Here is a 53306-nt window from a genome sequence, read left to right as displayed (position 1 = left end):
TTCCAGCGCCATCTTCATCACCGCGGCCCAGGTCACCGGCGCCGCGCGGCGTATGAAGGCCGGCGAATATGAGTTTCCGAGCCATGCCTCGATGGCGCGGGTGCTCGACGATATCCGCAACGGCCGGATCGTCCGCCATCAGGTGACCATCCCCGAGGGCCTGACCAGCGAGATGGTCGTCGAGATCCTGGCCAAGAAGACCGATCTCAGCGGCGACGCCCCGGCCCCGGCCGAGGGCACGATCCTGCCCGAGACCTATCAGTACGAACGCGGCGAAGACCGCGCCAAGGTGCTGAAGAAGATGATGGACGCCCGCGACGAACTGCTCGGCGCCCTCTGGGCCAAGCGCCAGTCGGGCCTGCCCTTCACGACCCCCATGGAGGCCGTGACCATGGCCTCGATCGTCGAGAAGGAGACCGGCAAGGCCAGCGAGCGGCCGCGCGTCGCCGCCGTGTTCCTCAACCGCCTGCGCACCGGCATGCGCCTGCAGAGCGATCCGACCATCATCTATGGCATCACCGGCGGCCGGCCCCTGGGTCGCGGCATCCGCGCCTCGGAGCTGGCCCAGGCCACGCCCTACAACACCTATCTGATCGACGGCCTGCCGCCGACCCCGATCGCCAATCCTGGCCGCGCCGCGCTCGCCGCCGTGCTGGACCCGCCCAAGACCACCGAACTCTATTTCGTGGCTGACGGCACCGGCGGCCACGTCTTCGCCTCCACCCTGGAGGAGCACAACCGCAACGTCGCCAAGTGGCGCGGTGTCGAGCGCGAGCATGCCCAGGCCAAGGCCGAGGCGGCGCCCGAGCCCCTGGCCGGAGCCCCGGAGGTCGACGGCGCCAAGGTCAAGGCTCAGCCCTGATGGCGCTTTCCGGCATGACCGGCTTCGGCCGCGCCGAGGGCGCCCTGGGCGACTGGAGCTGGGCGGTCGAGGCCCGATCGGTCAATGGCCGCAATCTGGAAGTCCGCTTTCGTGGCCCCAATGGCTTCGACAGCCTCGAGCGCGCCGCCCGCGAAGGCGCGCAGTCCCGGTTCCAGCGGGGCCAGGTCAATGTCAGCCTGACGGCCAAGCGCGCCGAGGGCGCGGGCGCCGTGCGGATCAATCTGGATCAACTGGAACGCTATCTGGCGGCCGGCGCGCCCTATGTCGCCGAGGGCCTGGCGGCGCCGCCGCGGCTCGACGGCCTGCTGGCCCTGCGCGGGGTGGTCGAGGCCGAGGCCGGCGCCGACGATCCGGAAGTGCTGGCCGCCCTGGAAGCCGCCATGAGCGCCTCCGTCGCCCTGGCCTTCGAGGGCCTGCTGGCGGCCCGGCGGGAGGAGGGGGCCAGTCTGACCGGCATATTGGGCGGCCTGATCGACCGCGTCGAATCCCTGGTGACCGAGGCCGAGACGGTGGCCGGCGGCCAGCCCGCCATGATCAAGGAACGCTTCGCCCGTCGCATGAGCGAACTGGCTGGAGACGGCGCCCAGATCGCCGAGCGCATCGTCGTCGAGGCCGCCGCCATGGCCGTGAAAGCCGACGTTCGCGAGGAGTTGGATCGGCTGACCGGCCACGTGGCTGCAGCCCGCGCCCTGATTGTTGCGGAAGGCGCCACGGGGCGGCGCCTGGACTTCCTGACCCAGGAATTCATGCGCGAGACCAACACCATGTGCGCGAAGTCCGCCCTGCCGACCCTGACCACCACCGGTCTGGAGTTGAAGGCGGTCATCGAGCAGTTCCGCGAGCAGGTTCAGAATGTCGAGTGACGGTGATCATCCCAGGCCCTGGGAGACCCAGCGTCGGGGGCTGCTGCTGCTGGTCTCCAGCCCGGCCGGCGCCGGCAAGACCTCGCTCTCGCGCCGGCTGGTCGCCGACCACGGCGACCTGACCCTCTCGATCTCCTGCACCACCCGCGCGCCGCGCCCGGGCGAGGAGGAGGGGCGGGAGTACTATTTCCTCGACCGCGCCGGCTTCGAGGCGCGCATCGCGGCGGGCGACTTCCTGGAATGGGCCGAGGTCAACGGCAATCTCTATGGCACTCCCAAGGCGCCGGTCATGGCGGCCCTGGAAGGCGGCCATGACGTGCTGTTCGATATCGACTGGCAGGGCGCGGCCCAGATCCAGACCAACGCACCTGACGACAGCGTCAAGGTCTTCATCCTGCCGCCGTCCTGGTCGGACCTGGCCCGACGGCTGCACGCCCGGGCGCAGGATTCCGAGGAGGTGATCACCAACCGCCTGATCCTGGGGCGCGAAGAGATCACCCACTGGCACGAATACGACTATGTCATCGTCAATAAGAGCTTCGACCGCGCCTATGCGGACCTCGGCCACATCTACCGGGCCGAACGCATGAAGCCTGGCCGCAATCCCTGGCTGCCCGACTTCGTGAAGGGGCTGGGCGAGGAAGAGTAGGACACCGATGGCCTCCCGCCTGCTGCCGACCTTCGCCGTCGCTCTTTGCCTCGCCACGGCGGCGCGCGCCGAGACCCCTCAGGTCGCGCACGGCCACAAGCTGGCCCAGGACAATTGCTCCGCCTGCCATGCGATCGGTCGCCATGGCCGCAGCCGCAACCGGCTGTCTCCGCCGTTCCGGACCCTGCACGACCGCTATCCCGTCGAGGACATCCAGGAATCCCTGGTGGAGGGCATTTCCACCGGCCACCACGGCATGCCCGTGTTCCAGTTCGACGAGGCGGCCAGCAATGACCTCATCGCCTATCTGAAGACCCTCGAGGCCCCGAAGAAATAGCGTCGCCCTCTTGACCCGAGGGGGCTGAGACCCCTTCTCAGACCCAGCCATTCTCTGGGGAAGACGGAACATGCAAAAGCGTCGCGTGGGTCAATTTGAAGTGTCGGCCATTGGCCTGGGGTGCATGAGCCTGTCTCACGCCTACGGCCCGCCGCCGCCCCGCGAACAGGCTGAAAAGGTGCTGCTGGGCGCTCTGGACGCCGGCTACACCTTCTTCGACACCGCCGCCGTCTATGGCCTGGGCCACAATGAGACCCTGGTGGGCGAGGTCCTTGGCCCGCATCGCGACAAGTTCGTGCTCTGCTCCAAGGCCGGCCTCAGCCGGGGCGCCCAGCGCGAGCTGAATGGCGCGCCCGAAGTGCTCAAGGAGACCTGCGAACTCAGCCTGAAGCTGCTCAAGACCGACGTCATCGACCTCTACTATCTGCACCGCTGGGACAAGCGCGTGCCGATCGAGGACAGTGTCGGCGCCCTGGCCGACCTGGTGAAGGAAGGCAAGATCCGCAGCATCGGCCTGTCGGAAGTTTCCGCGCCGACCCTGCGCAAGGCCCATGCGGTGCATCCGATCGCCGCTTTGCAAACCGAGTATTCCCCCTGGACCCGCAATCCCGAGATCGCGGTCCTCGACGCCTGCCGCGAGCTGGGCGTCGCCTTCGTGGCCTTCAGCCCGGTGGGCCGAGGCTTCCTGGCCGGCGGCGTCAAGGATCCCGCAGCCCTGGGCGAGGGGGATTTCCGCCGCGCGATGCCGCGCTTCATGGGCGAGGCCTTCACCGCCAATCTGAAAATGTTCGAGGCCTTTGAGGCCCTGGCCCGCGAGGCCGGTTGCACGCCAGCCCAACTCTGCATGGCCTGGCTGCTGCAGAAGGACCCGATCATCGTGCCGATCCCCGGCACCACCAGCCCCGCCCATATGATCGAGAACGCCGGCGCCGCCGACATCACCCTCTCGGCCGAGGTGATGGCCAAGGTCGACGCCGTCGTGAACCCGACCACGGTCGTCGGGCCGCGCTACAGCGAGGCCATGCAGGCCTCCGTCGACACGGAACTCTAGATTTCAGGCGCCCTGGACCAGGCCCGCAAGGGCCTGGACCGGGCCGACGCCCAACTGGCCCAGGGTGGTGAGGAAGCGCTGGGTCTCGACCCAGTTGGCCAGCACGGCCGCCATCATCTCGGGCCGACGCATCGCCTCGGCCGGGACGATCAGGCCCTTGCCCTGGCGGACGCAGAAGCCGGCCTCTTCCAGCCACCCGACCTGACGACGGGCGGTCTCGTAGGGCATGTCGATCTCGCGTGACAGGGCATGGGTGGTGATCGGCCGGCGCAGAGTGTCCGGCACGATGGCGGCCAGGCCGCTGGCGCCCTTGGCATGGGCCAGGCGTTGGGGCTCATTCGCCAGCAGGTGCAGCGCGTTGGCGCGGATGATCGCCAGCAACAACAGCGCGGTCGTCAGGTTCTGCCCCACCGCCATGCGCGCCAGTTTCACGAGGGTCAGCACGTAATAGGCCGCCTCGCGGCTGGTGATCCGACGAAGATCTGGCGCGACGGGCCGCCGACGGGCCGGCGCCGACACCCCGATCGCCGACAGGCTGGTGACGAAGGTCAGGGTGAGCCGGCAGATTTCTTCCATGGCCTCGCGCGCGGCGGGGCTCCGAGAGACATCTGACGGGATGATGACGCCCCCATCGGGTTCCCGACGGCAAAAGCCGCTCGACTGGAGCTTGCCCACATGGCGGCGGGTGGTCTCGTAGGGTAGGTCCAGCTCCCGGGCGACGGCCAGCACGCTGACCGGCTGACGCTCGATATCGGAGGGATTGGCGGGGAAGGCGGCGTGCCGGAGGTTCTGCGCAGGATCGCCGAACAGCGCGCGCAGGTTGGCCTGGGAGATCGCCAGATAGACCACGGCGCTGATCACCTCGCCGTCGATCGAGCGGGTCACGACCGCGATGGTCTTCAGGAGATAGTCGATGGAGAGGGCTATCACCTGCCGGGCCTGGGGCTGGAGCGCGCCGAACTCCATATCTTCCATCGTCTTGAACGCCGGTCCCTGACGCCGCAGCCCGTGTGCAGCCAACCAACGGTATGGGGATTCGTGGACCGGAAGAGCGACTAAACTTCTACGCAGCAGGGTAGGCGGGCAGAATTACAGGCGATGATTGCAGCTGACATGAAAAACGCCCCGAAGGGCGCTGGATCTGGAAGCAACGACGCGGGCGATCCCGAAGGACCGCCCGCGAACGCCTTAGATGATCTCGTCTTACTTCTTGGCCGGAGCAGCCGGAGCCATAGCAGCGGCGGCGGCCGGAGCGGCGGCAGCGGCGGCGGCCGGAGCAGCGGCCTCAGCAGCGGCGGGAGCGGCGGCTTCAGCGGCGGCCGGAGCAGCGGCTTCGGCAGCGGCCGGCGCAGCAGCGGCGGCAGCGGCGGCGTCAGCGGCCGGAGCGGCGGCTTCTTCCTTCGGCTTGCTGCAGGCGGCGAGCGAGGCGGCGGCGGCCAGGGCGACGATCGAGGTCAGAATGGCGGACTTTTTCATGAGGTTTCTCTCCCGAATGTCCAGCTGAGGAGCCCGACGCCACCACGGAGTCGGAATCACGCGAAGGACTGCCAAGGAGCCTAGGCCCCGGATTCAAGCGGATCAAGCTTTCGTGAGCGTTGATCGCCGCCTGTGCGGGCGCCGGGCGCCCGCCTCCTAGGCGAAGTGCGCCGGGGACGTCATATTGGCCTGGTGTCGGCCCCAGGTCCTTCGTCGAGGAAAACCCACCCATGCCGCTGATTCGCACGGTCGCCCTCATCCCGGCCCTGCCCGAAAAGGTCTGGGATGTGCTGGCCGATTTCTCGCGATACGCCGAGTGGAACCCGCTCAATCTTGAGGCCCATGGCGAGGCCAGGCTGGGCGCCAGACTCCCCATGGTGTTCAGCAATCTGGCCCGGCCCACCGGCGTGGTCCGCCAGACCGTCACCCTGGTCGCCTGCGAGCGCGGGCGCAGCCTGGCCTGGGCCGGTCGCATCCCGCTGCTGTTCAACGGTCGGCACCACTTCGAGCTTGAGCCCGAGGGGGAGGGGACGCGCCTGCGCCATGGCGAGGACCTGCATGGCCTGATCCCCGCGACCTTCTCCGCAGCCCAGATCTCCCGAGATTTCGTCCCAGCCTATGAGGCGGTCAACCGGGCGCTGGCCGAGCGGGTCGCGGCCCTTTAGTCAGGCGCCATCTGGCGGCTTGGCCGTCGCGGGGCGCGTTCATGATCACCGATCCGATCTTCTATGCGCTGGCCATCCCGGCGGTCATCATCCTGGGCCTGGCCAAGGGTGGCTTCGCCGGCGTGGGCGTGATCGCCGTACCGCTGATGGCGCTCGCCGTGTCCCCGGTCGTGGCGGCTTCCGTCACCCTGCCGATCCTCATCGTCCAGGACGTGGTCAGCGTCTGGGCCTTCCGCCGCACCTGGGACCGCAAGATCCTGATCCTGATGCTGCCCAGCGCCGCGGTCGGCATCTTCGCCGGCTATGCGTTGGCCGCCTTCGTCAAGCCGGGCGCGGTAGAGCTGGCGATAGGCGCCATCTCCCTGGTCTTCGCGATCCAGCGCCTGTGGGTCGAGCGCGGCGGGGCGGTCCTGGCTGAGCCACGCCCCGAGGGCCTGCCCTGGCGCGGGGTCCTGGCCGGGGTCGCGGCGGGCTTCACCAGCCAGATCAGCCATGCCGGCGGCCCGCCCTTCCAGATGTACGTCCTGCCCAAGCGCCTGGCCCGGGATACGTTCATCGGCACCAGCGCCCTGTTCTTCGCCGCCGTGAACTGGATGAAGGTCCCGGCCTATCTGGCGCTCGGCCAGTTCACGCGGGGCAGCCTGGCGACCTCGGCGGTGCTGCTGCCGGTGGCGATCGGCTCGACCTGGGCCGGGGTCTGGCTGGTCCGCCGCGTCCCGTCCGAGCGGTTCTATCAGGTGATCTATGTCCTGCTGATCCTGGTTGGCGGCAAGCTGGCCTGGGACGGCGCGGCCAGCCTGCTGCGCTAGTCGCCAACTCGATCTAGCTAAAAGTCCCGTGTCGTCCCTGTCCCTGGGCGAAGCGGCTGGCGCCGGCCAGGGCGTCGCCAGTGGCCAGGGTGGCGCGGCCGAGATCACCCTCCAGCCGGGTCGCGGCCTCCCAGTCCAGCGACCACTGTGCGATCGCCGAGGCGCGGTCGTTGCGCAGGCAGGTCTGGGGAAAGCCCGACAACTGCTCGGCCAGCGCCAGGGCTGCGTCCAGCGCCTGGCCCTTGGGCGCGAGACGGTTGGCGAGCCCGATCTCCAGGGCCTCAGCCGCCTCCACCGGCCGGCCGGTGAGGATCAGGTCCATGGCCCGGGAATGGCCGATCAGCCGGGGCAGGCGCACCGTACCCAGATCGATCAGCGGCACTCCGAACCGGCGGCAGAACACCCCGAACACCGCGCCCTCCGCCGCCACGCGCAGGTCGCACCAGGCGGCCACCTCAAGCCCGCCGGCCACCGCGTGGCCCTCTACGGCGGCGATCACCGGTTTGGAAAGCGCCAGCCGGGTGCAGCCCATCGGCCCGAGATCGCCCTGGCGCTCCAGTCGGTTGCCGCGGCCTTCGCTGACCGCATGCAGGTCGGCGCCGGCGCAGAAGGTCCCGCCACGTCCCTGCAACACCGCCACGTCCAGGTCGCCATCGGCGTCGAAGGCCTTGAAGGCGTCGTACAGCGCCTGGGCGGTGGGGGCGTCGACGGCGTTGCGCCGTTCCGGCCGCTCGATGGTGATGACGGCCGTTCGGCCCTGGACATCCACGCTGACCGTCTGCATCTCAACCTCCCTGATTTGTCCGCCAGCATAGCCCCGTCGCGCGCGCCTGTTACAGTCGGGCCTTCGCCCCGCCGCAATCAGCCGCCAGGGTCAAGGCTAAGCATGAGGCCGACCATGACCCGCTTCCTTCTCCTCGCCGCGCTCGCCACGGCCGCCGGACTGGCCCCGGCCGCCTGGGCGGATGAGGCGATCACCACGGCTCGGGCCGCGCCGACGGTCCCGGCGACGGTCCAGAGCGCGCCTGCGTCTCCCACGCCTGCCGCCGCCGACACCGCCACCCAGATCGACAGCTGGATCAAGAAGGCCCCGCCGATCGATCTCGATGAGGGCGGCCCGGCCGGGGTCACCACCTCCCAGACGCCCCGCAAGGTCCATGGCGAGGTCGGCGTCTCCGTGGGCTCCGGCGGCTATCGCAGCGCCTACGCGATCTCTGTCCTGCCGATCGGCGAGACCGGAACCCTGACCCTGGCGGTCAGCGAGGCCAAGGGCGGCCGACGCGGCGGGTTCGGCTATGGCGGCTATGGCGGCCCAGGATTTGGCGGGCGCTTCGGCGGCGGCTATGGCGGAGATCACAGCAGTTTCGCCCTGGGCCTGGCGCTCGGTCAGCCGGCGGCGGACACCCGCTGTCTCGAACTGCCGCCGGGTCCGGTGGCCTTCGAGGATCACGCCGGACCAGATCTCTATCGCGCCGAATGCCGCGCTCGCGCCAGGGTCAACGGCCAGGCGAACTAGTCGCCGCGCCGGGCGATCAAGGCGCTGGCCAGGGCCAGGAACCCCTCGACCCCGATGGTCTCAGCCCGCACGTCGGGGGCCAGGCCGGCCACCACGCACAGGGCTTCCCCGCCCAGCACCTTCAGGCTGGAGCGCAGCATCTTGCGGCGCTGTCCAAAGGCGGCCTGAGTCACGGTCTGCAGGGCGGTCAGCAGCGCCGGGGCCGGACGATCGGCGCGCGGCTTCAGTCGCACCACGGCCGAGTCGACCTTGGGCGGCGGGGTGAAGGCCCGGGCCGGGGCGTCCATCACCAGCCGGACCTCCGCGCAGGCCTGGGCGATCACCGCCAGCCGGCCATAGGCGTCCGATCCCGGCGGCGCCACGATCCGCTCGGCGACCTCCTTCTGGAACATCAGGGTCATGCTGGTGGGGGTGAAGGCGCCCGTCAGCCACTTGATCAGCAGGGGCGTGCCGACATTGTAGGGCAGGTTGGAGACGATCGCCGCCGGTCCGCCCTGGGCCAGGATGGTCTCATCCACGGTGAGGGCGTCGGCGATCACCAGGCTGAGCCGTCCGTCTGCTGCGGCCGCGAGCTCGTTCAGCAAGGGTTCGAAGCGCGGATCCATCTCCACCGCCGTGACCACGGCGCCGGTCTCCAGCAGGGCCCGGGTCAGGCCGCCAGGTCCGGGGCCCACCTCGATCACCCGGTCGCCAGGCCCCACCTCGGCCAGGCGCGCAATCTTGCGCGTGATGTTGAGGTCGAGCAGGAAGTGCTGGCCAAAGCTCTTCTTGGCGAACAGGTCGTGGGCCGCCAGAGTGTCGCGCAGCGGTGGCAGATCCTCGAGCCCGCTCATGCGGCCCGACGGTTGACGATATCCTCGGCCATCAGCAGGGCCGCGATCAGGCTGTCCGCGCGCGCCAGGCCACGGCCGGCGATGTCGAAGGCCGTGCCGTGATCGGGCGAGGTGCGCACGATCGGCAGGCCCAGGGTCACATTAACACCGCCCCACATATCCAGCATTTTCACAGGGATAAGCGCCTGATCGTGATACATGCAGACCGCCGCGTCATAGCGTTCGCGCATTTCGGCGGGGAACAGGCTGTCGGCCGGATGGGGCCCCGTGGCGTTGACGCCAAGGTCGCGCAGAGCGCGGATCGCCGGTTCGATGATGTCGCCATCCTCGCGTCCCAGGCCGCCGCCTTCGCCCGCATGCGGGTTCAGTCCGGCCACGGCGATCCGCGGCGCGGCGATGCCGAAGTCCCGTCGCAGGGCCTGGGCGGTCACCAGTCCGGCATTGACGATCAGTTCCACCGACAACAACCCGGGGACCCTCGACAGCGGCTCATGGACGGTCACCAGGGTGGTGCGAAGGCCGGGCGCGGCCAGCATCATGATTGGCCCGCGCGCGCCGTCGTAGCGCGCCGCCTGGGTCAATTCCCCGAGGAATTCCGTATGACCCGGAAACTTGAATCCCGCCTCATAGAGCGGCGCCTTGGAAATGGGGGCGGTCACCAGGCCGGAGACCGCGCCGGAGAGCGCCAGGCCCACGGCGGTCTCGATCCACTGGATCACCGAGGGCGCCGCACTGGCGCTGGGCTGGCCGGCGATCACCGGAGTCTTCAGCGGCATGTCGAGCACGGGCACGGCGTCTGGAAACACCCGGGCCGCGTCGTCCGGGCCCGTGATGCGCTGGATGACGCCGCCGCCGGCCGCCGAGGCCGAGGCCAGGGACTGGTAGTCTCCCACCACCAGGAAACGCGGCCCGTCCTCGCGCAGACGCGCCCAGGCCTTGACGATGATCTCTGGCCCGATCCCCGCGGGATCGCCGAGGGTCAGGGCAAGGGGTCCGCTTTTCACCGTTCCTCTAGGCTCGAGCGAATCCCTCGAGCTGGCGCTGCTCAATTGCGAAGAATTGGAGGGCACAAGAACCAAAAACCTGATCCGAAGCTGGGATCAGCGCGTCTCAACGGTCGCGGAGTTCCTGAGGTCACGCATGTAACGCCGCGCGATCATGCTCAGTTGCTGTCCGTAGAGCCGATTTTCAATCTGATCATGGCTCATGGCTTCCTGGCCACCTGACCTTTTGCCGCAGACGGCCAACAGGTGCAGGCCCGCAGCCGTGCGGATCGGCTGAGAGACCTGGCCCGGTTGCAGGTTCTGGGCGGCGTCACGGAACGACGGCGCCAGGTCCTTGATCTCGGCCTCGCCCAGATCGCCAGCCACCACGCCAGGCGTCTTGGCGGCCTGGGCTTCCAGGTCGCCGCACCCGGTGACCTTGGCGCGCAGGGCCATCAGCTTGGCGCTGGCGGCGTCGATCTGATCCTGCGGGGCGTTCTCGGCCAGGGCGACAGCGGCCTGCTTCAGATTGACCACCGTGGCGTCGGAGCCCGAGCGCTTGTCGCGCAGATAGATGATGTAGACCCCGTCGCGCACCGGAATCGGCTTGGACAGCTGGCCCGGACGCATCTCCGCGACGGCCGCCTCGACCTCGGGCGCGATTTCCCCGCTGGAGATCCAGCCCACATCGCCGCCGCTGGCGGCGGTGGCCGAGGCGGAGAACTGCCGGGCCACGGCGGAGAAGGGCGCGCCCTGCTGCATCTGGGTGACCAGCTGATTGGCGCCGTTCACCGCGACCTCCATGCCGCCGACCCGGTTGGCGTCGAGGAACACTTCAGAGATCTGATATTGCGGCTTGGCGGCGGCCGAGGAGATGCGCTCCTGCATGGCCTTGATCTGGTCCTCGCCGATCCGCAGGCGCGAGCCGTAGCGACCGCGGATCCAGCGCGACCAGCTGGTCTGGGCCCTGATCTGGGCGCGCAGGGTGTCGATGCCGATCCCCTGGGCCGCGAGCTGGGCCTTGAATTGTTCGAAGCCGAGATTGTTTTCCTTGCCCATGGCCGCGATCTCTTCGTCGACCTCCTGATCGTCGGCGATCAGGCTCATCTTCTGTTCCTTCTCGACGCGGTGCAGCTCGTGCATCTGCAGGCGCTCGTCGACGAGGCCGACCAGGGCCTCCCGCTGGAACTGGGGCAGGTTCTGTTCGGTCGGCTGGACGCCGGAGGTGGCGATGACCAGGCGCATCCTCTGGGCCAGGTCATAGGTCGAGATGATCTCGTCATTGACCACGGCCGCCACGGATTCCGACATGCCGGAACGCACCGGCGGGGCGGCGTCAGCGGGCGCCTCGCTGGCGGCGGGATCGGTCGGGGTCTGGGCCTGGGCGAGGTAGGGGGCGCTGGCGAGGGCCAGGGCGGCCACGAGAACAGCGCCGCGCGCCGGAAGGCCCGTGACTTTACGCGCGCGCATCATGGGGTGGTGCATTCCTTGGATCGACGTCTGGCGGTCGGAACTCGCGTCCCGGCCGGTGATTTTAGTTGGCATACATCGGTCCGCCCAATGTGGCGAGGGTGAGGCGCACGGCGATGGATTCAGAAGGACCCAGCCGCCCGACCACTGTGTCCTCGCGCCGATAGATCACGTCGATGCGGGTGCATTCGTCGCGATAGACCACCCCGACATCGCGGATGACCCAGGCGTCCTGCACCAGATCGCGGTTGCCATAGGCGGTCACGCCCCAGTGCTTGGACAGATAGAGCTCACCGCCGACATCGAAGTTCTCAACCTTGGAGCCGTTGGCGTCGGCGACGTTGCGCAGATAGCGGAAATAGCCGGTGGCGCGCTTGGTGGAGAAGTTGGCGCCCGCCTCGGCCCGCTGCAGCGACAGGTCGTCGGCGTCCAGCCGGGCGCGGGTGAAGAACGAAATCCCCTTCATCGGCTGGGCGTCCGCCGCCACGATCCAGTCGGAGGATTTGCCCCTAAGTCCGCTTGTCGATGAGAAAACATCGTCGAGGCTGTCGCGGAAGCTGCGGCCCAGCAGGAAGCTGGCGCGCCGCCCATCATCCCAGAACACCGAGGCCCGCCCGGCCACGTTCATCCGCGCCCCGTCCTCATAGAGATCGTAGCCTGGGAACTTGTTGGTCCGGAACAGATTGGTTTCGTCGAACTCGAAGGCGAGGGAATCCTCGTCCAGATAGACCGGAGCGCCCGTGGAGCTGCGGCTGACGACGATCTGGGTCGCCTTGGGTGAAATCGCCAATTGAACAACAGGTTCAATGACTACGGTCGATGTCTTGAACCGACGCATGAAGGGCCAGGTGATGTCGGCGCCGGCCACGGCCAGGGCGCGTCCCTGGGTCTTGGAGGCGCTGGGCATGCCGCTCATGTCGCCGAGGCTGTAGCCGTCGGCGCGCAGATCGGCGAAGGGCGAGATCCGGATGCCGCTGGCCAGGGTGTAGGTGGAGCGCCAGTCCGCCTCGCCGGTCACCCGGCGGCTGTCGAGGCCGGGCAGGGCCGCGTTGCTCGGCGACTGGTCCCGAGTGAGGGCCACGGCGGAGCCCAGCAGGCGCAGCCGGCCGTTCAGCAGATTGATATTGGGCTCCCAGCGCGCCTCGATCAGCGGACCGACCAGGGGGAAGGTCCGGTCATTGTCCCCTGGGCGCAGGCCCTGGATGGAGAAGGCGCCGGCCGAGAACCACGACTTGTCGTCCTGGCGTGTCGCGTAGACCTGGGAGATCAGCCGGCGGTCATCGGCCACATAGGGGCCGCGCGCCACATAGACGCCGCCGACCTCATACTTGTCGAAGACCCGGTCGTCCGAGGCGCGTTCAGCCGTGAAGCCCCAGCGCCATTTGTCGTTCAGGGCGAAGGCGCCCGACGCCAGCAGATAGCTGCGCGAGGTGTCGTCGCCGAAGGCGTGGCCCTTGCCGTCATAGTCGAAGTCGTGGGTGTAGCCGAACCGCGCATCCAGGGCCCCGGAATAGAACCGCTTGCGATAATGCGCATTGATGAACGGGTTAACTTTCGTGTTGATCTGGGGACTTATGGTCAGATCCGAAGAATCCGACAGCACCTGCAGATAGGGCTGCTCATAGGACAGGCCCCGACGGTTCGAGGCCCCGAAGCGCGGCTCCAGGAAGCCCGACTTGCGCACCGCCTGCGGGTCGGCGTGCCAGAACACCGGCAGATACAGCACCGGGGCCCCGAAGATCTGGATCACCGCGTTGCGGTAATAGACCAGCTGATGCTCGTGGTCCTGCACCACCTTGTCGGCGCGGATCGACCAGGTCGGGGTCTTGGGCGAGCCGTCCTTGGCGCAGATGTCGCAGGGCGTGTAGATCGCCCGGTTCAGCTCATTGACCTGGCCGTTGCGGCGCACGGCGCTGGCCCCGGCCATCTTGATATTTCCAGGCATGCGGGCCGAGAAGCCTTCGGCCGCCCCGGCCTTCATGGCGTCGTCGAGCACGATCTGGTCGGCGAATTCGACGCTGCCGTCCGGATTGATGATCTGCACATGGCCCTTGGCGGTCATCACGCCCCGGCCCTCGTCATAGACCAGCTCGTCGGCGCGCAAGGTGCGCGCCTCGTAGCGCACCTCGACCTCGCCCTTGGCCGTGGTCATCTTGGTCTTGTCATTGCGGATGACGAGGTCGGCTTCGAGATAGAGTTCGCCATCCTTGAGGCCGTCCACGGACACGGCCCCGGCCGGCGCAGCCGCCGGCTTGGCGTGCGTCGTCTGGCCGGATGTCGCCTGCGCCTGGGCCGCACCGGTCCATGACAGGACCAGCAGGGCGACGCCCGCGAGCAGGCCGCGCTTGGCTGAGGCTGTTCGCCTGCCTGAACTCATGGACGTGACGGATCCTTTTCGAGGCCGATGTTGCGGATGGATAGCGAGGTGCGCCAGCGATTCAACCGTCTTCGGTGTAGCAGAGCAGCGTCAGCCCCGACAGCAGCGCGACGAGGGGCGGGGCCCAGGCCGCGGCGAACAGCGGAATGATGTCTGCTCCGGCCAGGGCGCCGGAGAATTCGTTGAAGAAGAAGAAGATGAATCCGATCGCCACCCCGGCGCCAACCAGGCCTCCAAGCCCGCCAAGTCGCACCAGACGCAGGGAAAACGCCGCTGCGAGGATCGACATGGCCGAGAACAGCAGCGGCGTGGCCAACAGCTGCTGGAACCTCAACTTGTAACGATTGGCCGAGAACCCGGCCTGCTCGGTGATCCGGATCGCGGTCGGCAGGCGCCAGAACGCCACAGCCTCGGCGGACGAGAATCGCTCGGCGGCAGACTCCGAATCCAGGCTGGAGCGGATCGAGAGCGAATCAGATCGCACCGAACTTTCCCCCGCCGTCGCCTCCTGGACGTCCGTCAGCCGCCAGAAGCCGGGCAGCAACCGCGCCTCCGCAGCCTCCAGCCGGCGCTTGAACTGCGGCACGCCGTCCTTGCTCTTCTGATAGACGAACAGCGACACGCCCCGCAGCCGGACGGTGCCGTCGATGGTGTCGCGGACCTTGGCGTGGATGACGATCTGGTTGCGATCGTCGCCCTGGCGCAGCCAGACGTCCTTGGGCGTGTCGGTCAGATAGTTCTCCATCAGCCGGGCGCGCTCGCTCTCGAATTGAGCGCTCAGCGAGGAGGCGACCGGATTGAGCAAGGTCACCGAGGTCAGGCCGACCAGGAAGGCGGCGACCGCCGAGGGCAGGATGAAGCGCCAGGCCGAGACGCCGGCGGCGCGCATGGCCACCAGTTCGCTGCGGCGGTTCAGCCCGACATAGGCGCTGATCCCCCCGAACAGGAACACGAAGGGCAACAGGAGCAGGATCAGGGCCGGCGCCTTCAGCAGGGTCAGGCCGAACAGCTGGGCGACGGTCACGTCGGCGCGCACGCCCACTGAGCGCGACAGGTCCACGAACTGGATCAGCAGGATCACCGCCGACAGCACCGCCAGGGCCGCAGCCACGCCGATGAAGTTGCGCGACAGCACATAGCGGTCCAGGCGGCTGACCCAGGTCATGCGGCGCCCGCAGGGGCCAGCGGCGTCGGCGCGGCGCGGCGGGGACGCATCACCCGCGCCGCCTGCGGCCGGAAGATGCCGTGCAGCGCCCAGCCCGTCGCCAGGATCGGCACGGCGTACTGCAACAGATTGATCCAGACCGCGTCCTCGCTGGCCGCCTGGATCACGAAGCCCAGGATCCGCACCGCCGCCGCCACGGCCCCGATCCCGGCGATCCGCCGGCCATAGCCCAGGCGCGAGAAGCCGCCGCCGATGATCGCCCACAGGGCGAAGGCCATGAAGGTGATGTTGTAGAGCGGGGTCGACAGCCGCGAGTGGCCCTCGGCCAGCAGCTTGCGATAGTTCTTCTGCTCCCAGTCCTGGGTCATGTCCGGGAACAGCAGCTCATGCAGATAGCGGTCGGACGGCTTGTAGTGGACCAGCTCTTCCCCGGTCAGGAACTGCGACAGGTCGAACACATAGTCGTCGAAGGACAGGAAGTTCAGCACCCCGGTCTTGCTGAACTCCTGGTTGGAGCCGCGATGCATCAGCAGCACCGGCTTGCCGCCGCGCTTGGCCATGCGGCCCTCGTCGGCGATGTAGGTGGTGGCCCCGCCGTCGCTCTTGGCCTGGTGGATGAACAGGTTGTGGATCAGTCCGCCGGTGTCGATGGTCTGGGCGTAGACGGTCAGATTCGGAGCCGGCTCGGTGAACTCGCCCTCGCGCACCAGGGTGGCGGCCAGGTCGGTGCGGACCTCAAACAGGATCTCGCGGCTGGCCCGGGCCGCAGCCGGCTGGACCCACAGGTTCAGCACCAGGGCGACAACCGTCACCCCAGCCGCCAGCCACATGGCCGGCGCGATCACCCGCCAGCGGCTCATGCCGCCGGCGAAACAGACCACGATCTCCTGGTCCACATGCAGCCGGTTCAGGGCCACCAGGGCGGCGACCAGCAGGGCGATGGGCAGGATCATATTGATCAGCTGCGGCATGGCCAGCAGCGTCACTTCCAGGAACACGAAGGCGCTCTGGCGCTGGCTGACGATGATGTCCAGCTGCGACAGACTGGTGGACAGCAGGGCGACAGCGGCCAGGGCGATCGTGGCGAGCACGGTCGGGCCGAGAAGCTGTCGCAGCAGGTAGCGGTCGATCAGGCGCATGCTGAAGAAAATAGGGATCTCGCCGAGAATTTGGCGCGCCCGGAAGGCGAACCTGCTCTAAACCATGCGTCGCCGCGCCGCACAACCGCCGCAACGGGTGTGTTGGGTGCGACCTATGTGGGGCGCGGGTCGCGCCAGGTCCAGGATTTTGAGAGATTGTGATGGAGATCGAGTTCGTCGTGGCCGACGCGCCGCTTCCTGAAAAGGCGGTTCTGGCTATCGTGGTGTTCGAGGGCGAGGCCGCCAAGGCCGAGGGCGGCGCCTATGCCGCCGCCATCGCCGCCTCCCGCTTCACCGGCGCCAAGGGGCAGACCCTGGACCTGCTGGCCCCGGCTGGCGGTCCCGGCCGCGTGCTGCTGGTCGGCGCCGGCAAGGCCGAGGCCTTCGACGAGATGGCCGCCGAGAACGCCGCCGCCGGCGCCTATGGCGCGGTCAAGGCCACGGGGTTCACCGCCCTGCGTGTCAAGCTGCCGGCCGCCTCCGCTGAGCTCAGCGCCCGCGCGGGTTTGGGCGTCCGGCTTGCCGCCTATCGGTTCGACAAGTATCGCACCAAGGAGCCGGCCGAGAAGAAGCCCAGCCTGACCGCCGCCCAGATCACCGCCGAGACGCCCGAGGCGGCGCTGGCCGCCTTTGCGCCGCTCGCAGCTCTGGCCGACGCCGTCAGCTTCTCCCGCGACCTGGTCTCCGAGCCGCCGAACGTGCTCTATCCCGTCGAGTTCGCCCGCCGGGTGAAGGAGCTTGAGCGCCTGGGTCTCGAGGTCGAGATCCTCGGCGAGCCGGAGATGTTCAAGCTCGGCATGGGTTCGCTGCTGGGCGTAGGCCAGGGCTCGATACGCGAAAGCCAACTGGCGGTGATCCGCTGGAACGGCGCCAAGGACAAGGACGCCCAGCCTATCGCCTTCGTCGGCAAGGGCGTGTGCTTCGACACCGGCGGCATCAGCATCAAGCCCGCCGACGGCATGGAGTACATGAAGACCGACATGGGCGGCGCGGCCGCCGTGGCCGGGCTGATGCATGTGCTCGCGGCCCGCAAGGCCAAGGTCAACGCGGTCGGCATCCTCGGCATCGTCGAGAACATGCCCGACGGCAACGCCCAGCGTCCGGGCGACGTGGTCACCTCCATGTCCGGCCAGACCATTGAGATCATCAACACCGACGCCGAGGGCCGCCTCGTGCTCGCCGACGCCATCTGGTACTGCCAGGAACGTTTCAAGCCGAAGTTCATGGTCGATCTGGCCACCCTGACGGGCGCGATCATCATTGCGCTCGGCGACGACATCGGCGGGCTGTTCTCGAACAATGACGAGTTGTCGGACAATCTGCTGGCCTCGGCCAAGACCGAGAACGAGCCTTTGTGGCGCATGCCCATGCCCGCCCAGTACGACAAGAACATCGACAGCGTGATCGCCGATGTGAAGAACACCGGCGGCCGGGCCGGCGGTTCAATCACCGCGGCCATGTTCATTCAGCGTTTCGTCAACGGCGTGCCGTGGGCGCACCTCGACATCGCTGGCGCCGCCTGGAAAAAACCGTCTACCGTGCCGACGATTCCCGACGGCGCCACGGGATTCGGCGTCCGACTGCTCAACCGGATGGTGGCGGAGCACTACGAAGAATAGGGGCGAGATGCGTCTGATCCTCCTGCACAGCCCGTTGATCGGCGCCTCCGCCTGGCTGGCGGTCGCGGCCGAGGCGGTGGAGCGCGGCTTCGACATCCAGTTGCCGGCCATTCCAGACCTCAGCCTGATCCCGCAACCCTATTACCCGGTCATCGGCAAGGGCGTGGCCCGACAGATCGAGGGCAAGGGGCCCGCCGCCCTGGTGGTGCATTCCTCGGCCGGCGGCCTGGTCCCCTCCATCGTCGCGGCCAGCGAAGGCGTGATCGAACAGGTGGTCTATGCCGACGCCATCCTGCCGCATCCGGGCCGCAGCTGGTTCGAGACCACGGGCGATGACTTCGCCACCGCCCTGCGCGCCACCGTGGTCGACGGCCTGGTCCCGCGCTGGGAGGAGTGGTTTCCGGCCGGCGCCATCGCCGGGATGATCGACGACGACACCGCCCGCGCCGTGTTCCAGGACGAGCTCAAGCCCACCCCCGTCGCCTATCTGGAGGAGGTCGCCCCTGACCTCGACCTGCCAGACGATGTCGCCTGGAGTTATCTGCGCCTGTCGCGGGCCTATGAGAACGAGGCGGCCCACGCCCGGTCGCTCGGCCGCCCGACCCTGCGCGAGGACCTGCATCACCTGGCCATGTTCACCCATCCCGAGGAGGTGATGAGCGCCATCGCCAATCTGGTTCGCGGATGAGCGTCGCCGCCCAGGATGGCGCGCGCGCGCCCTGCGAGGTCTGGTTCTACCACCTGGAACGCACCAGCCTCGACCAGGCCCTGCCGGAGCTCCTGGAAAAGACCCTGGCCCGAGGGTGGCGCGCTGTTGTTCGCGCCACGGGCCGCGACCGCATCGAGCACCTCGACGGCTGGCTCTGGGCCTATCGCGACGACAGCTTCCTGCCCCATGCCCCGGCCGATGAGCCGGGCGCGGCCCGCCAGCCGATCCTGATCACCGCGAACGATGACAATCCCAACGCCGCCGACGCCCTGTTCCTGGTCGATGGCGCCGAGCCTGGCGACGTGAGCGCCTATACCCGCTGCGTGGTGCTGTTCGACGGCGGCGACGAGGCGGCGCTCTCCACCGCCCGCCGGCAGTGGAGCGTCTTCCGCAAGACCGGCCTGCCGGTCAGCTATTGGAAGCAGCAGGGCAGGGGCTGGGAAAAACAGGCATGATCTTATCCGCACCCCTTCGCCGCGCGCTCCTGGCCGGCCTGACCCTGATCCTGGCGGCCTGCGCCAGCGACAGCCCGCCGCCTGCGCCGCCGCCTCAGCCGGCCCTGCAACCCGCGCCGGCGCCGCCGCCCAAGCCGGTGGACATGTGCGGCGCCATCGACGCCCAGAAGCTGGTCGGCCGCCCGCGCACCGAGATCCCGGTCCCGGTCCTGCCATCCCTGCAACGCGTCGCCTGCACCACCTGCCCGGTGACCATGGACTTCAATCCAAGGCGCCTGAATTTCTTCTATGACGCCGAGACCGGCCTCATCAAAGAGGTCCGCTGCGGCTAGAAATTGGACGAGGACGACCGGCGGACGGGGCGGATCAAGCAACCTCGCCGCCCTCAGGAGGAACCGCCGATGCAGACCCTCGACCTCTGGCCCGATGGCCCACCCGATCCGCTCGCCGATGTTGGTGTTGAGATCAGCTTCCGCCAGCCCTCTGGCCCCGGCCCGGTCACAGAGTGGCTGCGCAATGTCAGCCGCGCCACCCTGACGGTGTTCGCCGCCGATCCGGCCCGCGCCAACGGAGCCGCCGTCATCATCGCCCCCGGCGGCGGCTGGCGGGTGTTGGCCTGGGAGCATGAGGGCCTGGACATGGCCCGCTGGTTCGCGGCCCGGGGCGTGACCGCCTTCCTGCTCAAATACCGGGTCATGGGCACGCCCCAGGACCCTGAGGCCTTCGACGACCGCAACAAGCTCAGCCAGTCGCGTGAGGCCGAACTCGCCAAGATCACCGGCAAGACGGCGCCCCGCGCCATGTCCGACCTGCTCTCGGACGACCGCTACCTCGCCGCCCGCGCCGCCGCCGCCACCGACGGTCGCCGCGCCCTGGCCCTGGTCCGGGACCAGGCGGACGCGTTCGGGATCGACCCTGCCCGGGTCGGACTGGCCGGCTTCTCGGCGGGCGCCTTCCTGGCTGTCGACGTGACCCTCAACCCCGACGGACCACCCCCGGCCTTCCTGGTGGCCATCTATGGCGGCGAGACCCAAGGCGCCACCGTGCCCGCCGACGCCCCGCCGCTGTTCGCCTGCATCGCGCAGGACGACCGCATGCTGTTCCGGGTGGTGGAGGGTCTCTATGCCGACTGGTCCGACGCCGATCGCCCGGCCGAGTTCCACGTCTTCCAGAAGGGCCGCCACGGCTTTGGCATGGTCGCCCAGAACCGCCCCGTCGACCGCTGGGCGGAATTGCTGGACGCCTGGCTCGTGGACCTGAAGCTGATCTAGTGCTGGCGGTTGGCCTGGGTGAGGGCGGCCACCGCCGCCTCCAGGGCCGCCAGGTCATAGGGCTTCCTCAACATCGGGAAGTCGGAGAGATATTGCAGCCGGTCGCTATAGCCCGTGGTCAGCAGGATCGACATGTTGGGATAGCGCTCGCGCACCCGCTTACCCAAGGCCACGCCGCTCAGGCCGCCCGGCATCATGATGTCACAGAACAGCAGGTCGAAATCCTCGGTCTGGGCCAGGCGATCCAAGGCCTGCTGGGCGCTGTGCGCCACCTCGGCGTCGCAGCCCAGGGCCCCGAGCAGTTCGTGGGCCAGGCCCGCCACCACGGGATCATCATCGACGACCAGCACATGCGGCCCCGCGCGCGGCCGGACCATCGGCTGAGGCCTCTCACCGCCCTGAGACGCCGCCTCGGCCGAAGCCGGCGTCGGCGGCGCGACATTGGCCTCCGCGCCCTCGCGCCCGGCCTGGAGCGGATCGCGCCCCAGGGCCTTGAGCGCTGCGTTCAGATCTTCCGCCCGCTGGGCGACCGCGATGATCTGGTCGAACAGCAGGGTCAGCCGCTCCGGCGCCTCCAGGCTGCGCAGCCCTAGCTCCGCGCCCGCCAGGATCGCCGTGAACAGGTTGTTGTAGTCATGGGCCAGCATGGCGGTCCGCTCGCGCAGCGCATGGGCCTGCTGGGCCAGGAACTGCTGCTCGCGGGTGGCCCTTTGCCGGGTCTCCGCCTCGCGTCGAGCGCCGATGTCGCGGGTCAGTTTGACGAAGCCGATCCTTTGCCCGGCCCCGTCCAGCACCACGTCGAGGGTCATACTGGCCCAGAACCGCGAACCGTCCTTGCGCACCCGCCAGCCCTCGGCCTCATAATGGCCCTCCCGGCGCGCGATCCGCAGCGCCTCGGCCGGCAGGCCGGTCTTGCGATCCTCGGGCGTATAGAACCGGCCGAAGTGCTCGCCCAGGATCTCGGCCTCGGCATATTGCTTGATCCGCTCGGCGCCAGCGTTCCAGCTGATCACCACCCCGGCTTCGTCCAGCATGCAGATGGCGTGATCGGCGACCGAACGCACCAACCGCTCGAAGCCTGGAGTGTCCAGCCGCCGCCAGGGTTGTGGAGCGTCATCCATGGGCAAGGGTCAGCCGGGCGCGCCGCTCGGGTCGAGCCATGCAATGAGGGGGGTACGCCACGCGATCACCTCCCGAGTGGTCCGGAGCGGCGCGCCTTGCAGGGCGCTCACGGCCCAGAGAATCAGTCTGACGATTGACTATAGGTCCACCGCCGGAAGTTGGCCCTGCGTCATTTACGCGCCCAGGTTAAGTTGCACGGGCTGCGGCGGACCCGTTCAGCGGGCGCTGTGATCGGTGGGATGGCGTGCTCGAATCCCTGATCCCCCGCAAAGATCGGGGTGCGCCGGCCTTGGCGCCGGGCCATGATGGCGCCATGCCCTCCGAGCTCTTTCCCCTGGACGCGCCACAGACCCCAGGGGCCCGTGAGACCCTGGGCGCCCAGGCCGTGGTCCTGCGGGGCCGCGCCGCCCACCATGCCCCCGACCTCATCGCCGCCATCGCCGAGATCGACGCCAGGGCGCCCTTCCGTCACATGGCCACGCCCAGCGGCAAACAGATGTCGGTGGCCATGACCAATTGCGGCGCGCGGGGCTGGACGACCGACCGTCGGGGCTATCGCTACGACCCCACGGATCCCCTGACCGGCCGCACCTGGCCCGCCATGCCCGACCTGTTCCAGACCCTGGCCCGGGAGGCGGCCGTCGGGGCCGGCTTCCCCGACTTCCAACCCGACGCCTGCCTGATCAACCGCTACATCCCCGGCGCCCGCATGGCCCTGCACCAGGACAAGGACGAAATCGACTTCACCCAGCCGATCGTCTCGGTCTCCCTGGGCCTCCCCGCCATCTTCCTCTGGGGCGGCCAGGCCCGAGCCGACCGGCCCCGCCGCCTCCCCCTGCTGCACGGAGACGTCGTGGTCTGGGGCGGCGCCGATCGCCTGGTCTTCCATGGCGTGCATGCGCTGGGGGAGGGGGAGCATCCGCTGACCGGAGCGGTGCGGTATAACCTGACGTTTCGGCGGGCGCTGTGATCGATCGGACCCGCCGACGCATAGAGATGAAGCGCACGAGCCGTCTAATGGCTATCGCCGATCGCGAACAGGCCCAGTGCTCGGTCGAGGACTTCGCCATCCTCAAATGGAATCCGATGTCCGGCACCCTGACCAAACACACCAGCCGGGTCGGTTAGGTCGGCCCCCCCGCGCCCGAGAGACGCCTAGTGCATCAATGACGAAAGGTAATTTCGGAGCGAAGTCACGAGCGTCTGGGCGCTATGAGATCACTGGTGGTCTCTGCCTCCCTACCGCTTCGGCAGTCCGTCCACCGCCTTTAGGATCAAGTCGCCGCATTGCGGAGGCGTCGCGCGGATGAACACCAGCTCCGCGGAAGGCCGGCGTCCGACCACGACGCACCAGAAGGCCATGCTGCCCGTGCTCATCTCAGCCAGATCTTCCTCTTTGAGGTCTAGCGTGGTCGATGCGGAAGGCTCGCCCTGAACATTGCCGGTGAGGACGTGAGGCCCGGCCTTGATTGGACGCATGGCGCCAACGAGATGCGCCATGGAGGGCGAAGGCGTTCCGGCGTCCATCGCCATCTGGAATGGAAGTCCGGTGGCGTTGACCACATAGAGCAGGGTTTGAGGCGCATCGGCAGCATTCGCGCTTCGAGTTGCGAGCCAAAGGATTGCCGCAGCGACTACAACTGTACGCATCAGTCGATCCTTCTATGGGGTACGCAACCTTAGGCACCAGACGCGCTGGTGTAATGTGCCGTACGCTTGGATCGCTTGATCAGCGCGGACCTGTTCGCGATGTTTGTGAAGTTGGTGATCAAAAATCACCGCCGACCTAGCCAATTGCCCCCTTCATCCTCGGGACGCTCCCGCGGGTGACGGTTCTGGGGGAAACTTGCGAGATCGCGCCCCCTATTGCGCGGGCGGCGCCACGGCTGCGACGACGCCGGCCAGGCCGGGCACATCCGACAACACCAGGGGTTCGACGGGATTGGTCTGCGCGGCCGCCAGACCGGCGCCGCCGGCGGCGATGACCAGGGCGAGGGCCAGGGCCCGCTGCGTCTTGGACAAATTCATGGGCGGCGCTCCGCTCGTGTCGGTTTTATGAAGGATAGCGAGGAACGGCGGGAAGGAAAGGCGTGGATGCGCTGGCCCGCCCCAATTTAGGGAAAAGCATCATGACCGATCAGTCGACATCCCCCCATCAGGCCGCAATCGACGGGGCCATGGCCTGCCTCGACGCCTTCATGACCGCCTTCAACGCTCGCGACGTGCCAGCCTGGGAGAAGACCTTCAATTTCCCCAGCATCCGCTTGGCCTCTGGGACCTTGGCGCTCATAGAGCCGGGCTATCACAAGCCCGATATGTTCGACCGGGGCGCGCTGAGCGAGTGGGACCATTCGGCCTGGGAGCGCCGGGCGGTGATCCATGCCGGTCCCGACAAGGTGCATTTCGACACCCGCTTCAGCCGCTATCGCGCCGATGGCAGCGTGATCGGCGGCTTTGATTCGATCTATGTGGTGACGTTGGAGGCCGGCCACTGGGGCGTGAAAGCCCGGTCCAGCTACGCGCCCTAGGCGCGGGGCCGGCCCCCTTCAGCCTCAACGATATTCGTAGTGGCAGTTGCGCTTGGCGTGCTGCTTGGCGATCTGGTGGCCGGCGAGGCCGCCGACGCCGGCCCCGATCAGGGTGCCGCCGGTCTTGCCGCCGCCGCTTGAGACCGCGTTACCGACCAGGGCGCCGCCGATGGCGCCGACGATCGTGCCGGTATTGCCGGCGTGACGCGGGTTCTCGCAGACCCAGACGCGATGGGTCACATGGCGATGGTGGGTGCGGGCCTCGGCCGGCAGGGCGGTCGCGGCGGTGGCGAGGATCAGAAGGGCGGCGGTGAAGGACTTGGCGCGCATGGTGTGGCTCCGGATGTGAATGTCAGGCCGACATAACCCGCAAGCTTCACCGAGGTTCCGTTCCGTCGGCGCGCCGAGATCAGTGACCGCCGGACAGGGCGATCTTCAGGCCCTTCTTGGCCAGCACGCCCTTGGCGTTGGGGGTGCCGGTGACCCGGTAGCCGAAATTGCCGCTGCCGCCGCCATTGTCGATGACGTCGAAGGTCACGGCCCCGGACTTGGCGACGCTGACCAGCTTGCCCATGATGAAGCCGCCATTGTTGGGCCGGTCGAATTCAATCCAGCCCTGGGCGTTGGGCGCCGCGATCTGGGCGACTGGGCGGCAGCCATTGATCTGGATGGCTTCCGAGGCGGGGTCGACCTCCCAGCCCACGCCCTCGAAACAGGCCGGATCGATCACCGGCTTGGCCGGCGCCGCCTGGGCGGCAGACGCGGCGGCGGTCATCAGCAAAGCCAGGACGGCGGCGGCGCGGATACGGAAGGACATGGGGCGTTTCCTCATCTTGTCCAGCCACCAGAAGCCCCGACCCGCCCAGCGTCAACGCCAAGACGCCCCGTTTCGGTGCGAAGGGGGCAGCGAGCAGGGGGAGGCGACGCATGCGGGCCGCTGAACAGGCGCCCGGCGCAACCCGGCGTGTTTTAGGCGTCGCCCTTGACCGCCTCATAGGCCTCGACCGCCGCCAGCCACTCCGCCTCGGCGGCGTCCAGCTTGGCCTGGGCCTCGGTCCGCTGCTTGCCGAGATAGGCGGCCTTGCCAGGGTTCTGGGTGAACACCGCCGGATCGGTGAGCGCCTTGTCCAGTTGGGCGACCGCGTCCGTGGCGCGCGCCAGCGCCGCCTCGGCCTGCTCGGCCCGCCGCCGCGCCGTACCCGTCGGAACCTTAGGCTTTTGAATCGAAGGTTTGGAGGGCGACGGCGGAGCTTCCTCGCGGACCTGGCTTGGCCCCTTGGCGGCCTGGCGGGCCTTCTCGATCACGAGCTTCGCATAGTCGTCCATGTCGCCATCAAACGGCGCGATCGACCCATCGGCGGCCAGCCACAAGCGGTCGGCGACCAGCTCCATCAAGGATCGGTCGTGGGTGATCAGGATCACGGCCCCGGCATATTCGTTGAGCGCGTCGAGCAGGGCCCGGCGCGAGTCGATGTCCAGGTGGTTGGTCGGCTCGTCGAGGATCAGCAGGTGCGGGGCCTCCATGGCCACCAGGTTCAGCAGCAGGCGTGCGCGCTCGCCGCCGGACAGGTTGGCGACCGTCGTCTCGACCTTGTGCGCGCCCAGGCCGAACTGGGCGAGCCGGGAACGACGCGCGGCCTCGCTGGCCTCGGGCATGGCGCGCCGGATGATCTCCAGGGGAGTGTCCTTAGGATCGAGCGCCTCGATCTGGTGCTGGTGGAACCAGCCCACCTTCATCCGGCGGTCGCGATGCAGTTCGCCGCTCTGGGCCTCGAGCGCCCCGGCGATCAGCTTGGCGAAGGTCTACTTGCCGGCCCCGTTGACGCCCAGAAGTCCAATACGGTCATCGAGATCGAGCCGCAGGTTCATGTGCTTCAGGATCGGCTTGGCGTTGTCATAGCCGGTCGACACGCCCTCCAGCCGGATCAGCGGCGGGGCCAGGGGCCGGGCCGGCGAGGGCAGGGTGAAGGGGGCCACATGCTCGGCCGCGACCGTCGAGACCGGCGGCAGCTTGGCCAGCATCTTCAGGCGCGACTGCGCCTGTGTGGCCTTGGAGGCGGTGGCGCGGAAGCGGTCGACGAAAGACTGCAGGTGCGCGCGCTGGGCGTCGACCTTGGCGCGGTTGGCCTCCTGCAGCCGGGCGCGCTCGGCCCGCTGGTTCTCGAAACTGTTGTAGCCGCCCGTATAGAGGTCGAGCTTGCCATCGTGCAGATGCAGGATGTGGTCGCAGGAATTGTTCAGGATTTCGCGGTCGTGGCTGATGATCACCGCAGTGTTCGGATACTTCTTGAGGCGCGCCTCCAGCCACAGGGCGCCTTCCAGGTCGAGATAGTTGGTCGGCTCATCGAGCAGCAGCAGGTCCGGCTCGGCGAACAGGGCGGCGGCCAGGGCCACGCGCATCCGCCAGCCGCCGGAGAACTCCGCCATGGGCCGGCTCAGGTCGCCATGGGAAAAGCCCAGGCCGGACAGGATCTCGGCCGCGCGGCTGGGCGCCCGGTCAGAGCCGATATCGGCCAGGCGGGCATAGATCTCGCCCAGATGCTCCGGATCGGCGGTCTCCAGCTGCTCCATCAGGCTGTGCCGTTCGAGGTCGGCCTCCAGCACGGTGTCCAGCAGGGTGACCGGCGTGGCCGGATGCTCCTGGTCGACGGAGGAGACCCGCGCCGTGCGCGGATAGCCGACCTCTCCATCTCCCGCGTGAAGCTGTCCGAGGATCAGCTTGAACAGGGTGGATTTTCCCACGCCATTGCGGCCGACGAGCCCCACCTTGGCGCCCACGGGAAGGCTGACGGTCGCGTGGTCGAAGAACCGGCGTCCCCAGGAGTCGAAGGTGAGATCGTGAATCTGAAGCATGCGGCCGCCGCCTTTAGCAGAGCGCGATTGCTGCGTCGCGGTAGGAATGGCCGGACGTGAGCTTGGCGTTGTCACACGGTGCGGCTATAAGCCCGCACCCTTTGGCGGGATCGCCCGCCGAACCCCTCAAGAAAAAGCTCGCAAGACCATGACCGAACGCACTTTCTCGATCATCAAGCCGGACGCCACCAAGCGCAACCTGACCGGCGCGATCAACGCCGTGATCGAAGGCGCGGGCCTGCGTATCGTCGCCCAGCGTCGCATCCAGATGACGGAAGACCAGGCGAAGAAGTTCTACGAAGTCCACGCCGCCCGCCCGTTCTACGGCGAACTGGTCGAGACCATGACCTCGGCCCCGGTCGTCGTTCAGGTGCTGGAAGGCGACAACGCCATGGCCAAGTACCGCGAAGTGATGGGCGCCACGAACCCGGAACAGGCCGCTGAAGGCACGATCCGCAAGCTGTTCGCCCTCAACGTCGGCGAGAACTCGGTCCACGGTTCGGACAGCCTCGACAACGCCAAGCTCGAAATCGCCCAGTTCTTCACCGACGCCGACATCGTCGGCTGATCCGGTTCGCCCCTTCCCGCCGCGCGGGGAGGGGCTATTCCGTCCTTGTGACGTAGGGGACAGCGTTCCCATCCCGCCCGACCTGCGCTAGCTCAACATCAGCAGCGACAAAGGGCGAAGCATGTACGACCTCCTCAAAGGCCTCCGCGTGGTCGAGGGCGCGGCTTTCGTCGCCGGCCCGACCTGCGGCCTCTACCTGGCCCAGATGGGCGCCGAGGTCATTCGCTTCGACAACATCGGCGGCGGCCCCGATTTCAAGCGCTGGCCGCTCAGCCCGGAAGGCAAGAGCCTCTACTGGGAGGGGTTGAACAAGGCCAAGAAGTCGGTGGCTATCGATCTGTCGAGTTCCGCCGGACGGGAACTGGCCCAGCGACTGGCGGCCGCGCCCGGCGAGGACGGCGGTCTGTTCGTGACCAATTTCCCGGTCGACGGCTTCCTGTCCTACGAGAAGCTCAGCGCGATCCGATCGGACCTGATCTGCGTGCGGGTCATGGGCTGGGCCGATGGCGCCCAGGGCATGGACTACACGATCAATTCGGCCCTGGGCCTGCCCCTGATGACCGGGCCGGTGGGCGATGAGCGGCCGGTGAACCACGTGCTGGCGGCCTGGGACCTGCTGACCGGGGCCTATTGCGCCTTCACCCTGGTCTCGGCCCTGCTGGCCAGGATGCGGGGCGGCGGCGGGCGCGAGATCCGCGCACCGCTGTCGGACATCGGGGCGGCGACCATGGCCAATCTGGGCTTCACGGCCGAGACCCTGCTGAGCGGCCATCAGCGGCCGCGCATGGGCAACGACATTTTCGGCGCCTTCGGCCGCGACTTCACCACCCGGGACGGGGTGAAGCTGATGCTGCTGGCGATCACCCCCAAGCAGTGGAGCAAGGCGCTGGAGACCCTGGGCATCGTGGCCGAGGTCGTGGCGATGGAGGGCGAGCTCGGGGTGTCGTTCGCCACGGACGAGGGCCTGAGGTTCACCCACCGGGCGCGGCTCTATCCGCTGTTCGAACGGGCCTTCGCGGCCCGCACCGCCGCTGAGCTCACCCCCGCCTTCGACGCAGGCGGCGTGACCTGGGGCGCCTACCAGACGCTGGAGGCGGCGTTGGAGGATCCCCGGCTCTTCAAGGCGAACCCGATGTTCCAGGATATCCGCCACCCCAGCGGCCTGACCTATCCGGCTCCCGGCGCCATGGCGACCATTCCACAGGACGTTCGCGGCGACGTCGCGCCCGCGCCGGCGCTGGGCCAGCACACGGACGAGGTGTTGGCCGAGGTGCTGAAGATGTCCGGCGGCGAGATCGCCCGTCTGCATGACGCCAAGGTGGTGGCTGGGCCGGACGGTCGCTGAGGGTTGGACCTCAGGCAGGTTCCTGATATGTTCCTTGGCGCCAAAAGCCAGGGAGTTCGCCCATGCGCCTCTATTCCGGTCCGCTCAGCATGTTCGGCGCCAAGGCCGAGATCGCCGCCCTGGAGAAGGGCCTGCCGGTCAGGGTGTTCATGGTTCCCTATGACCCGAACACCGGATACGAGCCCAAACATCCAGATGTCCTGAGGGTCAATCCGAAGCGCCAGGTCCCTGTCCTGATCGACGAGGGGCTGGAGATCTTCGATTCCACCCAGATCTTCGAATATTTCGAGCACCTGAAGCCTGACCCGGCCCTGTGGCCTGCATCGCCGAAGGCGCGAGCCGAGGCGCGGCTGATCGAGCACAAGGCTGACGAGGTCTATTTCCCGCACGTCGTCCGGCTGATGGGGCTCGAAGAGACGCCTGACGACCCGGCGGCGGTCGCGGCCCGTGCTGCGGCGGCGCGGTTCCATCTTGAGGTCGAGGGTCTGCTGGCCGGTCGCGAGTATTTGGCCGGGGCCTTCAGCTATGCCGACATCGGCGTCTACATGGCGACCCTGTTCGGGGAGCGGAAGGGCGCCGTCGCCGGCTCCGACACACCCCGTCTGCGGGCCTGGCGCGATCGAATGAGCGAACGCCCCGCCGTGCGCCAGGTGGCCGGCGCCATGGCCGCCTATCTGGTCTCGATCGGCCGTTCGATTCCGCCGTTCATGGCGGAGCTGCTTCAGCCCGCCTTGGCGAGTTGACCGCAGACAAAGGCGTCCTCGCCCGCGGCAAGCAACCCCTCCAGGACCTGCGGCGCGTCCTGGGGCGCAACGATCAGGATCAGGCCAATACCGCAGTTGAAGGTGCGGCGCAGCTCATGGTCGGACACCCCACCGACCTGCTGCATCCAGGCGAAGACCGGGGGCAGGGGCCAGGCATTCCAGTCGAACTGGGCCTCCAGGCCCTCGGCAATGGCGCGGGGCGGGTTCTCGATCAGGCCGCCACCGGTGATGTGGGCGCAGCCCTTGATCCGGCCGGCCTTGATCTGCGGCAGCACGGACTTGATGTAGATGCGGGTGGGGGCCATCAGCGCCTGAGCCAGGGTCTGGCCCTCGGCGAAGGGGGCCGGGGCGTCCCAGGCCAGGCCGGACCGCTCGACGATACGGCGGATCAGCGAATAGCCGTTGGAGTGCGGGCCCGAGGAGCTGAGGCCGATGATCAGGTCGCCCTGCGCCTGGTCGTCCAGCCGGGGCAGGACGGCGCCGCGCTCGACGGCGCCGACCGAAAAGCCGGCCAGGTCATAGTCGCCCTCGCGATACATGCCCGGCATTTCCGCTGTCTCGCCGCCCACCAGGGCGCAGCCGGCCAGGGTGCAGCCCTGGGCGATGCCGCCGACCACGCGGGCGGCCTCATCGACGTTGAGCTTGCCGGTGGCGAAATAGTCCAGGAACAGCAGCGGCTCGGCGCCTTGGGCCAGGAGGTCATTGACGCACATGCCCACGAGGTCGATGCCCACCGTGTCATGCTGGTTGGTCTCGATCGCGACCTTGAGCTTGGTGCCGACCCCGTCCGTGGTCGAAACCAGCAGGGGGTCTGCATAGCCGGCGGCCTTCAGATCGAACAGAGCGCCAAACCCGCCCAGCGCTGCATCGGCGCCGGGACGTCGCGTGGCCTTGGCCAGCGGCTTGATCTTTTCGATCAGGGCATTGCCCGCATCGATGTCGACGCCGGCCTGCGCATAGGTGAGCCCGTTCGGCAGATCGCTCATGGGATGGAAAACCTCAAGAAAATCGCTGCCGGGGTTGCAGACTCGGGTACGCGCGGGGCTATAGCTAATTGATGACGCCGATTACAACCACCGCCGAACTCGCGGCGTTCTGTGACAAGCTTAAGGGCCAGCCCTTCGTCGCAGTGGACACCGAGTTCATGCGCGAAACGACCTACTGGCCCAAGCTCTGCCTGATACAGGCTGCGGCCCCCAGCGCGGAAGCCGTGATCGATCCCCTTTCCGAGGAGATCGATCTCGAACCGTTCCTGGAAATCCTGCGCGATCCGAGCATCGAGAAGGTGTTCCACGCCGCGCGCCAGGACGTGGAGATCTTCAATAATCTCCGCGCCATGCCCGTGCCGCTGTTCGACACCCAGGTCGCCAGCATGGCGGCGGGCTATGGCGAGCAGATCGCCTATGACGCCCTGGTCCGACAGATGCTCAAGATCGAGTTGGACAAGTCCAGCCGGTTCACCGACTGGGCGCGCCGGCCGTTGACTGACGCCCAGCTGACCTATGCCCTGGCCGACGTGACCCACCTGGCCGCCCTGTTCCCGACGCTCAAAGCGCGGCTGGAAAAGGAAGGTCGCCTGGGCTGGGTCACCGACGAGATGAGCAATCTCTGCGATCCGGCCCACTATGATGTCGATCCGGAAAACGCCTGGCGTCGGCTCAAGCCCCGTCGGCATACCGCGAAATACCTCTCGGTCTATCGCGCCGTGGCGGCCTGGCGCGAGCGCACCGCCCAGCTGCGCGACCAGCCCCGTGGACGCATCCTCAAGGACGAGGCGATCGATGAGGTCGCCACCCAGGCGCCGACCGACGCCTCGCAACTGGATCGCCTGCGCTCGGTGCCCAAGGGCTTTTCCGGCTCGCGGTTTGGACCGGACCTGCTGGCCGCCGTGCGCGAGGCGCTCAAGGACCCCGAGGGCTATGCCCCGGTGATCGAGCGCAGCCGCGTGGCGCCGTCACCCGCCGCCGGCGCCGTGGTCGAACTGCTCAAGGTGCTGCTCAAGGCGCGCGCCGAGGATTCGGGCGTCGCCTCCAAGCTGATCGCAACGGTCTCGGATCTTGAACTGATCGCCAATGACGACAACGCCAAGACCCCGGCTCTGACCGGCTGGCGGCGCGAGGCGTTCGGCGAGGACGCCCTGAAGCTCAAGCGCGGCGAGCTGGCCCTGGTGCTGGACGGAACCCGCGTGCGGGTCGTCGAGGTCCGGCGGGCCCCACGCGCCAACGCGGCGGAGTAGACCCATGCGCCTGCTGCTCAACATCCTTTGGCTGATCTTCGGTGGCTGGATCTCGTTCCTGCTGTGGATGCTCTCGGGCGTGCTGCTGGCCATCACCGTGGTGGGCCTGCCCTGGGCGTTCTCGGCCTTCCGGATCGCCGGCTTCAGCGCCTGGCCTTTCGGCCGCCAGGTGGTCAGCCGCGCGGAGCTGTCGCACCGCGGCGACCTGGGAACCGGCGCCTTCGGATTCCTGCTGAACGTGGTGTGGTTCGTCCTGGGCGGCTGGTACCTGGCCCTGCATCACTTGGTGCTGGGCGTCGGCCTTTGCGTCAGCATCATCGGCATCCCCTTCGGGATCCAGCATTTCAAGCTGGCCCTGATCTCCCTGGCCCCGGTCGGCAAGGCCGTCGTCGAGATCTAGCCCGCAGCGCTCCACCGGGGACCCACAGCGGGTCCCCGGCTCATCCCCAGACTGTCCACAGGTTCGCCCACAGGGCTCAGAGCCCGACCTCGCTGGGGTGGGCTTCGTTGAGCAGGGGTTCGCCGTTCAGGAAGCGCTGCAGGTTGGCGACGAACAGGTCGTCGCCGCGCCCGGGCGTGCCCAGGCCCGAATTCGAAGTATGGGCCGTGACCCGCACCTTCGGATGCGACCAGATCCAGCTGTCCTGGGGCAGCGGCTCCACGGCGAAGACGTCGAGCACCGCACGGGCCGGCTGATCGCTGTCGAGGCCCGCCTTCAAGGCGTCCTCGTCCACCAGGCCGCCGCGTCCGATATTGATCAGAATGGCGCCGGGCTTCATGGCGGCGAAGAAGGCGGCGTTGGCCATGCCCCGGGTCTCGTCAGTCAGGGCGCAGGCCAGCACCACCACATCGGACTGGGGCAGGACATCGGGCAGGGCCGCCATGTCGGTGACCAGATCGGCCAGGTCATCGGTCCCGACCTGGCGACGCACCACGGTCAGATGGGCGCCGAAGGGCTTCACCCGCTGGGCGATCTCGCGGCCGATCGAGCCATAGCCCACCAGGGTCCACCGGCTCTGGCTGACCTCACGATAGGGGGTCGGCTTCCAGGCCTTTTCGGCCTGCAGGTCGCGGGCGCGGTCGATGGGCAGGATGAGGCTCAGCGCATGGCCGACCACATATTCCGCGATGGCCACCGCCTGGGCGTTGCTCTTCGAGATCCGCACGCCCTTGGCCATGATCGACTTGAAGATCGGCGCGTCGAGGCCGGCATTGAAGGTCTGCAGCCAGCAGGGCTTGGTTCCCTTGAGGATCGCTGCGATCAGGGCCGACATCTGGCCGCCGCCATAGGCGTCCAGCGTGGTCCAGACAATGTCGGGATCGACCGACTCGGCCGGATAGTCGGCGCCGTTGCGTTGATAGTCTGCCGGGCCCACGGCGGTGATGATGTCGAGGCCTGGGGCGAAGGCGGCGATGCGATCCTTCACCCGATCGAAGGCGGCGGCGGACAACAAGAGTTGCATGGGGATCTCCGGGACGCGCGAGGCCTCAGCCCAGCTGGAGTTTCAGTTTCAGGGCCTGGGCCAGGGTGGTCGCGCGCTTGGCGGTCTGTTCGCCGAGCAGCATGTCGGTCCAGTCCGGGTCGGTGGACAGGGTGAGGGTCTCGCCGACGATGTCCAGGGCCGAGCGTGGCAGCAGGGTCGGATTGCGGCCCGCAAGGTCACAGCCAAGGCGGATCGCCGCACCCAGGGCCCGGGCCCTTTGGCGCCGCTCCACGGTCAGCACGCGGGAGACCGTGGTCGGGTCAGGCGGATTGGGCGCCGAGGAATGACGCGAGAAGGCGACGGAGGCCAGGAAGGCCCGCTCGGCATGGCTCATGCCGGCGATCGGCGCGCGCAAGACCTGGTCAAAGGCGAGATCGGCGCGATGGTCCGGGTGCAGACGGGCGCCCAGATCGGCCAGCCGACAGGCGGCGGCGATCAGAACGGGATCGCGACGACCAAACATCGGCGGCAACCGCGAGAGGGACGGGCCGAGCCAGGCCTCCAGGGCAGGGCCCAGGTCGCTGACCAGGCCGCGTAGGGCGGTGAGCGACTCGCAGCCCTCGACCAGCGGATCACGCGCGCGGTCCTCAGGGCTCATGCCTTCCAGCAGCAGGCCCTCGCGGACCCCGAACGCGGAGATCACCACCCGCTCGACGCCCAGCCGTTCAATCAGGGCCTCCAGCACCACGGCGGCGTGGGGCAGGGTGTCGAAGCGCTTCTTGGACAGACCTTCGATGCGCTCGAGCGAGCCCTTGGACTGGCGGGCCACGAAGCGCGCCAGGTCGACAGCGTCGGCACGGCCGATCTCGTACTGGTGGGCCACATGCAGCGGATAGTCGGCCATAGCCATGTGCAGCAGGCCAAGATTGCGCCAGGCCCCGCCGACGGCATGGAATTCCGGCGCGGCGAAGCGCTCGGCCACGGGGCGCAGCACCTGGTCCACCCGGCGTCGCGTTCGGTCCACATCGAGCACGGCCGGGGCGCCCAGGGCGAAGGGACCCAGCGGCAGGGTGGCGCCGTCCGTGGCGTCCGGCAGGCGGATCAGCTCCAGGCTGGAGCCGCCGAGATCCCCCACCACGCCCTGGGCGTCAGGATGACCGGCCAGCACGCCGAGCGCCGCATAGCGGGCCTCTTCCTCGCCGGAGAGCACCCGGACCTTGAAGCCGGTCTCGTCGTGGATGCGGCGCAGGAAGTCCGGGCCGTCGGCGGCCTCGCGCGCCGCAGCGGTGGCGACTACGGAGAGATCCTCGGGCGGCCAGCCGTCCAGCACGGTGCGGAAGCGGCGCAGGGCCTTGAGCGCCGTGGCCACGCCTTCCGGGGACAGGCGGCCGGTGGCGGTCAGGTCGCGGCCGAGCCCGGCCAGGGCCTTTTCATTGAACACGGTCCAGATGGCCCGGCCTTCCAGCCGGTAGACCACGAGGCGGACCGAATTCGATCCGATGTCGATGACGGCGGCCTGCCGGCCCGGGCTACTGTCCGCGCGAGGCCACATGATCAATCGCGCGCGGCATGTCCTTCACCTTCTGCCCCCGGCCGGAGAGGCTCGGGTTGGTCATGAAGTACTCGTGCGCAGAGAAGGCGCCCGGGTGGTCCCATGATGGGTCCCGGGTATAGCGGCCGTCGGCGTCCAGCGTCCAGCTTTGCGCCTCATCCTTGAGGTTCGCGACCATGATCTGTTGCAGCACCTGCTGGTGGACGGTCGGATTCTCCACCGGGGTCAGGGCTTCGACCCGGCGATCGAGATTGCGCGGCATCCAGTCGGCCGAGGAGATGAACACCCGCGCCTCGGCGGAGGGCATGGCCGCGCCATTGGAGAAGGCGACGATTCGCGAATGTTCCAGGAACCGACCGACGATCGACTTCACCCGGATGTTCTCCGACAGGCCGACGACGCCCGGCCGCAGGCAGCAGATGCCGCGGATCACCAGGTCGATGGAGACCCCGGCCTGGCTGGCCGCATAGAGGGCGTCGATGACCACAGGATCGACCAGGGCGTTGAGCTTGGCCCAGATCGCGGCGGGCTTGCCGGCTCGGGCGTTGTCCGCCTCACGGCCGATCAACTCCAGCAGGTCGTGCTTCATGGTCTCCGGCGAGAAGGACAGCTTTTCCAGCCGGTCGGGCCGGGCATAGCCGGTGATGTAGTTGAACAGGCGCGCGGAATCGCGGCCGAGCGCCGGGTCGGTCGTGAACAGCGACAGGTCGGTATAGATGCGCGCCGTCACCGGGTGATAGTTGCCGGTGCCGAAGTGGCAGTAGGTGCGCAGCGCGTCGCCCTCCTTGCGCACCACCATCGAGAGCTTGGCGTGGGTCTTGTACTCCACGAAGCCGAAGACCACGTGGACCCCGGCTCGCTCCAGGTCGCGCGCCCATTTGAGATTGGCCTCCTCGTCGAACCGCGCCTTGATCTCGACCAGGGCCGTGACGTTCTTGCCGTTCTCCGCCGCCTCGATAAGGGCCGCGACGATCGGGCTGTTGGACGAGGTCCGGTAGAGGGTCTGCTTGATCGCCAGCACATTGGGGTCGCGGGCCGCCTGGCGCAGGAACTGGACCACCACGTCGAAGCTCTCGAAGGGGTGGTGGACCAGGATGTCCTTTTCCCGGATCGCGGCGAAGCAATCGCCGGCATGGTCGCGGATCCGCTCGGGGAAGCGGGGCTCGAAGGCCTTGAACTTCAGCTCCGGGCGGTCGGCGGGGATCAGCTGGTTCAATTCGTCGAGGCCGAGCAAGCCGTCGATCAGCACCACATCCTCGTCCTGGGCGTGGAGGTTTTCGCTGATGAAGACCCGCAGCTCCTTGGGCATGGCGGCCTCGATCTCGATGCGCACCACGGAGCCGAGACGGCGCTGCTTCAGCCGCATCTCGAACTCGCGAACCAGGTCCTCGGCCTCTTCCTCCATCTCCACGTCAGAATCGCGGATCAGCCGGAACACGCCGAGCGAATCGATCTCGCAGCCTGGGAACAGGCGGTCGAGGAACAGGGCGACCATGCCCTCAAGGGCCACGAACCGGCGCTCGGCCTTGCGGCGGCGGCCCGCCGGAGCGGGCAGTTCCCAGAATCTGGCGACCTGGGCCGGAATAGGGACCAGGGCGTAGAGCATCCGGCCATCCCCTGCGCGGCGCAGCTTGAGCACCAGGGAGAAGGCCAGGTTCGGGATGAACGGAAAGGGGTGGGCCGGATCGATGGCCAGCGGGGTCAGCACCGGAAACACCCGCGAAAGGAAGACCTCTTCCAGGGCCTGGCGCTCGGTCAGAGTGACCTGGTCGGGCGAGACGACCTGTAGGCCCTCGCCCGTCAGCTCGGCGGCGAGGTTGCGCCAGCGGGTCTGCTGATCCGCCATCAGGATCGCGGCCTCGGCGTTGACCCGCTCCAGCTGCTCGGCCGGCGTTAGGCCCTCCTGGCTCAGGGCGCGGACACCTTCGCGGACCTGGGCCTTCAAGCCGGCGACGCGGACCATGTAGAATTCATCGAGATTATTGGCGCAGATCGACAGGAAGCGCAGGCGCTCCAGCAGCGGGTGGCGCGGGTTCTTGCTCTCGTCCAGCACCCGTTCATTGAAGGCCAGCCAGGACAGTTCGCGGTTGAAGAAGCGCGAGGGCGAGCGCGCCAGCTCCGGATCAAGGATCAGGCTTGCGGCATCGGCCACCGGCGGGGCGAGGGGCGCGGCGAGGGTCATGGTCGGCTCTTCTTCACAGCGATCGTTCTGACATCCCGAGGTTCAACCGGTCTTGAACCCGACTGATGACAGCCGCAAGTCAGCCCTGAAAAAGGTCAAGATTCTCGGTATCGCCCTCAAGAATCTGCCGCGCCAGGGCGCGGGAAATGGGCCGCTGCTCGTCATCGGCGGCTTCGTCCAGCCGCTTGACGATCTCCTGGGCCGCCGGAATCGACCGCTCCATGCGCCGCAGCAGGTAGGGAAACACCTCCTTGGGCGGGCGGATGCTGCGGGCCTTGAAGAACTTCCGCAGCACGCCTTCGAGCACCACGTCGTCCGGTTCCTCGATCAGGGCTACGGGCAAGGCGTTGAGCCGCGAGCGCAGGTCCGGCAGCGTTGCGGGCCAGGCCACGGGCGCGGCCTTGGCGGTCAGCAGCAGGCTGCCGCCGGTATGGGCGGCCATGTTGATCAGGTGGAACAGCGCCTCGCCGTCCACGCCCTGATCCACGTCTTCCATCAGCACGGGACGCCCCGGAGCATGGGCGACGGCGGGCTGGAGCCGGTCGAGAATGATGGCGTCGGCCCGGGTCGCCCAGTCGCGAGCCAGGTGGGTCTTGCCCGCGCCTTCCGGCCCGATCAGGGCCAGGCATCCCCCGTGCCAGCCGGGCCAGGCGTCGAGCGCCACGAGCGCCTGCTGATTCGAAGGCCCGGTGACGAAGTCGCTGCGCGCATAGGACAGCGGTCGCCTGAGCTTCAGGCGCAGCTGGCGGGTCATGCGGGACGTCCGACGCGGCAGGTCACGGGGCAATTTATCAAGCTGGGACGGCCGGGTCGATGCAAGGCGCGCCGGCGCCTGGGGATGACCGGCGATCGACTGTTGATGGCGCGCGCTGGAGGCGGGCGTCAGCCCTCGGCGGACGTGCGATCGCGGGCCGCCATCAGGGTCCAGCCCTCCGGCCGCAGCAGCTCGATCGGCGAGAAGCGGACCTTGTAGTCCATCTTGTCAGACCCCCGGACCCAATAGCCGAGATAGACGTAAGGGATATCGGTCACCCCGGCCTGGATGACGTGATCCAGGATGACGAACGAACCCAGGCTGCGCCGGGTCATGGTGGGATCGTAGAAGCTGTACACCAGGGACAGGCCGTCGCTCATCATGTCGACCAGGGCGCAGGCCACGAGGTCGCCGGGCCCGCCGTCCTTGGACTTCAGCCGATATTCGATGATGTGGGTGCGGACCGCAGTGTCCTCGACCATGGCCACATAGTCTGGCCAGGCCATCTCGGCCATGCCGCCGTCGGCGTGACGGGTGAGGAGATAGCGGCGCAGCAGGTCGAACTGCTCCATGGTCGCCTCGGCCTCGACCAGGTGGCGCTCCAGGTCATCATTGCGCGCCAGGGCCTTCCGCTCGGAGCGGGAGAAGATGTAGTCGCGAGCTGGAATGCGGGCCGAAACACAGGCCGAACAGGCCTCGCAGGCCGGGCGGTAGGCGATATTCTGCGACCGACGGAACCCGACAAGGGTCAGGCTGTCATTGACGCTGGCCCCGTCGGACAGCGGCAGGTGAGCGAAGACCTTCCGCTCGTGTCGGTCAGGCAGATACGGACACGGCGAGGGCGCGGTCAGGAAGAACCTGAGTTGTCGCGTCGGAAAGTGCTGCGTCACGGACTTGCGATCACCTTGAAACCAGGTCGCCTGAACGGATTAGGCGTCATGGCGGGGCCGTGCGCAAGCCCACGGTTTGGGGACAGTCCCCAGGGCCGCGCGTCAAATCGCCCGACTTCGGCCGCGATCACAGGCTTGTGCTTGCTTAAACCGACCCAACAGCCTGGCAGGGGCGGGCGCACCGGCTAGAAGCCGTGATCTGGCGGAAGCACCGGCGCCTCACGAAGCAGCACGATCGCCATGCGACGATTGCCGGGCAGGGTGGGATCGTCGGGATAGAGCGGCTCGGAATTGGCCTTGCCAGACACCTGATAGACCCGGTCCGGCGCGACGCCGGCGGCCTGCAGCACCTTGCGCGAGGCGTCAGCCCGGGCGGCGGACAGGGCCCAGTCGCCGTCGGCCAGGGCCCCGTTCAGGCTGGCCGAGGTGTGGCCTGAGACCGTGATCCGGTTGGGCAGCTGGTTGATGATCTTGGCCACGGCGCGCAACAGCACCTTGGCGCGGGCGTTGGGCTGGGTCTGACCCTGGTCGAACAGCGAGCGGCCCTCCTGGTCGACCAGCTGGATGCGCAAGCCTTCCGGGGTCTGGTCGACGATGATGTTCTTCGACAGCTCGGCCAATTCCGGCATGTCCTGCAGCGCCTGGCGCAGCGACTGGGCGGCGGAGGCGAAGGAGGCCTCCTCACGCTTTTCCATCGCTTCGCGCATCGAGTCGGCGGAAGGCTGGGCGTCGGCCGTCGCCTTGGCGGCGTCCTTGCTGCGGCCGTCGTCCGGGGTCTTGGACTCAGGCGCCAATTCCTGGATCACTGAAGAGGACCCGGCGTGTTGGGATCCGTCCTCGCCCAGCGCCGTGCCGCCGAGGATGCCGCCCGAACCCGAGGTGGTTTCGGAGACACTGGCCGGGGCGAAATAGTTGGCGATGCCCTTCTTCTGTTCCGGGCTGGTGGTGTTGATCAGCCACATCAAGAGGAAGAAGGCCATCATCGCGGTCACGAAGTCCGCATAGGCGACCTTCCAGGCGCCGCCATGGTGGCCGCCCCCTACAACCTTCTTGACCTTCTTGATCATCACCGGCGCTTCGCCGACCGCCATGACTCACCCCAATACGCCTGATTGGCGCGAAGGTGGGCCGCCGCTCGTTAAGATGCGGTTTAGGTTACCGGGACGTCGCGAGGGTCAGATCACCTCGAACGCGAACATCGCCCCGATGATCCCCAGGGACACCAAGCCCAGGATGAACAAGGTGTCGGCGACCATCTCCAACCGGTGATGCAGGGTGGTCCGCTGGTCGGACCTCAGGGAGAGATAGGCGAACAGGGCGCTGAGCACGAAGGCGACGGCCGCCGCGCCAGCGTACTCGTCAACATGGCTTGGTCCCTTGTGAGCCTCCATGATCTTCACCAGCCCGATCAGGGTGGCGCAGGCGCCGATCATCGTCCCGCAATTATAGATGATCCGCTCCGGCAGCTGGCCGGTCGTGGGGCTGGTGGCGGCTTGCTCGGCCATGGGAGGTCCTTCCTACGGGCGGCCCCTGTCTCGGCGGCGCCGGCGGGACTCGACGCGGGACGCTAATCCGGCATTGCTGAGCTCGAAAGCCGCACGGAGCACAGAATGGGGAACCTGATCGAGACCGAGCGCCTGGTGTTTGCGGAGCTGCGGGTCGGCGAGGACGAGGCCTTCATCCTGGAGTTGCTGAATTCCCCGGGCTTCATCGACAATATCGGGGATCGCGGGGTCCGCGACCTGGAGGGCGCCCGGCGCTATATCCTGGATGGCCCTGCCGCCAGTTATGCTCAAAACGGGTATGGCCTGTGGCGCGTCGCACAGCGCGGCGACGGAGCGTCGGTCGGCCTTTGCGGCCTGGTCAAGCGCGAGGGCCTCGAGGCGCCCGATGTCGGCTACGCGTTCCTGGAAAGCGCCTGGGGCCAGGGCTACGCCGCCGAGGCCGCTGCGGCGACCCTCGGCCATGCCCGCCGGGTCCTGGGGCTAGAGCTGATCCTGGCGATCACCAAGCCTGGCAACACCGCCTCGATGCGGGTGTTGGAGAAGATCGGCCTGCGGTTCGAGAAGATGATCCGGCTGCCCGGCGCGACCGAGGACAGCACCTATTTCACGACGGCGCCCTAAGCGCCGGCAGGACCTTGGTCTCCAGCAGTGGGGCCAGGCGGACGGCGGGCGGAGCCGACGGGCTGATCCACAGCAGTTCTGCGATCTCTGCCTGGGCGAGGATCGGGCCGGAGACCGTCGCCTCATAGACGCTGGAGTGGACCACGGCGTCTGGCTCGTTGGCCGCCACGGCTTCGAAGCGGCCAAAGGCCGTGGCGCGGTCCAGCTGACACCCCAACTCCTCACCCAGTTCCCGGGCCAGGGCGACGATCTCATCCTCGCCCGCCTCAGGCTTGCCGCCCGGCAGCATGAAGGCGGTCGTGCCGGCCTTGCGCACGGTGAGCAGCCGGTCCGCCTCGTCGCGGATCAGGGCCGCGACCACGCGAATGATCCGGCTCACGCCCCGAGCATGCGCGCCGCCACCGGCGCGAAATAGGTGATGACGCCTGCCGCGCCGGCCCGCTTGAAGGCGCCGAGGCTCTCCAGGATGGCGCGGTCCTCGTCGAGCCAGCCATTGGCGGTCGCCGCCTTGATCATCGCGTACTCGCCGGACACCTGGAAGGCGAAGGTCGGCATCTTGAAGGCCTCGGCCACCCGCTGGACGATGTCGAGATAGGGCATGCCCGGCTTGACCATGACCATGTCGGCGCCCTCGGCGATATCCAGCGCCACCTCGCGCAGGGCCTCCTCGGTGTTGGCGTAGTCCATCTGGTAGGTCTTCTTGTCGGCCGGATTCTCCACCGAGCCCGTGCCGAGCTTCCCGGAGCCGATGGCCTCCCGATAGGGGCCGTAGAAGGCCGAGGCGTATTTGGCGGCATAGGACATGATCATCACGTCCTGGTGGTTTCCCGCTTCCAGGGCCTGGCGCAACGCGCCGACCCGGCCGTCCATCATGTCGGAGGGCGCCAGGATGTCGGCGCCGGCCTCGGCCTGCATGATCCCTTGGGCCACCAGCCGCTCGATGGTCGGGTCGTTGAGGATGCGGCCGCCCTCGATGACGCCGTCATGGCCGTGGTCCGTGAAGGGGTCCAGCGCCACGTCGCACATGATCCCGACCTCGGGCGCGGCGTCCTTCATGGCCTTGACCGCCCGGGCGACGACGCCGTCCGGATCGAGCGCCAGGGTCCCGGCGGCGTCCTTCTTGGCCCCATCGATGTGGGGGAAGACCGCGATGGCGGGGATGCCCAGCCGGCGGGCTTCGACGGCGGCCTTGGCGCAATCCTTGACCGACAGGCGCGAGACGCCCGGCATGGAGGCTACGGGAATCTCGCCTTCGCCCTCGTGGACCACCATCGACCAGATCAGGTCAGCGGGGGTGAGCACCGTCTCGCGCACCAGCCGGCGCACCCAGTCGGCCTGACGCAGGCGACGCAGACGCAGGGCGGGATAGGCGGCGAGGGGGGCAGGGGACATGGACGAAGCTCCAAAGACTAGGCCGCGCTGTCGCCGATCCCCCGCTCCGACGCAAGCCTGATGAAGCCGATGGCCGGCGCCGCGACCAGCCACAGTCCGGTCAGGATCGACAGGATCACCCCACCGACCACCAGGCCAATGACCCGGCCGTCAAGGCTCATATGCGACAACTCGATGTTGACGGAATGGGCCTGCTCCCAGCTGTGGAAACCGCCGACCGCGATCAGCTCCGAGAGGCCGCTGACAAGCGCCGTCAGGAAACAGACACCCGCCGCCAGGGTCAGGGCGAAGGCTACCCAGAAGATGCGGATCTGGAAGGTATGGTGGCTGCGGATACGCGCCGGCGCCTCGTCACGCTGAACATAGGCGATGATCACCGCGATCAGGGCCGGGACGCCGGCGAAGAAAATGGCGGCGAACAACAGGCCATAATTCACCAGGGCCAGGTTCCGGGCCGTCTCTCCCTGTCGCCAACGACCGGCGTCATCGCCCATGGGAATCCTTTCGACCTCCGTTCGGGTCGTTGACAGGTTGCGCCAGCGGAGCGAGTTCCTCAAGCCAACCAATTCGAGGGCGGTTCCCAGGGCCATGGACTTCAATCTCACCGACGATCAGCGGGCGATCGAGGATGCGGCGCGGGTGTTCGCCGCCGAGGAGATGGCGCCGCATTCGGCCCGCTGGGACGAGGAACGGCATTTCCCGGTCGATGTGCTGCGCAAGGCTGCGGGCCTGGGCTTCGCCGGTCTGTATGTGGCCGAAGACGTCGGCGGTTCGGCGCTGAGCCGGCTCGACGCCTCGATCGTGTTCGAGCAGTTGAGCCACGGGGATGTGGCGACTGCCGCCTTCCTGTCGATCCACAACATGGTCTCCTGGATGGTCGACCGGTTCGGATCAGACGACCTGCGCCACCGATACCTGCCCCGGCTGACCGCCATGGAGCTGATCGCCAGCTATTGCCTGACCGAGCCTGGCTCGGGCTCAGACGCTGCGGCCCTGGCGACCACGGCGACCCGGGATGGCGACGACTATGTGCTGACCGGCTCCAAGGCCTTCATCTCCGGGGCGGGGGTCTCGGACGTCTATCTGGTCATGGCCCGCACCGGCGCGCCCGGCGCCAAGGGCGTCTCGGCGTTTCTGGTCGAGCGGGACTGGCCGGGCGTCTCCTTCGGCGCCAATGAGAAGAAGATGGGCTGGAACGCCCAGCCGACCGCACAGGTCAATCTGGACGGGGTCCGGGTTCCGGCCGCAAACCGGCTGGGCGCGGAGGGGGAGGGGTTCCGCTTCGCCATGGCCGGCCTCGACGGCGGCCGGATCAATATCGCCTCCTGCTCGCTCGGCGGGGCTCAGCTCGCGCTGGAGACCGCCCAGGCCTATCTGGAGAGCCGCAAGCAGTTCGGTCAGCCGCTCAAGGACTTCCAGGCGCTGCAGTTCCGGCTGGCCGACATGGCCACCGAGCTCGACGCCGCCCGGCTGATGGTCCGCCGCGCCGCCGATGCGCTGGACAAGAAGGACCCCAAGGCCACCCAATATTGCGCCATGGCCAAACGGTTCGCCACCGACGCCGGCTTCGAAGTGGCCAACCAGGCCCTGCAACTGCACGGCGGCTATGGCTATTTGCGCGACTATCCGCTGGAGCGGATCGTCCGCGACCTGCGCGTCCACCAGATCCTGGAGGGCACCAACGAAATCATGCGGGTGATCATCGCCCGGGAGCTGCTGCGCCAATGACCGACGAAATCCTGGTCCGGGTCGAGGGTCGCGTCGGTCGCCTGACCCTCAATAGACCCCAGGCCCTTCACGCCCTGACCACGGCCATGTGCGTGGGCATGACCGAGGCCCTGCTGGCCTGGAAGGATGATCCCGCCGTCGAACTGGTCCTGCTGGACCATTCCGGCGAACGCGGCTTCTGCGCGGGCGGCGACATCCGCATGCTGGCGGAGAGCGGGGCTGGAGACGGCCAGGCGGCGCGGGCGTTCTTCTTCACCGAATACCGCCTGAACCACCTGCTGTTCGAATATCCCAAGCCGGTCCTGACCATCATGGACGGGGTGACCATGGGCGGCGGCGTCGGCCTGGCCGCGCCCTCGCGCTATCGGGTCGCGACGGAGCGGACCACCTACGCCATGCCGGAGACCGGCATCGGCCTGTTCCCGGATGTCGGCGGCGGCTGGTTCCTGCCGCGCATGCCGGGGCATATCGGCCTATGGCTGGCGCTCACCGGCGCGCGGGTGAAGGCTGCTGACTGCGAATTGATCGGCATGGCCACCGACTTCATCGAGACCGGCAAGATCGAGGCCTTCAAGGCCGCCGTGATCGCCGACCCGGCGGCGGTCGAGACCCTGCTGACTGAATATGAGGGTGACCCCGGCCGTCCGCCGCTCGCCGCCCACCAGGACGAGATCGACCGTCTGTTCGGGAAGGACAGCGTCGAGGCGATTGTCGCGGCGCTGGAGGCGGCCGACACCGACTGGGCCCGCGACCAGCTGAAGGTGCTGGCGACCAAGTCGCCGCAGACCCTGAAGGTCGCCTTCCGCCAGCTGCAGCTGGGCGGCCAGGCCAGCACCTTCGCCGAGAACATGGAGATGGAGTATCGCGTCGGCGCCCGGGTGGTTCAGCGCCATGACTTCATCGAGGGGGTCCGCGCGGTCATCGTCGAGAAGGACAATGCCCCGAAATGGAATCCGCCGACCCTTTCCGGGGTCAGCGAGCAGATCATCGAAACGATCTTCGCGCCCTTGCCTTCCGCCGAGGCCTGGTCGCCCTTAACTGGACTGTAATGGGACGCCGCCGACCGAGCGATGGTATCGGGGCCGCCTATTCACGGGAGGAACCGATGAAACGCAACCTGATGCTGGCCGCCATGGCGGTCGTGGCCCTGGGCACGGCTGACGCCGCCTGGGCCAAGCCCTCGGCGGCCATCGTGGCCGCCGTCGCCGACAAGGGCCGTCCCGCCGAGGACACCGCCCGCGACGCCGACCGCAAGCCGGCCGAGATGCTGGAGTTCGCGGGCGTGAAGCCTGGCCAGACCGTGGGCGACTTCCTGCCCGGCGGCGGCTACTTCACCCGCATCTTCGCCAAGGCCGTCGGCCCCAAGGGCGCGGTCTATGCGATCATCTCCGAGGGCCAGGCCGCCAACAAGGACAAGCCGCCGGCGGTGAACGCCATCGCGGCCGACGCCAACTATGGCAACGTCAAGGTCGTGGCCGCCAACTTCCAGAGCCTGGCCCTGCCAACCCCGGCTGACGTGATCTGGACCTCGCAGAACTATCACGACCTGCACCTGACCCGCCTGAACCTCGACGTGGCGGCGGTCAACAAGGCGGTGTTCAACGCCCTCAAGCCGGGCGGCTACTACATCGTGCTCGACCATGCGGCCCCAGCCGGCACCCCGGTGGACGCCGCCAACACCCTGCACCGCATCGACCCGGCGATCGTGAAGACCGAACTTGAGGCCGCCGGCTTCAAGCTGGTCGGCGAGAGCAGCGTGCTGCGCAACCCCAAGGACGACTTCACCAAGAACGTCTTTGATCCGGCCGTTCGCGGTCACACCGACCAGTTCATCTACAAGTTCCAGCGGCCGAAATAGGTCGCGGACGCCACCAGGGAAGAGACCATCATGACCCGTATCGCCTTCATCGGGCTTGGCAATATGGGCGGCGGCATGGCCGCCAATCAGGCCAAGGCGGGTCATGAAGTCTCGGCCTTCGACCTGTCCGCCGTCGCGCTCGAACGCGCGGCGGCGGCCGGTTGCCATCCTGCGGCCTCGGCGGCCCTGGCCGTGGCGGGCGCCGATGTGGTGATCACCATGTTGCCGGCCGGGCCGCATGTCCGCGCCGTCTATCAGGACGAGATCGCGCCCAACGCCAAGCCCGGCGCCCTGTTCATCGATTGCTCCACCATCGATGTGGAAAGCGCCCGGGCCGTCGCCGCCCAGGCGACCGCCCTGGGCTTCCGGTTCGCCGACGCCCCGGTGTCCGGCGGCGCGACCGGCGCTGAGGCCGGAACCCTGGCCTTCATGGTCGGCTGCGCGCAGGCTGACTTCGCCGCCATCGAGGCGGTGCTGGCGCCCATGGCTAAGGCGGTGATTCGGGCCGGCGACCATGGCGCGGGCCAGGCGGCCAAGATCTGCAACAACATGGTGCTCGGCATCTCGATGATCGGGGTCTGCGAGGCCTTCGCCCTGGCCGAGAAGCTCGGTCTTGACCCGGAGCGCTTCTTTGAGATCGCCTCCAAATCCTCGGGCCAGTGCTGGTCCCTGACCAGCTACGCGCCCTGGCCGGGCCTGGTGGAGACCGCACCGTCCAACCGCGACTATCAGGGCGGATTCGCCACGGCCATGATGCTCAAGGACTTGAAATTGGCCCAGGAAGCCGCCGCAAAGGCCGGCGCCACGACCCCGCTGGGCGCTCAGGCCGAGGCGCTGTACGCCCTGTTCGACCGGCTGGGCGCCGGCGGCAAGGATTTCTCGGCGATCCTGCAGCTGTTTCGCGGCGTGGCGCCCTGACCCAAGCTTCAGCGTCAATCCGGTTGATGCAAATCAAGCGACAGCGGCGCCGGCGCTTGTAGACAACGTAAACCGTGGGTGCGAAAAGCCCGACACAACAAGGGGACCGGCCGTTGCGCGAGATGGTCAAACGCGCGACCGGGTTTCAGCTTCGATGAATTATCAGGACGCTTTCCGCTCCGCTGTCGACAAGGTTCGCCAGGAGGGCCGTTATCGGGTCTTCGCCGACCTCAAGCGACACAGGGGCCAGTTCCCCCGGGCCACCTGGACCCAGGATGACGGCAGCCAGGGCGATGTGATCGTCTGGTGCTCCAACGATTATCTGGGCCAGGGCCAGAACCCGGTCGTGCTCGACGCCATGCACAAGGCGATCGAGGAGGCTGGCGCCGGTTCCGGCGGCACCCGCAACATCTCGGGCACCACCCACTACCATGTCGAGCTGGAGGCCGAACTGGCCGACCTGCATCGCAAGGAAGCCGCCCTGCTGTTCACCTCGGGCTATGTGTCCAACGAGGCGTCGCTCTCGACCCTCTACAAGGTGCTGCCGGGGCTGATCATCTTCTCCGACGCCCTGAACCACAATTCCATGATCTCGGGCATCCGCGCCGGCCGTGGCGAACGCCACGTGTTCCGCCACAATGACCTGGCCCATCTGGAAGAACTGCTGGCCGCCGCCGATCCGGCTGCGCCGAAGCTGATCGCGTTCGAGAGCGTCTATTCGATGGACGGCGACATCGCCGACATCGCCGGCACCATCGCGCTGGCCAAGCAATATGGCGCTCTGACCTATATCGACGAGGTCCACGCAGTCGGCATGTACGGTCCGCGCGGCGCCGGCGTCGCCGAACGCGATGGAGTGATGGCCCAGATCGACATCATCGAGGGCACGCTGGGCAAGGCCTTCGGGGTGATGGGCGGCTATATCGCGGCCGACGCGATCATCGTCGACGCCATCCGCAGCTATGCTGACGGCTTCATCTTCACCACCTCGATCCCGCCGGCCCTGGCCGCGGGCGCCGTGGCCTCGATCCGCTATCTGAAGGAACACAACGAGGTCCGCATCGCCCACCAGGAGCGCGCCGCCGCCCTGAAGGCGCGGATGGCCAAGGCCGGCCTGCCGGTCATGCCCTCGGTCAGCCACATCGTACCGGTCGAGGTGGGCGACCCCGTCCACTGCAAGATGATCTCCGATATCCTGCTCAGCGACTACGGCATCTATGTCCAGCCGATCAACTATCCGACCGTGCCGCGCGGGACGGAGCGACTGCGCTTCACCCCGTCGCCGGCCCACACGGATGACATGATGGAAGATCTGGTGCGTGCGCTGGAAAAGCTCTGGACCCGCTGCAACATCAAGCGCGTCGGCGGCTACGCGGCCTGAGCCACGCTGCAGATCGTTGGAATGCGGCCGGCGGACCTGGGGTTCGCCGGCCGTCTTCGTTTTAGGTCTGCCGCGACATCGGACGATCTTGCGCCCGCGCCCGGCCGGACGCATAAGGCGCGTCAGGTTCACCGGAGACGCAGGCGCTTCACTTCATTTCCGAAACGCAGACATCCGTCCTGCGGCGCGCTACTTGCCCCGCCGCACGCCCAGGCCCAGGCCGATCTGCTTGGCGAATTCGCTGCGTCTGGCCGCATAGGCCGGGGCCACCATCGGATAGTCCGCCGGCAAGCCCCACCTCTTGCGATAGTCCTCAGGACTGAGATCGAAGCGCGAGCGCAGATAGCGCTTCAGCATCTTCAATCGCTTGCCGTCCTCCAGACAGACAATGTGGTCGTGCTGCACCGACTTGCTGATCGGCACGGCTGGCTTGGGCCGGTCCTCGACAGCCGACACGCCGGGATGACCCAGGGTCTTCAGGGCGCCGTGAACCGTCAACAACAGCTCTGGCACCGCCTCGGCGGCCACTTTGTTGCGGCTCACATAGGCGGTGACGATGTCGACCCCCAAGCGAAGCAACTCACCTTCCGAAGTCTCACTGGCTTCGGGTTCCATACTCATTCCACGCCCCTGTTCTGTGCGACGACTCTTCCGGCGGGGCCCGACGCATCAGCCCGCGCACCTCCGGCGTGGGCACAACGTTTCAGCCGCTCACTTAGTTCCGAAGTTTGTTCCGCGCGCCGATAGCGCTAAAGAGCGCCCAGCCGAATCCCGAAAGGCCCCCGCCATGACCGTCCACGCCGCCAACTCGATCGACGCCTTCTTCACCAGTCCCGTCGCCGACAGCGATCCCGCGATCTCGAAAATCCTGCAGGGTGAACTGCGCCGCCAACAGGACCAGATCGAGCTGATCGCGTCCGAGAACATCGTCTCGCGCGCCGTGCTGGACGCCCAGGGCTCGGCCCTGACCAACAAGTACGCCGAGGGCTATCCGGGCAAGCGCTACTACGGCGGCTGCGAGGTGGTCGATGAGGCCGAACTGATCGCCATCGATCGCGCCAAGCAGCTGTTCGGCTGCGAATTCGCCAACGTCCAGCCGCACTCCGGCAGCCAGGCGAACCAGGCGGTGTTCATGGTCACCATGAAGCCGGGCGACACCTTCATGGGCATGAACCTCGACCATGGCGGCCACCTGACCCACGGCAAGAGCGTCAACCAGTCGGGCAAGTGGTTCAACCCGGTCGCCTATGGCGTCCGCGCCCAGGACCACCTGATCGACTATGACGAGGCCGCCGAGGTGGCGCGCGCCAACCAGCCCAAGGTGATCATCGCCGGCGGCTCGGCCTATTCGCGGGCCATCGACTTCAAGAAATTCCGCGAGATCGCCGACGAAGTTGGCGCGATCCTGATGTGCGACGTGGCGCACTATGCCGGGCTGATCGTGGCCGGCGAATATCCGAACCCATTCCCCCACGCCCACATTGTCACGACCACCACCCACAAGACCCTGCGGGGACCGCGTGGCGGCATGATCCTGACCAACGACAAGAAGCTGGCCAAGAAGATCGATAGCGCCGTGTTCCCCGGCCTGCAGGGCGGGCCCCTGATGCACGTGATCGCCGCCAAGGCCGTGGCCTTCGGCGAGGCCCTGCGGCCCGAGTTCAAGCTCTATGCCCGCCAGGTGATCGAGAACGCCCGCGAACTGGCGGACAGCCTGCAGAGCGTCGGCTTCAAGATCGTCTCCAACGGCACCGACAGCCACCTGATGCTGGTCGACCTGACGCCCAAGAACGTCAGCGGCGTCGACGCCGAGGCGGCCCTGGAGCGGGCGGGGATCACCACCAACAAGAACAGCATTCCCGGCGATCCTCTGCCGCCGATGCAAACCTCCGGCCTGCGGGTCGGCTCGCCGGCCGGCACCACCCGCGGCTTCGGCCCGGGCGAATTCCGCCAGATCGGCAAGTGGATTGGTGAGGTCCTCGATGGTGTCGCGGCGGGCGGCGACAATTCCGCTGTGGAAGCCAAGGTCCGCTCGGAAGTCCTGGCGCTGACGAAACGCTTCCCCATCTATGGGTAATACCTCTATCTAGGGGGTCGGTAGGCCGGGAGGGGCTACATCATGCGCTGCCCGTTCTGCGGCCACGCCGAAAGCCAGGTGAAAGACTCGCGGCCCTCGGAAGATGGGGCCGCGATCCGTCGCCGTCGTCTTTGCCCCGAATGCGGCGGCCGCTTCACCACCTTCGAGCGGGTCCAGCTGCGCGAGCTGACCATCGTCAAGCGGTCGGGGCGGCGCACGCCGTTCGAGCGCGACAAGCTGGCGCGCTCCATCGCCATCGCCACCCGCAAGCGGCCCATCGAGCCGGAGCGGATCGAGCGGATGATCTCCCTGATCACCCGCCAGCTGGAAAGCATGGGCGAGACGGAACTGCCGTCGTCGGCGGTGGGCGAGATGGTGATGAAGCAGCTCAAGGCGCTCGATGACGTGGCCTATGTCCGCTACGCCTCGGTTTATCGCGACTTCCGGGAAGCCGGCGAATTCGCGACTTTCCTGGGTGAGGAAGGGCTGAACGAAGGCGCCGAGGATGACCGCTAGGTCCGCGCCGACCCAGCTGAACCTCAACGGCCTGGAAACCGATGTCCTGCAGCTGCTGATCGAAGCCCACCCCGACCAGGCCGATCTGTTGCGCGCCCAGCTGGGCCAGTCGACCGTGACCTCGCGGCGCTGGACCGGCGCGGGCTTCTTCCTGAATTTCCGCGTCCAGGCGGCGGAGCGGTTCGAGCCCCCGCGCTTCGAGCTCAACGACGTCTATGCCGAGATCGACGGCCTCGATAACGGCGCGGGCTTCGTGCTGTTCATCCGCGACGGCAAGATCGACTTCCTGGAAGGCCACAGTTTCGGCGAGGACTGGCCCCGGACCGACGGCGGCCATCGCGCCTTCATCAAGTCGCCGGTGCGAGGCGTGCTGCACTGATGTCGGTGACCCTGAAGCTGGCCACCTCGCTCGATGGCCGGATCGCCACGGCGGCGGGGGAGAGCCGCTGGATCACGGGGCCTGAGGCCCGAGAGGCCGTCCACGACCTGCGCGCCCAGCATGACGCGGTGCTGATCGGGATCGAGACCGCCCTGGCCGATGATCCCGAACTCACGGTCCGTCTTCCCGACTATCAGGGGCCGCAGCCGGCCAGGGTGGTGCTCGACAGCCGCCAACGCCTGCCCGAGGGCTCGAAACTGGTGAGCGGCGCCCGGGACATTCCGACCTATATCGTGACAACCGCTGCGGCTGATCCGCGCCTGACGGACCTGGGAGTCCGGGTGATCCGGTCGCCGGCCGGCGCCGATGGTCGCCTGGATCTGACGGCGGTCGTGCGCTTGCTGGCGGCCGAGGGGTTGGCCCGGCTGTTCGTCGAAGGCGGAGGGCAGGTCGCGGCGAGCTTCCTGCGCGCCGGCCTGGTCGACGCCCTGGAATGGTTCCGCGCGCCCTTGGTGCTTGGCGCCGAGGGCCGCCCCGGCATGGGAAATCTGGAAATCTCGGCGCTTTCCGACGCCCCGCGCCTCAAGCGGGTTGACGTCCGCGAGGTCGGTTCCGACCTGTGGGAGCGCTACGAAAGGATCTGAATGTTCACCGGCATCGTCACCGACGTGGGCCGCGTTCGCGCCGTCCGCGACACCCACCGCGACCGCAGGTTCGAGATCGAGACCCGTTTCGATCTGTCGACCGTCGAGATCGGCGCCTCGATCAGCCATGCCGGCTGCTGCCTGACCGTGGTCGAGAAGGGCCTGGGCTGGTTCGCGGTCGAGGTCTCCGGCGAAACCCTGTCCAAGACCAGCATCGGCGACTGGGTCGAGGGCCATCCGGTCAATCTGGAGCGCGCGGCCCGGGTTGGCGATGAACTGGGCGGCCATATCGTCTCCGGCCATGTGGACGGTGTGGGCGAGGTGGTCTCGATCACCAGCGAAGGCGGGTCACACCGGGTGCAGGTACGGGTCCCGCGTCCGCTGCACCGCTACATCGCCCCCAAGGGCTCGATCGCCGTCGAGGGCGTTTCCCTGACCGTCAACGAGGTCGAGGACGACCTGTTCGGGGTCAATCTGATCCCCCACACCTGGGAGGTGACCACGCTCGGGACGCTCAAAGTCGGCTCACGGGTCAATCTGGAGATCGACATGCTGGCGCGCTATCTCGCCCGCTGGCGCGAAACGGCCTAAAGGGTCGCTTCGAACAGGAACCGACGCATGCTTGAAGACAAGATCCGCATCCTCGTGGTCGAGGCGCGATTCTATTCCGACCTCGCTGACGAGCTGCTGCGCGGAGCCACCGATGTGATCAGCGCCCACGACGCCGAGTTTGATGTGATCAGCGTGCCGGGCGCCCTGGAGATCCCTGCGGCCATCGCCATCGCGGAGGAGGGCGGGCGGGGTCCGAGCGGCAAGGCCTATGACGGCTATGTCGCCCTGGGCGCGGTGATCCGTGGTGAGACCTATCATTTCGAGATCGTCGCCAACGAGAGCGCCCGGGGCCTGACGGACCTGGCGGTCGGCAAGCGCCTGGCGATCGGCAATGGCGTCATGACCGTCGAGGACGAGGACCAAGCCTGGGCCAGGGCCCGGCCCAGCGAGGGCGACAGGGGCGGCCGCGCGGCTCGCGCGGCGCTTGAGATGATCGCCCTGAAGCGCCAGCTGTCGGGTCAGGCCCGATGAGCAAGCCCAAGCAGGCCCGTTCCGTCGCCCGCCTGGCGGCCGTCCAGGCGCTCTATCAGATGGAAGTCTCCGGCGCCGGCGTCGAGGCGGTGATCCGTGAATTCGCCGAGCATCGCTTCGACCGGAGCATGGAGGGCGATGAGAGCGCGCCGCTGGCCGCCGCCGATGAGGGCTTCTTCGCCGATCTGGTGCGCGGCGTGGTCGGGGCCCAGCGCGAGATCGACAGCGCCGTGGTCAAGCGACTGGCGACCGGCTGGCGGCTGGAGCGGCTGGACGCGACGGTCCGCGCTATCCTGCGGGCAGGCGCCTTCGAACTGGCCCACCGCGCCGACGTGCCGGTCGAGGTGGTGATCGACGAATATGTCGAGCTCGCCAAGTCGTTCTTCGAGGGGCCGGAGCCCGGCTTCGTGAACGGCGCCCTGGACGGAGTGGCCCAGGATGTCCGGCCCTGAGGCCACCCCGCCCGACGAGGTCGATCCGCCCGATGAGTTCGGGCAGATCGCCCGGCTGTTCCGCCCCCTGACGCGCGGCGCCCCCGAGGCGCTGGAGCTGCTGGACGACGCCGCAGTCATCCCGTCGCGACCCGGGTTCGATCTGGTCGTGACCAAGGACGCCCTGGTCGCGGGCGTGCACTTCCAGCCCGACGAGCCGCCGGATCGGATCGCGCGCCGGCTGTTGCGCGCCAATCTCTCCGACCTGGCCGCCAAGGCCGCCGC

59 protein-coding genes and 2 pseudogenes (1 of these 61 running past the window's edge) are annotated in these 53306 nt (G+C 68.0%); 34 read left to right on the top strand and 27 right to left on the bottom strand.

The features are described from left to right. From mltG to Q7P21_RS01455, 5 genes are all read left to right on the top strand, one after another. Window positions 1–862, top strand: the 3' portion of a protein-coding gene (gene mltG / locus Q7P21_RS01475) for an endolytic transglycosylase MltG (protein ID WP_304170764.1). 143 nt of this gene lie to the left of the window's left edge; only the last 862 of its 1005 coding nucleotides appear in the window; its start codon lies off the left edge, out of view; it ends in the stop codon at window positions 860–862. After that, window positions 862–1746 carry a YicC/YloC family endoribonuclease gene (locus Q7P21_RS01470; RefSeq protein ID WP_304175407.1) on the top strand — a complete coding sequence of 295 codons (885 nt, stop codon included), beginning with the start codon at window positions 862–864 and terminating at the stop codon, window positions 1744–1746. Before mltG ends, Q7P21_RS01470 begins: the two co-directional genes overlap by 1 nt. Next, entirely contained in the window at window positions 1736–2395 is a 660-nt protein-coding gene (gmk, locus tag Q7P21_RS01465; RefSeq protein ID WP_304170747.1) for a guanylate kinase, read from the top strand. The genes Q7P21_RS01470 and gmk overlap by 11 nt, the downstream gene beginning before the upstream one ends. Before the next feature lie 7 nt (window positions 2396–2402). Continuing rightward, complete coding sequence (locus tag Q7P21_RS01460; RefSeq protein ID WP_304170744.1) at window positions 2403–2732, top strand: cytochrome c; 330 nt, start codon at window positions 2403–2405, stop codon at window positions 2730–2732. A gap of 70 nt (window positions 2733–2802) precedes the next feature. Then, entirely contained in the window at window positions 2803–3783 is a 981-nt protein-coding gene (locus tag Q7P21_RS01455) for an aldo/keto reductase (RefSeq protein ID WP_304170742.1), read from the top strand. 3 nt (window positions 3784–3786) lie between these two features. Here the strand turns inward: Q7P21_RS01455 and Q7P21_RS01450 are convergent, their stop codons facing one another. Both Q7P21_RS01450 and Q7P21_RS01445 read right to left on the bottom strand, forming a co-directional pair. After that, the gene (locus Q7P21_RS01450) at window positions 3787–4758 is read right to left on the bottom strand and encodes a hypothetical protein (protein ID WP_304175404.1); all 972 of its coding nucleotides are present in this window, start codon (window positions 4756–4758) and stop codon (window positions 3787–3789) included. Window positions 4759–4986: 228 nt separating this feature from the next. Next, window positions 4987–5259 carry a hypothetical protein gene (locus tag Q7P21_RS01445; RefSeq protein WP_304171686.1) on the bottom strand — a complete coding sequence of 91 codons (273 nt, stop codon included), beginning with the start codon at window positions 5257–5259 and terminating at the stop codon, window positions 4987–4989. A gap of 230 nt (window positions 5260–5489) precedes the next feature. On the opposite strand from Q7P21_RS01445, the gene Q7P21_RS01440 reads away from it, so the two are divergent. Further along, window positions 5490–5924, top strand: coding sequence for an SRPBCC domain-containing protein (locus Q7P21_RS01440; protein WP_304175402.1), 435 nt, complete (start codon window positions 5490–5492; stop codon window positions 5922–5924). A 41-nt stretch (window positions 5925–5965) separates the two neighbouring features. Then, window positions 5966–6733, top strand: a complete 768-nt coding sequence (locus tag Q7P21_RS01435; protein WP_304175400.1) for a sulfite exporter TauE/SafE family protein — start codon at window positions 5966–5968, stop codon at window positions 6731–6733. A 13-nt stretch (window positions 6734–6746) separates the two neighbouring features. Here the strand turns inward: Q7P21_RS01435 and Q7P21_RS01430 are convergent, their stop codons facing one another. Beyond that, entirely contained in the window at window positions 6747–7517 is a 771-nt protein-coding gene (locus Q7P21_RS01430) for a crotonase/enoyl-CoA hydratase family protein (RefSeq protein WP_304171692.1), read from the bottom strand. Window positions 7518–7631: 114 nt separating this feature from the next. On the opposite strand from Q7P21_RS01430, the gene Q7P21_RS01425 reads away from it, so the two are divergent. Next, a complete protein-coding gene (locus Q7P21_RS01425) occupies window positions 7632–8249 on the top strand; it encodes a hypothetical protein (protein ID WP_304171694.1) in 618 nt (205 codons plus the stop codon). Here Q7P21_RS01425 and rsmA read toward each other — a convergent pair. The 6 genes from rsmA to lptF form a co-directional block, all read right to left on the bottom strand. After that, on the bottom strand, window positions 8246–9082 hold the full coding sequence (gene rsmA, locus Q7P21_RS01420) for a 16S rRNA (adenine(1518)-N(6)/adenine(1519)-N(6))-dimethyltransferase RsmA (RefSeq protein ID WP_304175397.1): 837 nt from the start codon (window positions 9080–9082) through the stop codon (window positions 8246–8248). The two genes, Q7P21_RS01425 and rsmA, sit on opposite strands and share 4 nt — an antisense overlap. Next, window positions 9079–10086, bottom strand: a complete 1008-nt coding sequence (gene pdxA, locus Q7P21_RS01415) for a 4-hydroxythreonine-4-phosphate dehydrogenase PdxA (RefSeq protein ID WP_304175395.1) — start codon at window positions 10084–10086, stop codon at window positions 9079–9081. The genes rsmA and pdxA overlap by 4 nt, the downstream gene beginning before the upstream one ends. A gap of 96 nt (window positions 10087–10182) precedes the next feature. Beyond that, on the bottom strand, window positions 10183–11487 hold the full coding sequence (locus Q7P21_RS01410) for a peptidylprolyl isomerase (protein WP_304175394.1): 1305 nt from the start codon (window positions 11485–11487) through the stop codon (window positions 10183–10185). A 112-nt stretch (window positions 11488–11599) separates the two neighbouring features. After that, window positions 11600–13912 (bottom strand): LPS-assembly protein LptD, encoded by a 2313-nt coding sequence (locus Q7P21_RS01405; RefSeq protein ID WP_304170111.1) that lies wholly within the window; start codon window positions 13910–13912, stop codon window positions 11600–11602. Window positions 13913–13973: 61 nt separating this feature from the next. After that, window positions 13974–15077, bottom strand: a complete 1104-nt coding sequence (gene lptG / locus Q7P21_RS01400; protein WP_304170110.1) for an LPS export ABC transporter permease LptG — start codon at window positions 15075–15077, stop codon at window positions 13974–13976. Further along, window positions 15074–16216 (bottom strand): LPS export ABC transporter permease LptF, encoded by a 1143-nt coding sequence (lptF, locus tag Q7P21_RS01395; protein ID WP_304170109.1) that lies wholly within the window; start codon window positions 16214–16216, stop codon window positions 15074–15076. The genes lptG and lptF overlap by 4 nt, the downstream gene beginning before the upstream one ends. 161 nt (window positions 16217–16377) lie before the next feature. Here lptF and Q7P21_RS01390 point away from each other — a divergent pair, with 161 nt between their 5' ends. The 5 genes from Q7P21_RS01390 to Q7P21_RS01370 all read left to right on the top strand — a co-directional run bounded on the left by Q7P21_RS01390 (window position 16378) and on the right by Q7P21_RS01370 (window position 20270). Beyond that, the gene (locus Q7P21_RS01390) at window positions 16378–17835 is read left to right on the top strand and encodes a leucyl aminopeptidase (RefSeq protein WP_304175391.1); all 1458 of its coding nucleotides are present in this window, start codon (window positions 16378–16380) and stop codon (window positions 17833–17835) included. 7 nt (window positions 17836–17842) lie between these two features. Further along, entirely contained in the window at window positions 17843–18523 is a 681-nt protein-coding gene (locus Q7P21_RS01385) for a hypothetical protein (RefSeq protein WP_304170107.1), read from the top strand. Then, window positions 18520–18999 carry a DNA polymerase III subunit chi gene (locus Q7P21_RS01380; protein WP_304170106.1) on the top strand — a complete coding sequence of 160 codons (480 nt, stop codon included), beginning with the start codon at window positions 18520–18522 and terminating at the stop codon, window positions 18997–18999. Before Q7P21_RS01385 ends, Q7P21_RS01380 begins: the two co-directional genes overlap by 4 nt. Further along, a complete protein-coding gene (locus tag Q7P21_RS01375; RefSeq protein WP_304170105.1) occupies window positions 18996–19331 on the top strand; it encodes an I78 family peptidase inhibitor in 336 nt (111 codons plus the stop codon). Before Q7P21_RS01380 ends, Q7P21_RS01375 begins: the two co-directional genes overlap by 4 nt. A gap of 69 nt (window positions 19332–19400) precedes the next feature. Beyond that, window positions 19401–20270: an alpha/beta hydrolase gene (locus Q7P21_RS01370; protein ID WP_304175388.1), complete on the top strand. Its 870-nt coding sequence runs from the start codon at window positions 19401–19403 to the stop codon at window positions 20268–20270. Here Q7P21_RS01370 and Q7P21_RS01365 read toward each other — a convergent pair. After that, window positions 20267–21391 carry a response regulator gene (locus Q7P21_RS01365; protein ID WP_304170103.1) on the bottom strand — a complete coding sequence of 375 codons (1125 nt, stop codon included), beginning with the start codon at window positions 21389–21391 and terminating at the stop codon, window positions 20267–20269. The genes Q7P21_RS01370 and Q7P21_RS01365 overlap by 4 nt on opposite strands. 314 nt (window positions 21392–21705) lie before the next feature. On the opposite strand from Q7P21_RS01365, the gene alkB reads away from it, so the two are divergent. Beyond that, window positions 21706–22362, top strand: coding sequence for a DNA oxidative demethylase AlkB (gene alkB / locus Q7P21_RS01360; protein ID WP_304175385.1), 657 nt, complete (start codon window positions 21706–21708; stop codon window positions 22360–22362). A 269-nt stretch (window positions 22363–22631) separates the two neighbouring features. Here the strand turns inward: alkB and Q7P21_RS01355 are convergent, their stop codons facing one another. Next, a complete protein-coding gene (locus Q7P21_RS01355) occupies window positions 22632–23042 on the bottom strand; it encodes a hypothetical protein (protein WP_304175383.1) in 411 nt (136 codons plus the stop codon). A gap of 213 nt (window positions 23043–23255) precedes the next feature. Further along, a complete protein-coding gene (locus Q7P21_RS01350) occupies window positions 23256–23420 on the bottom strand; it encodes a hypothetical protein (RefSeq protein ID WP_304167698.1) in 165 nt (54 codons plus the stop codon). Between the two features lie 101 nt (window positions 23421–23521). On the opposite strand from Q7P21_RS01350, the gene Q7P21_RS01345 reads away from it, so the two are divergent. Continuing rightward, window positions 23522–23920 (top strand): hypothetical protein, encoded by a 399-nt coding sequence (locus Q7P21_RS01345; RefSeq protein ID WP_304175381.1) that lies wholly within the window; start codon window positions 23522–23524, stop codon window positions 23918–23920. A gap of 24 nt (window positions 23921–23944) precedes the next feature. Here Q7P21_RS01345 and Q7P21_RS01340 read toward each other — a convergent pair whose 3' ends face one another. The 3 genes and pseudogenes from Q7P21_RS01340 to Q7P21_RS01330 form a co-directional block, all read right to left on the bottom strand. Beyond that, window positions 23945–24250: a glycine zipper 2TM domain-containing protein gene (locus tag Q7P21_RS01340; RefSeq protein ID WP_304167704.1), complete on the bottom strand. Its 306-nt coding sequence runs from the start codon at window positions 24248–24250 to the stop codon at window positions 23945–23947. A gap of 79 nt (window positions 24251–24329) precedes the next feature. Further along, window positions 24330–24737 (bottom strand): hypothetical protein, encoded by a 408-nt coding sequence (locus Q7P21_RS01335; protein ID WP_304167708.1) that lies wholly within the window; start codon window positions 24735–24737, stop codon window positions 24330–24332. Between the two features lie 152 nt (window positions 24738–24889). After that, window positions 24890–26773, bottom strand: a pseudogene (locus Q7P21_RS01330) (ABC-F family ATP-binding cassette domain-containing protein). Window positions 26774–26921: 148 nt separating this feature from the next. Here Q7P21_RS01330 and ndk point away from each other — a divergent pair. From ndk to Q7P21_RS01315, 3 genes are all read left to right on the top strand, one after another. Continuing rightward, window positions 26922–27341 (top strand): nucleoside-diphosphate kinase, encoded by a 420-nt coding sequence (gene ndk / locus Q7P21_RS01325; RefSeq protein WP_304167715.1) that lies wholly within the window; start codon window positions 26922–26924, stop codon window positions 27339–27341. A 121-nt stretch (window positions 27342–27462) separates the two neighbouring features. Continuing rightward, window positions 27463–28686 carry a CoA transferase gene (locus tag Q7P21_RS01320; RefSeq protein WP_304167717.1) on the top strand — a complete coding sequence of 408 codons (1224 nt, stop codon included), beginning with the start codon at window positions 27463–27465 and terminating at the stop codon, window positions 28684–28686. Between the two features lie 62 nt (window positions 28687–28748). Then, entirely contained in the window at window positions 28749–29429 is a 681-nt protein-coding gene (locus tag Q7P21_RS01315) for a glutathione S-transferase family protein (protein WP_304175379.1), read from the top strand. Here Q7P21_RS01315 and purM read toward each other — a convergent pair. Further along, entirely contained in the window at window positions 29408–30436 is a 1029-nt protein-coding gene (gene purM, locus Q7P21_RS01310) for a phosphoribosylformylglycinamidine cyclo-ligase (protein WP_304167724.1), read from the bottom strand. The two genes, Q7P21_RS01315 and purM, sit on opposite strands and share 22 nt — an antisense overlap. 71 nt (window positions 30437–30507) lie before the next feature. Between purM and rnd the strand changes: the two genes are divergently transcribed. Then, window positions 30508–31686, top strand: a complete 1179-nt coding sequence (rnd, locus tag Q7P21_RS01305; protein ID WP_304167727.1) for a ribonuclease D — start codon at window positions 30508–30510, stop codon at window positions 31684–31686. Window positions 31687–31690: 4 nt separating this feature from the next. Further along, the gene (locus Q7P21_RS01300) at window positions 31691–32086 is read left to right on the top strand and encodes a YccF domain-containing protein (RefSeq protein WP_304167730.1); all 396 of its coding nucleotides are present in this window, start codon (window positions 31691–31693) and stop codon (window positions 32084–32086) included. A 76-nt stretch (window positions 32087–32162) separates the two neighbouring features. On the opposite strand, the gene Q7P21_RS01295 is transcribed toward Q7P21_RS01300, so the two are convergent. The 7 genes and pseudogenes from Q7P21_RS01295 to Q7P21_RS01265 form a co-directional block, all read right to left on the bottom strand. Beyond that, window positions 32163–33149, bottom strand: a complete 987-nt coding sequence (locus Q7P21_RS01295; RefSeq protein ID WP_304167732.1) for an NAD(P)-dependent oxidoreductase — start codon at window positions 33147–33149, stop codon at window positions 32163–32165. A gap of 25 nt (window positions 33150–33174) precedes the next feature. Then, complete coding sequence (locus tag Q7P21_RS01290) at window positions 33175–34662, bottom strand: Ppx/GppA phosphatase family protein (protein WP_304175377.1); 1488 nt, start codon at window positions 34660–34662, stop codon at window positions 33175–33177. Continuing rightward, window positions 34640–36844 (bottom strand): RNA degradosome polyphosphate kinase, encoded by a 2205-nt coding sequence (locus tag Q7P21_RS01285; RefSeq protein WP_304167738.1) that lies wholly within the window; start codon window positions 36842–36844, stop codon window positions 34640–34642. The genes Q7P21_RS01290 and Q7P21_RS01285 overlap by 23 nt, the downstream gene beginning before the upstream one ends. 79 nt (window positions 36845–36923) lie before the next feature. After that, window positions 36924–37598, bottom strand: coding sequence for a DnaA/Hda family protein (locus tag Q7P21_RS01280; protein WP_304167742.1), 675 nt, complete (start codon window positions 37596–37598; stop codon window positions 36924–36926). A 37-nt stretch (window positions 37599–37635) separates the two neighbouring features. Beyond that, window positions 37636–38488: pseudogene (locus tag Q7P21_RS01275) on the bottom strand (arginyltransferase). Between the two features lie 185 nt (window positions 38489–38673). After that, window positions 38674–39579 (bottom strand): flagellar motor protein MotB, encoded by a 906-nt coding sequence (locus Q7P21_RS01270; RefSeq protein WP_304167745.1) that lies wholly within the window; start codon window positions 39577–39579, stop codon window positions 38674–38676. An 84-nt stretch (window positions 39580–39663) separates the two neighbouring features. Beyond that, complete coding sequence (locus tag Q7P21_RS01265) at window positions 39664–39993, bottom strand: hypothetical protein (protein ID WP_304167746.1); 330 nt, start codon at window positions 39991–39993, stop codon at window positions 39664–39666. A gap of 105 nt (window positions 39994–40098) precedes the next feature. On the opposite strand from Q7P21_RS01265, the gene Q7P21_RS01260 reads away from it, so the two are divergent. Continuing rightward, the gene (locus Q7P21_RS01260; RefSeq protein WP_304167748.1) at window positions 40099–40614 is read left to right on the top strand and encodes a GNAT family N-acetyltransferase; all 516 of its coding nucleotides are present in this window, start codon (window positions 40099–40101) and stop codon (window positions 40612–40614) included. On the opposite strand, the gene Q7P21_RS01255 is transcribed toward Q7P21_RS01260, so the two are convergent. The 3 genes from Q7P21_RS01255 to Q7P21_RS01245 are packed head-to-tail and all read right to left on the bottom strand — an operon-like array spanning window position 40598 to window position 42500. Continuing rightward, on the bottom strand, window positions 40598–40993 hold the full coding sequence (locus tag Q7P21_RS01255; RefSeq protein WP_304175374.1) for an NUDIX domain-containing protein: 396 nt from the start codon (window positions 40991–40993) through the stop codon (window positions 40598–40600). The two genes, Q7P21_RS01260 and Q7P21_RS01255, sit on opposite strands and share 17 nt — an antisense overlap. Then, window positions 40990–42006, bottom strand: a complete 1017-nt coding sequence (gene hemB / locus Q7P21_RS01250; RefSeq protein WP_304167754.1) for a porphobilinogen synthase — start codon at window positions 42004–42006, stop codon at window positions 40990–40992. Before hemB ends, Q7P21_RS01255 begins: the two co-directional genes overlap by 4 nt. Window positions 42007–42023: 17 nt before the next feature. Beyond that, window positions 42024–42500, bottom strand: a complete 477-nt coding sequence (locus tag Q7P21_RS01245; RefSeq protein ID WP_304167757.1) for a hypothetical protein — start codon at window positions 42498–42500, stop codon at window positions 42024–42026. Window positions 42501–42594: 94 nt separating this feature from the next. On the opposite strand from Q7P21_RS01245, the gene Q7P21_RS01240 reads away from it, so the two are divergent. The 5 genes from Q7P21_RS01240 (at window position 42595) to hemA (ending at window position 47891) form a co-directional block, all read left to right on the top strand. Beyond that, complete coding sequence (locus tag Q7P21_RS01240) at window positions 42595–43734, top strand: isobutyryl-CoA dehydrogenase (protein WP_304170088.1); 1140 nt, start codon at window positions 42595–42597, stop codon at window positions 43732–43734. After that, on the top strand, window positions 43731–44783 hold the full coding sequence (locus Q7P21_RS01235) for an enoyl-CoA hydratase/isomerase family protein (protein WP_304170089.1): 1053 nt from the start codon (window positions 43731–43733) through the stop codon (window positions 44781–44783). Before Q7P21_RS01240 ends, Q7P21_RS01235 begins: the two co-directional genes overlap by 4 nt. 56 nt (window positions 44784–44839) lie before the next feature. Then, complete coding sequence (locus Q7P21_RS01230; RefSeq protein WP_304175372.1) at window positions 44840–45592, top strand: class I SAM-dependent methyltransferase; 753 nt, start codon at window positions 44840–44842, stop codon at window positions 45590–45592. A gap of 30 nt (window positions 45593–45622) precedes the next feature. After that, entirely contained in the window at window positions 45623–46510 is an 888-nt protein-coding gene (mmsB, locus tag Q7P21_RS01225) for a 3-hydroxyisobutyrate dehydrogenase (RefSeq protein WP_304175370.1), read from the top strand. A 154-nt stretch (window positions 46511–46664) separates the two neighbouring features. Beyond that, window positions 46665–47891, top strand: a complete 1227-nt coding sequence (gene hemA, locus Q7P21_RS01220) for a 5-aminolevulinate synthase (protein WP_304170092.1) — start codon at window positions 46665–46667, stop codon at window positions 47889–47891. A gap of 189 nt (window positions 47892–48080) precedes the next feature. Here the strand turns inward: hemA and Q7P21_RS01215 are convergent, their stop codons facing one another. Continuing rightward, window positions 48081–48512: a MucR family transcriptional regulator gene (locus Q7P21_RS01215; protein WP_304170093.1), complete on the bottom strand. Its 432-nt coding sequence runs from the start codon at window positions 48510–48512 to the stop codon at window positions 48081–48083. 166 nt (window positions 48513–48678) lie between these two features. Between Q7P21_RS01215 and glyA the strand changes: the two genes are divergently transcribed. The 8 genes from glyA to Q7P21_RS01175 form a co-directional block, all read left to right on the top strand. Beyond that, window positions 48679–49968, top strand: coding sequence for a serine hydroxymethyltransferase (gene glyA, locus Q7P21_RS01210; protein ID WP_304175368.1), 1290 nt, complete (start codon window positions 48679–48681; stop codon window positions 49966–49968). Window positions 49969–50010: 42 nt separating this feature from the next. Then, the gene (gene nrdR, locus Q7P21_RS01205) at window positions 50011–50484 is read left to right on the top strand and encodes a transcriptional regulator NrdR (protein ID WP_304170095.1); all 474 of its coding nucleotides are present in this window, start codon (window positions 50011–50013) and stop codon (window positions 50482–50484) included. Then, window positions 50474–50863: a hypothetical protein gene (locus Q7P21_RS01200; RefSeq protein WP_304170096.1), complete on the top strand. Its 390-nt coding sequence runs from the start codon at window positions 50474–50476 to the stop codon at window positions 50861–50863. The genes nrdR and Q7P21_RS01200 overlap by 11 nt, the downstream gene beginning before the upstream one ends. After that, the gene (locus Q7P21_RS01195; protein WP_304175366.1) at window positions 50863–51507 is read left to right on the top strand and encodes a RibD family protein; all 645 of its coding nucleotides are present in this window, start codon (window positions 50863–50865) and stop codon (window positions 51505–51507) included. The genes Q7P21_RS01200 and Q7P21_RS01195 overlap by 1 nt, the downstream gene beginning before the upstream one ends. Next, complete coding sequence (locus Q7P21_RS01190; protein WP_304170098.1) at window positions 51508–52098, top strand: riboflavin synthase; 591 nt, start codon at window positions 51508–51510, stop codon at window positions 52096–52098. It begins immediately after the preceding gene. Between the two features lie 27 nt (window positions 52099–52125). After that, window positions 52126–52590, top strand: a complete 465-nt coding sequence (gene ribH, locus Q7P21_RS01185) for a 6,7-dimethyl-8-ribityllumazine synthase (RefSeq protein ID WP_304170099.1) — start codon at window positions 52126–52128, stop codon at window positions 52588–52590. Next, window positions 52587–53042: a transcription antitermination factor NusB gene (nusB, locus tag Q7P21_RS01180; RefSeq protein WP_304170100.1), complete on the top strand. Its 456-nt coding sequence runs from the start codon at window positions 52587–52589 to the stop codon at window positions 53040–53042. Before ribH ends, nusB begins: the two co-directional genes overlap by 4 nt. Continuing rightward, the coding region (locus tag Q7P21_RS01175) for an AIR synthase related protein (protein WP_369685437.1) at window positions 53029–53306 on the top strand (278 nt) is incomplete at its 3' end. The genes nusB and Q7P21_RS01175, both read left to right, overlap by 14 nt.

The organism is Phenylobacterium aquaticum, from assembly GCF_947378715.1.
GTDB classification, from domain to species: domain Bacteria; phylum Pseudomonadota; class Alphaproteobacteria; order Caulobacterales; family Caulobacteraceae; genus Phenylobacterium; species Phenylobacterium aquaticum_A.
This window is presented reverse-complemented; position numbering and strand designations above follow the sequence as displayed.

Bases quoted from the DNA above. Each gene is read 5' to 3' on its own strand.
- Q7P21_RS01285 (WP_304167738.1), bottom strand. From the start codon at position 36,844: ATGACCCTCGCCGCGCCCCTCGCCCCGCCGGTGGCCGATGCCGCAAGC.
- lptG (WP_304170110.1), bottom strand. From the start codon at position 15,077: ATGACCTGGGTCAGCCGCCTGGACCGCTATGTGCTGTCGCGCAACTTC.
- Q7P21_RS01470 (WP_304175407.1), top strand. From the start codon at position 862: ATGGCGCTTTCCGGCATGACCGGCTTCGGCCGCGCCGAGGGCGCCCTG.
- Q7P21_RS01230 (WP_304175372.1), top strand. From the start codon at position 44,840: ATGAAACGCAACCTGATGCTGGCCGCCATGGCGGTCGTGGCCCTGGGC.
- Q7P21_RS01450 (WP_304175404.1), bottom strand. From the start codon at position 4,758: ATGGAAGATATGGAGTTCGGCGCGCTCCAGCCCCAGGCCCGGCAGGTG.
- Q7P21_RS01425 (WP_304171694.1), top strand. From the start codon at position 7,632: ATGACCCGCTTCCTTCTCCTCGCCGCGCTCGCCACGGCCGCCGGACTG.
- Q7P21_RS01300 (WP_304167730.1), top strand. From the start codon at position 31,691: ATGCGCCTGCTGCTCAACATCCTTTGGCTGATCTTCGGTGGCTGGATC.
- Q7P21_RS01335 (WP_304167708.1), bottom strand. From the start codon at position 24,737: ATGTCCTTCCGTATCCGCGCCGCCGCCGTCCTGGCTTTGCTGATGACC.
- Q7P21_RS01235 (WP_304170089.1), top strand. From the start codon at position 43,731: ATGACCGACGAAATCCTGGTCCGGGTCGAGGGTCGCGTCGGTCGCCTG.
- Q7P21_RS01320 (WP_304167717.1), top strand. From the start codon at position 27,463: ATGTACGACCTCCTCAAAGGCCTCCGCGTGGTCGAGGGCGCGGCTTTC.
- Q7P21_RS01380 (WP_304170106.1), top strand. From the start codon at position 18,520: ATGAGCGTCGCCGCCCAGGATGGCGCGCGCGCGCCCTGCGAGGTCTGG.
- Q7P21_RS01460 (WP_304170744.1), top strand. From the start codon at position 2,403: ATGGCCTCCCGCCTGCTGCCGACCTTCGCCGTCGCTCTTTGCCTCGCC.
- Q7P21_RS01270 (WP_304167745.1), bottom strand. From the start codon at position 39,579: ATGGCGGTCGGCGAAGCGCCGGTGATGATCAAGAAGGTCAAGAAGGTT.
- Q7P21_RS01295 (WP_304167732.1), bottom strand. From the start codon at position 33,149: ATGCAACTCTTGTTGTCCGCCGCCGCCTTCGATCGGGTGAAGGATCGC.
- ndk (WP_304167715.1), top strand. From the start codon at position 26,922: ATGACCGAACGCACTTTCTCGATCATCAAGCCGGACGCCACCAAGCGC.
- Q7P21_RS01265 (WP_304167746.1), bottom strand. From the start codon at position 39,993: ATGGCCGAGCAAGCCGCCACCAGCCCCACGACCGGCCAGCTGCCGGAG.
- hemB (WP_304167754.1), bottom strand. From the start codon at position 42,006: ATGTCCCCTGCCCCCCTCGCCGCCTATCCCGCCCTGCGTCTGCGTCGC.
- lptF (WP_304170109.1), bottom strand. From the start codon at position 16,216: ATGCGCCTGATCGACCGCTACCTGCTGCGACAGCTTCTCGGCCCGACC.
- Q7P21_RS01340 (WP_304167704.1), bottom strand. From the start codon at position 24,250: ATGCGCGCCAAGTCCTTCACCGCCGCCCTTCTGATCCTCGCCACCGCC.
- Q7P21_RS01195 (WP_304175366.1), top strand. From the start codon at position 50,863: ATGTCGGTGACCCTGAAGCTGGCCACCTCGCTCGATGGCCGGATCGCC.
- Q7P21_RS01455 (WP_304170742.1), top strand. From the start codon at position 2,803: ATGCAAAAGCGTCGCGTGGGTCAATTTGAAGTGTCGGCCATTGGCCTG.
- glyA (WP_304175368.1), top strand. From the start codon at position 48,679: ATGACCGTCCACGCCGCCAACTCGATCGACGCCTTCTTCACCAGTCCC.
- Q7P21_RS01355 (WP_304175383.1), bottom strand. From the start codon at position 23,042: ATGCGTACAGTTGTAGTCGCTGCGGCAATCCTTTGGCTCGCAACTCGA.
- Q7P21_RS01405 (WP_304170111.1), bottom strand. From the start codon at position 13,912: ATGAGTTCAGGCAGGCGAACAGCCTCAGCCAAGCGCGGCCTGCTCGCG.
- Q7P21_RS01215 (WP_304170093.1), bottom strand. From the start codon at position 48,512: ATGAGTATGGAACCCGAAGCCAGTGAGACTTCGGAAGGTGAGTTGCTT.
- Q7P21_RS01290 (WP_304175377.1), bottom strand. From the start codon at position 34,662: ATGTGGCCTCGCGCGGACAGTAGCCCGGGCCGGCAGGCCGCCGTCATC.
- Q7P21_RS01190 (WP_304170098.1), top strand. From the start codon at position 51,508: ATGTTCACCGGCATCGTCACCGACGTGGGCCGCGTTCGCGCCGTCCGC.
- ribH (WP_304170099.1), top strand. From the start codon at position 52,126: ATGCTTGAAGACAAGATCCGCATCCTCGTGGTCGAGGCGCGATTCTAT.
- Q7P21_RS01375 (WP_304170105.1), top strand. From the start codon at position 18,996: ATGATCTTATCCGCACCCCTTCGCCGCGCGCTCCTGGCCGGCCTGACC.
- Q7P21_RS01245 (WP_304167757.1), bottom strand. From the start codon at position 42,500: ATGGGCGATGACGCCGGTCGTTGGCGACAGGGAGAGACGGCCCGGAAC.
- purM (WP_304167724.1), bottom strand. From the start codon at position 30,436: ATGAGCGATCTGCCGAACGGGCTCACCTATGCGCAGGCCGGCGTCGAC.
- Q7P21_RS01365 (WP_304170103.1), bottom strand. From the start codon at position 21,391: ATGGATGACGCTCCACAACCCTGGCGGCGGCTGGACACTCCAGGCTTC.
- rnd (WP_304167727.1), top strand. From the start codon at position 30,508: ATGACGCCGATTACAACCACCGCCGAACTCGCGGCGTTCTGTGACAAG.
- Q7P21_RS01200 (WP_304170096.1), top strand. From the start codon at position 50,474: ATGACCGCTAGGTCCGCGCCGACCCAGCTGAACCTCAACGGCCTGGAA.
- Q7P21_RS01385 (WP_304170107.1), top strand. From the start codon at position 17,843: ATGCGTCTGATCCTCCTGCACAGCCCGTTGATCGGCGCCTCCGCCTGG.
- Q7P21_RS01440 (WP_304175402.1), top strand. From the start codon at position 5,490: ATGCCGCTGATTCGCACGGTCGCCCTCATCCCGGCCCTGCCCGAAAAG.
- Q7P21_RS01370 (WP_304175388.1), top strand. From the start codon at position 19,401: ATGCAGACCCTCGACCTCTGGCCCGATGGCCCACCCGATCCGCTCGCC.
- Q7P21_RS01280 (WP_304167742.1), bottom strand. From the start codon at position 37,598: ATGACCCGCCAGCTGCGCCTGAAGCTCAGGCGACCGCTGTCCTATGCG.
- nrdR (WP_304170095.1), top strand. From the start codon at position 50,011: ATGCGCTGCCCGTTCTGCGGCCACGCCGAAAGCCAGGTGAAAGACTCG.
- alkB (WP_304175385.1), top strand. From the start codon at position 21,706: ATGCCCTCCGAGCTCTTTCCCCTGGACGCGCCACAGACCCCAGGGGCC.
- Q7P21_RS01445 (WP_304171686.1), bottom strand. From the start codon at position 5,259: ATGAAAAAGTCCGCCATTCTGACCTCGATCGTCGCCCTGGCCGCCGCC.
- Q7P21_RS01390 (WP_304175391.1), top strand. From the start codon at position 16,378: ATGGAGATCGAGTTCGTCGTGGCCGACGCGCCGCTTCCTGAAAAGGCG.
- Q7P21_RS01240 (WP_304170088.1), top strand. From the start codon at position 42,595: ATGGACTTCAATCTCACCGACGATCAGCGGGCGATCGAGGATGCGGCG.
- Q7P21_RS01430 (WP_304171692.1), bottom strand. From the start codon at position 7,517: ATGCAGACGGTCAGCGTGGATGTCCAGGGCCGAACGGCCGTCATCACC.
- rsmA (WP_304175397.1), bottom strand. From the start codon at position 9,082: ATGAGCGGGCTCGAGGATCTGCCACCGCTGCGCGACACTCTGGCGGCC.
- Q7P21_RS01350 (WP_304167698.1), bottom strand. From the start codon at position 23,420: ATGAATTTGTCCAAGACGCAGCGGGCCCTGGCCCTCGCCCTGGTCATC.
- Q7P21_RS01260 (WP_304167748.1), top strand. From the start codon at position 40,099: ATGGGGAACCTGATCGAGACCGAGCGCCTGGTGTTTGCGGAGCTGCGG.
- mmsB (WP_304175370.1), top strand. From the start codon at position 45,623: ATGACCCGTATCGCCTTCATCGGGCTTGGCAATATGGGCGGCGGCATG.
- hemA (WP_304170092.1), top strand. From the start codon at position 46,665: ATGAATTATCAGGACGCTTTCCGCTCCGCTGTCGACAAGGTTCGCCAG.
- Q7P21_RS01345 (WP_304175381.1), top strand. From the start codon at position 23,522: ATGACCGATCAGTCGACATCCCCCCATCAGGCCGCAATCGACGGGGCC.
- Q7P21_RS01315 (WP_304175379.1), top strand. From the start codon at position 28,749: ATGCGCCTCTATTCCGGTCCGCTCAGCATGTTCGGCGCCAAGGCCGAG.
- nusB (WP_304170100.1), top strand. From the start codon at position 52,587: ATGAGCAAGCCCAAGCAGGCCCGTTCCGTCGCCCGCCTGGCGGCCGTC.
- gmk (WP_304170747.1), top strand. From the start codon at position 1,736: ATGTCGAGTGACGGTGATCATCCCAGGCCCTGGGAGACCCAGCGTCGG.
- Q7P21_RS01435 (WP_304175400.1), top strand. From the start codon at position 5,966: ATGATCACCGATCCGATCTTCTATGCGCTGGCCATCCCGGCGGTCATC.